This window comes from Anoxybacillus tepidamans PS2 (genome assembly GCF_000620165.1).
In the GTDB taxonomy this organism is placed as follows: Bacteria; Bacillota; Bacilli; order Bacillales; family Anoxybacillaceae; genus Anoxybacteroides; species Anoxybacteroides tepidamans_A.
In genome coordinates, this window is record NZ_JHVN01000010.1 from 57,672 (window position 1) to 115,342 (window position 57,671).

Annotated in this window: 56 protein-coding genes (2 of these 56 cut by a window edge); 12 read left to right on the forward strand and 44 right to left on the reverse strand. The window is 41.5% G+C overall.

Annotated features, from left to right (window positions below; genetic code table 11):
• Window positions 1-1,000 carry the 3' portion of an RNA-guided endonuclease InsQ/TnpB family protein gene (locus N667_RS0109600; protein ID WP_027409371.1) on the forward strand. 185 nt of this gene lie to the left of the window's left edge, so the window shows 1,000 of its 1,185 coding nt (coding positions 186-1,185); its start codon lies off the left edge, out of view; the stop codon is at window positions 998-1,000.
• Between the two features lie 407 nt (window positions 1,001-1,407).
• Here N667_RS0109600 and N667_RS0109610 read toward each other — a convergent pair whose 3' ends face one another.
• From N667_RS0109610 to N667_RS18540, 10 genes are all read right to left on the reverse strand, one after another.
• Window positions 1,408-1,590: a DUF4083 family protein gene (locus N667_RS0109610; protein WP_027409372.1), complete on the reverse strand. Its 183-nt coding sequence runs from the start codon at window positions 1,588-1,590 to the stop codon at window positions 1,408-1,410.
• 126 nt (window positions 1,591-1,716) lie between these two features.
• Window positions 1,717-2,340 (reverse strand): LysE/ArgO family amino acid transporter, encoded by a 624-nt coding sequence (locus N667_RS0109615; RefSeq protein WP_027409373.1) that lies wholly within the window; start codon window positions 2,338-2,340, stop codon window positions 1,717-1,719.
• Window positions 2,341-2,552: 212 nt separating this feature from the next.
• The gene (locus tag N667_RS0109620) at window positions 2,553-3,062 is read right to left on the reverse strand and encodes a DUF3916 domain-containing protein (protein ID WP_027409374.1); all 510 of its coding nucleotides are present in this window, start codon (window positions 3,060-3,062) and stop codon (window positions 2,553-2,555) included.
• Window positions 3,063-3,217: 155 nt separating this feature from the next.
• Window positions 3,218-4,795: a Vga family ABC-F type ribosomal protection protein gene (locus N667_RS0109625; RefSeq protein ID WP_027409375.1), complete on the reverse strand. Its 1,578-nt coding sequence runs from the start codon at window positions 4,793-4,795 to the stop codon at window positions 3,218-3,220.
• Window positions 4,796-5,404: 609 nt separating this feature from the next.
• Window positions 5,405-5,674 (reverse strand): hypothetical protein, encoded by a 270-nt coding sequence (locus tag N667_RS19775; protein WP_156936109.1) that lies wholly within the window; start codon window positions 5,672-5,674, stop codon window positions 5,405-5,407.
• A 39-nt stretch (window positions 5,675-5,713) separates the two neighbouring features.
• Window positions 5,714-6,145 carry a hypothetical protein gene (locus tag N667_RS18535; protein WP_027409376.1) on the reverse strand — a complete coding sequence of 144 codons (432 nt, stop codon included), beginning with the start codon at window positions 6,143-6,145 and terminating at the stop codon, window positions 5,714-5,716.
• A 330-nt stretch (window positions 6,146-6,475) separates the two neighbouring features.
• On the reverse strand, window positions 6,476-6,928 hold the full coding sequence (locus tag N667_RS0109640) for a hypothetical protein (RefSeq protein WP_027409377.1): 453 nt from the start codon (window positions 6,926-6,928) through the stop codon (window positions 6,476-6,478).
• 167 nt (window positions 6,929-7,095) lie between these two features.
• On the reverse strand, window positions 7,096-8,418 hold the full coding sequence (locus N667_RS0109645) for a TIGR00366 family protein (RefSeq protein ID WP_027409378.1): 1,323 nt from the start codon (window positions 8,416-8,418) through the stop codon (window positions 7,096-7,098).
• 337 nt (window positions 8,419-8,755) lie between these two features.
• A complete protein-coding gene (locus tag N667_RS0109650; RefSeq protein WP_027409379.1) occupies window positions 8,756-10,162 on the reverse strand; it encodes an amino acid permease in 1,407 nt (468 codons plus the stop codon).
• Between the two features lie 751 nt (window positions 10,163-10,913).
• Window positions 10,914-11,669, reverse strand: coding sequence for an ADP-ribosylglycohydrolase family protein (locus tag N667_RS18540; protein WP_232223950.1), 756 nt, complete (start codon window positions 11,667-11,669; stop codon window positions 10,914-10,916).
• 271 nt (window positions 11,670-11,940) lie between these two features.
• Here N667_RS18540 and N667_RS0109660 point away from each other — a divergent pair, with 271 nt between their 5' ends.
• Entirely contained in the window at window positions 11,941-13,164 is a 1,224-nt protein-coding gene (locus tag N667_RS0109660) for a TolB family protein (RefSeq protein WP_027409380.1), read from the forward strand.
• Window positions 13,165-13,356: 192 nt separating this feature from the next.
• Here the strand turns inward: N667_RS0109660 and N667_RS0109665 are convergent, their stop codons facing one another.
• From N667_RS0109665 to N667_RS0109675, 3 genes are all read right to left on the reverse strand, one after another.
• Complete coding sequence (locus tag N667_RS0109665) at window positions 13,357-14,037, reverse strand: M15 family metallopeptidase (RefSeq protein ID WP_051530020.1); 681 nt, start codon at window positions 14,035-14,037, stop codon at window positions 13,357-13,359.
• Between the two features lie 341 nt (window positions 14,038-14,378).
• The gene (locus tag N667_RS20015; RefSeq protein ID WP_198020538.1) at window positions 14,379-14,537 is read right to left on the reverse strand and encodes a hypothetical protein; all 159 of its coding nucleotides are present in this window, start codon (window positions 14,535-14,537) and stop codon (window positions 14,379-14,381) included.
• Window positions 14,524-15,684, reverse strand: a complete 1,161-nt coding sequence (locus tag N667_RS0109675; RefSeq protein WP_027409382.1) for a DUF4062 domain-containing protein — start codon at window positions 15,682-15,684, stop codon at window positions 14,524-14,526. Before N667_RS0109675 ends, N667_RS20015 begins: the two co-directional genes overlap by 14 nt.
• A gap of 300 nt (window positions 15,685-15,984) precedes the next feature.
• Between N667_RS0109675 and N667_RS20400 the strand changes: the two genes are divergently transcribed.
• Window positions 15,985-16,056: a VOC family protein gene (locus N667_RS20400; protein ID WP_084279104.1), complete on the forward strand. Its 72-nt coding sequence runs from the start codon at window positions 15,985-15,987 to the stop codon at window positions 16,054-16,056.
• Window positions 16,057-16,119: 63 nt separating this feature from the next.
• Window positions 16,120-17,355, forward strand: coding sequence for an MFS transporter (locus tag N667_RS0109680; protein ID WP_027409383.1), 1,236 nt, complete (start codon window positions 16,120-16,122; stop codon window positions 17,353-17,355).
• Between the two features lie 205 nt (window positions 17,356-17,560).
• Here the strand turns inward: N667_RS0109680 and N667_RS0109690 are convergent, their stop codons facing one another.
• The 3 genes from N667_RS0109690 to N667_RS0109700 all read right to left on the reverse strand — a co-directional run bounded on the left by N667_RS0109690 (window position 17,561) and on the right by N667_RS0109700 (window position 20,893).
• Window positions 17,561-18,787: an MFS transporter gene (locus tag N667_RS0109690; RefSeq protein WP_027409384.1), complete on the reverse strand. Its 1,227-nt coding sequence runs from the start codon at window positions 18,785-18,787 to the stop codon at window positions 17,561-17,563.
• A 478-nt stretch (window positions 18,788-19,265) separates the two neighbouring features.
• Window positions 19,266-20,321: an FUSC family protein gene (locus N667_RS0109695; protein WP_027409385.1), complete on the reverse strand. Its 1,056-nt coding sequence runs from the start codon at window positions 20,319-20,321 to the stop codon at window positions 19,266-19,268.
• A gap of 176 nt (window positions 20,322-20,497) precedes the next feature.
• On the reverse strand, window positions 20,498-20,893 hold the full coding sequence (locus N667_RS0109700) for a DoxX family protein (RefSeq protein WP_027409386.1): 396 nt from the start codon (window positions 20,891-20,893) through the stop codon (window positions 20,498-20,500).
• A gap of 598 nt (window positions 20,894-21,491) precedes the next feature.
• Here N667_RS0109700 and N667_RS0109705 point away from each other — a divergent pair.
• Window positions 21,492-21,989 (forward strand): YhcN/YlaJ family sporulation lipoprotein, encoded by a 498-nt coding sequence (locus tag N667_RS0109705; RefSeq protein WP_027409387.1) that lies wholly within the window; start codon window positions 21,492-21,494, stop codon window positions 21,987-21,989.
• A gap of 311 nt (window positions 21,990-22,300) precedes the next feature.
• Window positions 22,301-24,400: a DNA topoisomerase III gene (locus N667_RS0109710; protein WP_027409388.1), complete on the forward strand. Its 2,100-nt coding sequence runs from the start codon at window positions 22,301-22,303 to the stop codon at window positions 24,398-24,400.
• Between the two features lie 73 nt (window positions 24,401-24,473).
• On the opposite strand, the gene N667_RS0109715 is transcribed toward N667_RS0109710, so the two are convergent.
• From N667_RS0109715 to N667_RS19135, 7 genes are all read right to left on the reverse strand, one after another.
• On the reverse strand, window positions 24,474-25,340 hold the full coding sequence (locus N667_RS0109715; RefSeq protein ID WP_027409389.1) for an oxidoreductase: 867 nt from the start codon (window positions 25,338-25,340) through the stop codon (window positions 24,474-24,476).
• A 187-nt stretch (window positions 25,341-25,527) separates the two neighbouring features.
• Window positions 25,528-26,418 (reverse strand): DMT family transporter, encoded by an 891-nt coding sequence (locus N667_RS0109720; RefSeq protein WP_027409390.1) that lies wholly within the window; start codon window positions 26,416-26,418, stop codon window positions 25,528-25,530.
• A 124-nt stretch (window positions 26,419-26,542) separates the two neighbouring features.
• Window positions 26,543-26,743: a shikimate kinase gene (locus N667_RS18545; RefSeq protein ID WP_051530021.1), complete on the reverse strand. Its 201-nt coding sequence runs from the start codon at window positions 26,741-26,743 to the stop codon at window positions 26,543-26,545.
• 21 nt (window positions 26,744-26,764) lie between these two features.
• Window positions 26,765-27,757, reverse strand: coding sequence for a zinc-dependent alcohol dehydrogenase family protein (locus tag N667_RS0109725; RefSeq protein WP_027409391.1), 993 nt, complete (start codon window positions 27,755-27,757; stop codon window positions 26,765-26,767).
• 216 nt (window positions 27,758-27,973) lie between these two features.
• Complete coding sequence (locus tag N667_RS18550; protein WP_035098615.1) at window positions 27,974-28,807, reverse strand: 5'-nucleotidase, lipoprotein e(P4) family; 834 nt, start codon at window positions 28,805-28,807, stop codon at window positions 27,974-27,976.
• Window positions 28,808-28,921: 114 nt separating this feature from the next.
• Window positions 28,922-29,710 carry an ABC transporter ATP-binding protein gene (locus tag N667_RS0109735; protein WP_409978181.1) on the reverse strand — a complete coding sequence of 263 codons (789 nt, stop codon included), beginning with the start codon at window positions 29,708-29,710 and terminating at the stop codon, window positions 28,922-28,924.
• Between the two features lie 110 nt (window positions 29,711-29,820).
• Complete coding sequence (locus tag N667_RS19135) at window positions 29,821-30,228, reverse strand: hypothetical protein (RefSeq protein WP_156936110.1); 408 nt, start codon at window positions 30,226-30,228, stop codon at window positions 29,821-29,823.
• A gap of 161 nt (window positions 30,229-30,389) precedes the next feature.
• On the opposite strand from N667_RS19135, the gene N667_RS0109745 reads away from it, so the two are divergent.
• On the forward strand, window positions 30,390-32,039 hold the full coding sequence (locus tag N667_RS0109745) for a M20/M25/M40 family metallo-hydrolase (protein WP_027409393.1): 1,650 nt from the start codon (window positions 30,390-30,392) through the stop codon (window positions 32,037-32,039).
• A gap of 218 nt (window positions 32,040-32,257) precedes the next feature.
• Here N667_RS0109745 and N667_RS0109750 read toward each other — a convergent pair whose 3' ends face one another.
• The 13 genes from N667_RS0109750 to N667_RS0109820 all read right to left on the reverse strand — a co-directional run bounded on the left by N667_RS0109750 (window position 32,258) and on the right by N667_RS0109820 (window position 46,279).
• Complete coding sequence (locus N667_RS0109750) at window positions 32,258-32,482, reverse strand: alpha/beta-type small acid-soluble spore protein (RefSeq protein ID WP_027409394.1); 225 nt, start codon at window positions 32,480-32,482, stop codon at window positions 32,258-32,260.
• 313 nt (window positions 32,483-32,795) lie between these two features.
• The gene (locus tag N667_RS0109755; RefSeq protein ID WP_027409395.1) at window positions 32,796-33,599 is read right to left on the reverse strand and encodes a DUF2935 domain-containing protein; all 804 of its coding nucleotides are present in this window, start codon (window positions 33,597-33,599) and stop codon (window positions 32,796-32,798) included.
• Between the two features lie 194 nt (window positions 33,600-33,793).
• A complete protein-coding gene (locus tag N667_RS0109760; protein WP_027409396.1) occupies window positions 33,794-34,672 on the reverse strand; it encodes a GNAT family N-acetyltransferase in 879 nt (292 codons plus the stop codon).
• A 213-nt stretch (window positions 34,673-34,885) separates the two neighbouring features.
• Window positions 34,886-35,617, reverse strand: coding sequence for an SIS domain-containing protein (locus N667_RS0109765; RefSeq protein ID WP_027409397.1), 732 nt, complete (start codon window positions 35,615-35,617; stop codon window positions 34,886-34,888).
• A gap of 96 nt (window positions 35,618-35,713) precedes the next feature.
• Window positions 35,714-37,081: an N-acetylglucosamine-specific PTS transporter subunit IIBC gene (nagE, locus tag N667_RS0109770; protein WP_027409398.1), complete on the reverse strand. Its 1,368-nt coding sequence runs from the start codon at window positions 37,079-37,081 to the stop codon at window positions 35,714-35,716.
• 47 nt (window positions 37,082-37,128) lie between these two features.
• Entirely contained in the window at window positions 37,129-37,851 is a 723-nt protein-coding gene (locus tag N667_RS0109775) for a GntR family transcriptional regulator (protein ID WP_027409399.1), read from the reverse strand.
• A complete protein-coding gene (gene nagB, locus N667_RS0109780; protein ID WP_027409400.1) occupies window positions 37,848-38,603 on the reverse strand; it encodes a glucosamine-6-phosphate deaminase in 756 nt (251 codons plus the stop codon). Before nagB ends, N667_RS0109775 begins: the two co-directional genes overlap by 4 nt.
• A 1-nt stretch (window position 38,604) precedes the next feature.
• Window positions 38,605-39,780, reverse strand: coding sequence for an N-acetylglucosamine-6-phosphate deacetylase (gene nagA, locus N667_RS0109785; RefSeq protein WP_027409401.1), 1,176 nt, complete (start codon window positions 39,778-39,780; stop codon window positions 38,605-38,607).
• Window positions 39,781-39,955: 175 nt separating this feature from the next.
• Window positions 39,956-41,968 (reverse strand): ABC transporter ATP-binding protein, encoded by a 2,013-nt coding sequence (locus N667_RS0109790; RefSeq protein WP_027409402.1) that lies wholly within the window; start codon window positions 41,966-41,968, stop codon window positions 39,956-39,958.
• On the reverse strand, window positions 41,965-43,725 hold the full coding sequence (locus N667_RS0109795) for an ABC transporter ATP-binding protein (RefSeq protein WP_027409403.1): 1,761 nt from the start codon (window positions 43,723-43,725) through the stop codon (window positions 41,965-41,967). The genes N667_RS0109790 and N667_RS0109795 overlap by 4 nt, the downstream gene beginning before the upstream one ends.
• Window positions 43,726-43,845: 120 nt before the next feature.
• Window positions 43,846-43,986: a YrzI family small protein gene (locus N667_RS19450; RefSeq protein ID WP_084279095.1), complete on the reverse strand. Its 141-nt coding sequence runs from the start codon at window positions 43,984-43,986 to the stop codon at window positions 43,846-43,848.
• A gap of 573 nt (window positions 43,987-44,559) precedes the next feature.
• Window positions 44,560-45,126, reverse strand: a complete 567-nt coding sequence (locus N667_RS0109815) for a cysteine hydrolase family protein (protein ID WP_027409405.1) — start codon at window positions 45,124-45,126, stop codon at window positions 44,560-44,562.
• Between the two features lie 217 nt (window positions 45,127-45,343).
• Window positions 45,344-46,279: a DMT family transporter gene (locus tag N667_RS0109820; RefSeq protein ID WP_027409406.1), complete on the reverse strand. Its 936-nt coding sequence runs from the start codon at window positions 46,277-46,279 to the stop codon at window positions 45,344-45,346.
• 123 nt (window positions 46,280-46,402) lie between these two features.
• Between N667_RS0109820 and N667_RS0109825 the strand changes: the two genes are divergently transcribed.
• On the forward strand, window positions 46,403-47,290 hold the full coding sequence (locus tag N667_RS0109825; RefSeq protein ID WP_035098629.1) for a LysR family transcriptional regulator: 888 nt from the start codon (window positions 46,403-46,405) through the stop codon (window positions 47,288-47,290).
• 91 nt (window positions 47,291-47,381) lie between these two features.
• On the opposite strand, the gene N667_RS0109830 is transcribed toward N667_RS0109825, so the two are convergent.
• Complete coding sequence (locus N667_RS0109830) at window positions 47,382-47,849, reverse strand: GNAT family N-acetyltransferase (protein ID WP_027409408.1); 468 nt, start codon at window positions 47,847-47,849, stop codon at window positions 47,382-47,384.
• Between the two features lie 176 nt (window positions 47,850-48,025).
• Here N667_RS0109830 and N667_RS0109835 point away from each other — a divergent pair, with 176 nt between their 5' ends.
• Entirely contained in the window at window positions 48,026-48,595 is a 570-nt protein-coding gene (locus N667_RS0109835; protein WP_027409409.1) for a sugar O-acetyltransferase, read from the forward strand.
• A 218-nt stretch (window positions 48,596-48,813) separates the two neighbouring features.
• Here the strand turns inward: N667_RS0109835 and N667_RS0109840 are convergent, their stop codons facing one another.
• Genes N667_RS0109840 through N667_RS0109850 form a run of 3 tightly spaced genes read right to left on the reverse strand, consistent with a single transcriptional unit; the run spans window position 48,814 to window position 52,508 of the window.
• Complete coding sequence (locus N667_RS0109840) at window positions 48,814-50,040, reverse strand: MFS transporter (RefSeq protein ID WP_027409410.1); 1,227 nt, start codon at window positions 50,038-50,040, stop codon at window positions 48,814-48,816.
• Window positions 50,041-50,065: 25 nt separating this feature from the next.
• The gene (locus tag N667_RS0109845) at window positions 50,066-51,148 is read right to left on the reverse strand and encodes a pyridoxal-phosphate dependent enzyme (protein WP_051530023.1); all 1,083 of its coding nucleotides are present in this window, start codon (window positions 51,146-51,148) and stop codon (window positions 50,066-50,068) included.
• Window positions 51,132-52,508: a dipeptidase gene (locus tag N667_RS0109850; RefSeq protein ID WP_035098638.1), complete on the reverse strand. Its 1,377-nt coding sequence runs from the start codon at window positions 52,506-52,508 to the stop codon at window positions 51,132-51,134. The genes N667_RS0109845 and N667_RS0109850 overlap by 17 nt, the downstream gene beginning before the upstream one ends.
• 100 nt (window positions 52,509-52,608) lie before the next feature.
• Here N667_RS0109850 and N667_RS0109855 point away from each other — a divergent pair, with 100 nt between their 5' ends.
• Window positions 52,609-53,490, forward strand: coding sequence for a LysR family transcriptional regulator (locus N667_RS0109855; RefSeq protein WP_027409413.1), 882 nt, complete (start codon window positions 52,609-52,611; stop codon window positions 53,488-53,490).
• A gap of 153 nt (window positions 53,491-53,643) precedes the next feature.
• Here the strand turns inward: N667_RS0109855 and N667_RS0109860 are convergent, their stop codons facing one another.
• From N667_RS0109860 to N667_RS0109870, 3 genes are all read right to left on the reverse strand, one after another.
• Complete coding sequence (locus N667_RS0109860; RefSeq protein WP_027409414.1) at window positions 53,644-54,000, reverse strand: hypothetical protein; 357 nt, start codon at window positions 53,998-54,000, stop codon at window positions 53,644-53,646.
• 67 nt (window positions 54,001-54,067) lie between these two features.
• Window positions 54,068-54,250, reverse strand: coding sequence for a hypothetical protein (locus N667_RS20180; protein WP_027409415.1), 183 nt, complete (start codon window positions 54,248-54,250; stop codon window positions 54,068-54,070).
• Between the two features lie 25 nt (window positions 54,251-54,275).
• Complete coding sequence (locus tag N667_RS0109870) at window positions 54,276-55,025, reverse strand: NAD-dependent protein deacylase (RefSeq protein ID WP_027409416.1); 750 nt, start codon at window positions 55,023-55,025, stop codon at window positions 54,276-54,278.
• Between the two features lie 219 nt (window positions 55,026-55,244).
• Between N667_RS0109870 and N667_RS0109875 the strand changes: the two genes are divergently transcribed.
• Window positions 55,245-55,736 carry a QueT transporter family protein gene (locus tag N667_RS0109875; protein WP_027409417.1) on the forward strand — a complete coding sequence of 164 codons (492 nt, stop codon included), beginning with the start codon at window positions 55,245-55,247 and terminating at the stop codon, window positions 55,734-55,736.
• A 309-nt stretch (window positions 55,737-56,045) separates the two neighbouring features.
• Window positions 56,046-57,467, forward strand: coding sequence for an amino acid permease (locus N667_RS0109880; protein ID WP_027409418.1), 1,422 nt, complete (start codon window positions 56,046-56,048; stop codon window positions 57,465-57,467).
• Between the two features lie 7 nt (window positions 57,468-57,474).
• Here the strand turns inward: N667_RS0109880 and N667_RS0109885 are convergent, their stop codons facing one another.
• Window positions 57,475-57,671 carry the 3' end of a GNAT family N-acetyltransferase gene (locus tag N667_RS0109885; protein WP_232223951.1) on the reverse strand. 415 nt of this gene lie beyond the right edge of the window, so only the last 197 of its 612 coding nucleotides appear in the window; the start codon falls outside the window, past its right edge; it ends in the stop codon at window positions 57,475-57,477.

The following is a 57,671-nucleotide window of genomic DNA, read 5'->3' on the forward strand; positions in this document are numbered from 1 at the left end:
CTTCCATCTTCACAGCCAGTCGATCCAAGCCGTTTGCCACAAATACCTCTTCGCACGACAATCAGCACAAGCCGCCATTCAAAAAGGACTTCACCATGCTCGCTACCCGTACAAACAAAAGAAACTCTTCAACACGAAATGGGCGAAAGATGGGTTCAAAGTGCACGAAAATGGAACCATTGCGTTATCCATGGGCATCCATGGTGGAAAAAGAGAAGAACCGATCCTCGTCCATGTCTCCCACTTGCCGAAAGGAACGATCAAGGAAATCGAATGTTGTTATAACCACGGTTGGTATTTGGCCATCACCTACGACGACGGTCAAGAAGCAAAAGCGTATCAACCGGGTCGTTCAGGCGGTGTCGATCTCGGTGAAATCCATACGATCGGCGCCTTTTGTGAAAACGACCAAGCCCTCCTGATTACAGGGAGAAAGGTGCGCTCGCTTCATCGGCTCCGAAACAAGAAGCTCGCTGACATTCAACGGCGACAATCCAAATGCCAAAAAGGCTCCCGAAGGTGGAAGAAATACGAACGAGCCAAACGATACCTCTTATCCAAATCGGAACGCCAGCTGCGGGATGCGCTTCATAAAACGACGAAACCATTCGTCGACTGGTGCCTTGCGCAATCCGTGTCGGATGTATACCTCGGAAACGTCGAAGGAGTGCAGCGACACACGAGAAAGAAAAAGAAAGTCCACCGGAAACAAGCACAAAAACTCTCCAACTGGTCTTTTGGGAAAGTCAAGCAATATCTCGCTTACAAACTAGCCCAGCAAGGTATTCGTTTGAAAGAAGTCGACGAATCGTACACGAGTCAGACATGTCCTGTCTGCCAAAAAAGACAAAAAGGTTCCCAACGAATCTTTGCTTGTTCTTGCGGGTATCAAGAACATCGGGACATTCATGGTGCCCGCAATATTTTGAGCAAGGCGCTCCATCAAGAGATCGCTCCTTGGGACATGCCAACGACGCTCACGTATCTACGGATTGCCTAAGCAAGAAGTAGTAGATGGGTGGGACCGCCCCATCGGTGACAGACCGATGTTGCTTACTGAATCGGTCAAGAAGACTTCCGATACTCCTATCGAGCCGAAGAAGACCGCCTTCTTCTGCGTTGAAGCTTCTTTGATCGAGTAGTAAGAAACTCCCACCTCTAAATGAAATGTAGGTGGGAGAGGTTCATGGAATTGACCTTAAAAATGCTTCTTTTGCACGGGGGTCATAGAGAGGAGAAGTTTCCCTCTCTACTATATCGTCCCATGCAATGTTGTTTTAGGATGGCTAATGCAGTTATAAAAAATAAAGATGTACTAGCAGAACTGACAATTCAATAATGCGGAAAGTCTCAATTAAGCTTGGCGATGAATGAAAGTATACTAAACACTGCATTAGAGGGCTAGAATTATTCTTTCATTTGTTTTTCCAACAGTTCAATAATTCTATCAAGCTTTTTTTCGATTCGCGCCGTGCTATTGTGTGAGTAGCCTTTTGCGACCAATGATTTAACTAAGAAAAATACAGCGCTGGCAAACGCAATAAGAAGTGCGAGCATGAAAAGCTGGAATATAACTGCTCCCCAGTCCATATATAGAGCTCCTTTCTAATAAATGATAGAACGAGTAACGATGGAGTTATAAGCCTTAACGACGACTAGTTTTTTGCTTCGGATTTTGAAAATGGATTGTTGATATGAAGAAATCCATTGAGCTTCTCAAAATGTATAGTATAATTGACCAGCAATATATACGGCTACTCCCCATATAAGAATGGCCGATAGTTTATTGATGAGCCGTAAGAGTCTCCCTTCCGTGTCTAAATGACCTACAATTCTCCCGGCAACTGAAAGACCTAGAAACCAGATCCACGAAACTATAATACAAGCAGCGGTGAACATAATTTTTTCCGAGCCTGTATAATTAAGTGAACTCGTTCCAATGACTCCAATAGTATCAAGGATGGCGTGAGGATTTAGCAGCGAAACCGATGCTGAGAACGCAATTTGTTTGAGCGGAGTAAAAGCTTCATTACTCCTATTTTCGTTGTTGGTTGCAGGATCGCTATTCCAAATACTCCACCCCATATACAGCAAAAATACGACCCCGATGCCCATCAGTATGATTTTAATCCAAAACGAGCCTAAAATCACCACAGATATCCCGAAAACAGCAAGAATAATTAACAATGTATCACAAAGCGAAGCCGTAAGAACGACCGGAAGCGTGTTAATAAATCGCTTTTGAACCGATCCTTGGTTGAAGACAAAAATATTTTGAGCGCCAAGAGGAATTATGAGTCCAAACGCAAGAATCAGTCCGTGAATAAAAGCTTTTACCATCCTTCTCTCTCCTATCACTTAATTTACGAATATCATTATACTTAGATCTCGATCATTGTCTCCAACCAATTGGGTGGATTTATAATCAAAACTTGTCATGGAGTATGTTAGTGTTAATAAACTGACTAAAATTAAGGGAACCCAAATCTACAAGGGGGTTCCCTATTCTTAATGAAATATATGTTCGCTTTAGTTGAGGGAGTAGCCAAATCCTAATCTAATTCACCCATAAACCAAATTTCTTGTTCAAATATATCCCCATCTCCATCATTGATTTGTTCTTTAAATCCTAAAACACTCATATTATCGGGGATATTGATCCCCCATTCCCTTTCAAAATTTCTTTCTTTAGATAGAGGGCTCCATTTTTGAAACTCGTCATTTCTATCAAAAAAGCCCTCGAAGTGTGAATCGCCATAAAACACGATCATTTGTGAGCCCGATAAATCAGGTAGAGTGATTGCAACGACTACACGAGCTTTTTCCGAAGTATCAGGTCTTATCTTAATTAAGTGTTCAGCCCTAGCTAATAAAGTTTGAATACATAATTGCTTAATTCCATATGGAGTTTTACTCGAAGATATAAAATTCTGTGCAACTGGTACATGAAAGTGCCAATACCCATTATAGAAGTCCATAGGAAACATTGCTGTTTCTTGCTCGATTCGCTGAATCATATTTCTTATTTTTCGTTTTAAACCTCGTAATTTCTTATCACGCATACTTCTCTCCTGTTTTATTTTTGATTCTTTTTACGATTAAGCTAACGATTTTTCTTTAGTTTAACAAAAAATCAGCAACATTCCTTCATAAAGTCTTATGAAAAAGGCACTAGGAACTACCCTAATGCCTTCTGCTGCCCATACCATGTGATTCATTACATGCCCAACTTCCTTTTTTTCTCTAAAAGCCTCTGAAATTCGTTTTCAAGTTCTTCATTTGGTTCGATGCTTAATCGGCTCAGCACCTCTGAAATTTTTGTTTCGAGTAAAAGTCGCTCGTCTTCCTTAGTATTGCGGCTATGACTATGTTTTTGATTCTTATATTGTTCATACTGTTTGTAAGTTCCGTCAAACAGTTTTATTTCTTTATCCTGAATCACGAGCATTCGTGTGGCGACATTTTCAATAAAGCGACGGTCGTGGGACACAAAAATCACAGTTCCTTCATATTCTTGCAACAGCGACTCCAATGCGCTCGTTGCTTCAATATCGAGGAAGTTCGTCGGTTCATCTAATATGAGTGTATTAATATCACTAACAAATAATTTTGCCAGCGCGACTTTTACCCGCTCGCCTCCGCTTAAAATCTCTACTGGCTTATAAACATCATCCCGGAAGAAATGCAGTCTTGCCAGTACAGTGCGAATGAGCGTTTCATCTTGCTTGGATGTGGATTGGACATTTTCTAAAATTGACTTTTCAACATCTAAAATATTTAAGTTTTGACTAAAATACCCCATTCTCACCGCTGGGGAAATCATAATTCCTTCTTCCCGATCAACGATCTTTTTCGCAAGAGTGGTTTTGCCGCTTCCATTTGGCCCGATAATCGCTAGCTTATCGCCGCCGCGCACATGAAAGCTTGCTTTATTCCATAGGACGCGCTTGTCGATGATGCCCGCGACCTCTTGTACACGAATAATGATGCGGCCTTTAAAGGTATGTTCATTAGGCAAATTCATTTTAATGGGGGCCGTTTCTTTAATTTTTTCAACTTTTTCTAACTTTTCTAATCTTGTCTCGATCGCTTTTGCCGCTTTTTGCAGTTTCTTTTGTTTTTTCGCAAAGTATGGTTTGGCTCCCGTGATTTTTGCTTCTGACGGGCTCACCTTTTTTGGAGCCTTTGTGGCCCTTTCTGCTTTTTGTTTTTTTAATTCCAATGCTCTCTCTAACGCCTGTTTCTCTTTTTCATACTTTTCATAAGCTAATTGCTGCTTTCGGCGTTCCAACTCTTTTTGTTCGGCATAGTCGCTGTAATTGCCTTTGTATTCCTTGATCTTCCCCTCATGAATCTCCCAGATCGTTGTGCAAAGCGCATCGAGAAACGCCCGATCGTGGGATACGATGATAAAAGCGCCCTTCCATTGGCTCAGCTTCTTTTCCAGCCATTCAATGTGGTCTCTATCGAGATGGGTAGTTGGTTCATCTGCCAGTAAAATTTCCGGGGCTTTCACAATAGCATCATTAATATATTCTTGTGTCACTTCTCCGCCGCTTTTGGTCGTATCAGTCCTTTTTAACTGCGGCAACAATTCACATTGAGCATGACAAATGACACTTCCCTTTTCAGGAGAGATCTTTCTCGCTAATATGTTCAGCAATGTCGTTTTTCCGCTGCCGTTATGGCCCACTAAGCCGATGCGATCGTTTTTATGAATGACTAATCGATCAACATCAAACAACAAACGATCTTTAACATAGTGCTTTATATTTAATGCTTCTAAAAGAATCATATTATCATCCCCATTTTTCTGTTTTTAGGGGACAAAAAGGCCCCCTACCCGTTTCCAGAATAGGAGGCATAAGTATAGTAGGACACCAAAAAGAAACCTACTCCATTTGGGTGCAACTAACTATAGAAATGCAATCCTATTCTGAAAACTTTAATTGAAGGCAACACAAAGAAAGCAGAAAAATGATCTGCTAAAAACACCTTCAATTAATGTCTTTTCAAAATAGGATTAGCAGTCCATGTTCGTCGGTTCACCCTTTCGCTCATATAACTTATGCTAATTCTACATAATACATTAAAAATTGTCAAACGCTACATAAAATTGGATTGAATCGAGTTTTTATGGGGGGTTTTTCTAGGCATCAGATTCTCAATCCGCGTTTGAGATCTCAATCGTTCTTCAATAATATAATCATATGCCTATCGAAACAGGAAAAAGCGTTATTTTTTTCGAAAATTCCTCTTTCGTGCGGATAAAGAGGATAATACATTTTTTTACAAACCAAAAGAGGTTTCCTCCCATCTAAACAGCCGTCCGGAAATACCAAGTGAAGCGTGTATCATTTCCCAAAATAAAAAGAGGCTTAAATGGCCTCTGTTTTGCTTCAACTTACGAACAGCTTCCGCCATCTCCCCCACCAAATCCGCCAGAATCTCCTCCTGAAAAACCTCCAGAATCTGATGAGCCGCAATCAGAGTAGGAAGAATCCGAAGTTGTCGAGGAGAAGTCATGATGAATATACAGATGGCTATCCATATGATGGTTATTTAAATGATTTGCGCTAGATGAATGTCGATGTCTGTTTTCGTCTGTTGTAAATAAAGAACTAACTAAAAACAACACAAAAAAGATTACTAAAAATGTGATAAATAATGTCATGAAAATGCTCCTCTATATAGATGTGCAAACCGTTTATGATCATTTCATTCTTATTTTAAATGTACAGATAATTCCAAACAATAGAATAACAATACTAAAATATAGAAAAATATGTTGCCAATTATATTTGCTGCCAGCATATTGACCGCTGTAATTAGCTTTTATAAACAATTCATCACGTTCCTTCACTGCAATTGCGTCGTTTGTTTTCACGCCTTTGATTTCATAGTACTCCGTCCCTTCTGGAAACATGTTTGAAAAATTTCCACTATAAATCCCTTCCTGATCTGAATATTTCGTAACTCGGCCTATTTTCTTACCGATTTGCTTAGGTTCAACGCGAGTGTTAGACATAATATACGTGTTGCCATCATAAACAACAAAAGCATATGCCCATTTTGCATAAGTCGTACTAGTTAGGAAAGTGCACCCGATTATAAAAACGAAAAATAGGCTTATTAGACGTTGCAACTTCCTCCCCCCATAACAATTAGACGGGTTCAACACTAATACAGTTGCATCTTTTATGTATATATTACGTATAAAAAATAGCCACAAATTGATCTGTGGCGAATGATTCCTCGAAATAAATCATATTGTTTCCTATCTTTCGTGTTTTTCAGATCCAAATTCAGCTTAAGCATTACGTAGTGTAGGTGATTGGGGAAGAAAAATTTGAAGATCAGTTTATTGGACATTTAATACTTTCTGCCTCTTAACGGAGTCTGTTTCTTCCTTATAAATAAGATTTCGATCTTCTGGTCGTTGCTAGCCTATGTTGTCAAAAGACGTATAAAGGTCTTATTTACAAAACTTCATATGATTCGCTAAAACTGGTGGACCTAGCTTTTTTGTTCTAGAGTTAGAGGGACGTACTTGAATTTGTACCCCTTTCATTTCGGCGGTAATATTGTCAATTCTTCCTGCCCACGTTGGATCAGGCTTCTCTGAAGAAGGATGCAATTCAAAGCGCCAGCTGATTTCGTTTGGAATCAAAGCAAATCCTTCATACGTATCGTAATTCCCCAAAGTGCTAGGGTGAGGCAAGTGAAGAGCGTGGATGCTGATGCTTGTTCGCGGAAAACTCGGTGTTAGCTTCACTTTATATACAAGTGCGACTCCCTTTGCATTCATAAGTTGTCGATCAAGAGGTTCTAATATGACGCTACATGGTAACCGTGAAGCGGCTTGAATTGGCTGTGCGCCTACAATGATTGTAATAACCAGTGCTGACATCCAAATAAATCGTCGCATAAGCTTCCTCCAAGATGATTATTTAGAGTAGGCGATGGCTGTATTTGCCATCATAAATTCTCGTCTATTTTCTCTCGTTCTCCCGTTCACCTATGCAAGGAAAAATCCTCCTTCAATTCGAAGGAGGATGCGCTAACAAACAATATATCACTGATGATATGTGGAATTTAGAAAAACGACAATCCAATCATAAAAATAATTCCAGATACCAATAGCGTAGTGACGCAGTAGCCCATAATATCTCTTACACCTAATCCCGCAATCGCAAGAGCCGGCAGCGCCCAAAACGGCTGCGCCATATTCATCCATGCCTCACCGTAGGCGATGGCCATCGCTGCGATTCCTGGATCGACTCCTAAAGAAGCTGCCGCAGGCATGATGAAAGGTCCTTGAACGACCCAGTGCCCCCCGCCGGATGGAACAAAGAAATTAATGAAACCGGAACTTAAAAAGGCAAGAACCGGAAACGTATGCTCATTGGAAATAGAAATAAAGGCATTTGTAATCATCCCGCCTAGCCCTGATTGCTCCATCATGCCTTGAATGCCGGCGTAAAAAGGAAATTGAATTAAAATGCCGGCTGTGCCGCGGGCAGCGTTCGTAATGGCTTGCATATACGATAAAGGCGTGCCATGCAATAATAAACCCGTAAAAAAGAAAATTAAGTTAACGGTATTGACATCAATTTTGAATCCTTTTGTCACAAAATAATAAATTAAGTATGCATATCCGAGCGCAACGATGAGATAGGTTAAAATTCTGCTGTTTTCCATGCGCACCGCAAAGCTTTTCTCACTTGTTGCTGCCAAAGGGATATCGTTTTGGTTTTCAGTAAGCAATTTAGGATCAATCGTTACAACTTCATGCGGCTTTGGCATCATTAGTCTTGTCATAATCGGCAAAACAATAAGAAGCGAGATGGTAATAAATAAGTTAAAACCAGTAAAAATGGTTTTCGTTAATGGGATAACCCCCGCTATTTTCTCCATCGGATTGCCTGGTGTGGCTGCCAATAAAGGAACCGATCCGGAAAGTCCGCCGTGCCAAGTTAAAAAGCCTATGTAAGCGCTTGCGATTAATAGCCGATAGTCAGAACCTGGAACTTTTTTAGCTACTTCCTTAGCAAATAGAGCACCGACAATTAAACCAAAGCCCCAGTTGATTAAAGAGGCGATGGCTGCTCCTAACGTTACTAGAACAACCCCTTGAGCCGGAGTTTTGGCAACGCCTGCAACCTTTTGTAGTCCACGTTTCACAAGCGGTGAACTCGCTAGAGCATGTCCCGTCACTAAAATTAAGCTCATCTGCATCGCAAACGCTAGCAAGTTCCAAAATCCATCTCCCCAAAAACGAACCATATCGAGTGGACCGTGGGGAGTAAAGACAATTCCCGATACGAATAAAATCGCTGTTAAAATAAGCGCAAACACAAAAGGATCAGGCAAAAACCTCTGGACAAGCACTGTGAAAAAATTCGATAATACTTTCATCTGTTCTCCCCCTTTACAAAATGATTATTCCCACAATTATAAATAAACAAAAAATTATAAAAATTTACAGTGTATTTTTTCCTATCTCTGCTTACAAAATTCCTATAGTACCCGTTCCATCAAAATTTGTGAAATGGAGGGAACGAAGACCATATTACGCTCCTCCCTCTTTGGTCACTTAGCATGAGATGCAAGTGCTTTGTTTGAACTTCTCTATTTATAGATAGCTAACAAAAAAAGGAACTCCTATATAAGGAATTCCTTTTTGTGATTCATTTTATATTGGTCGACGTAATCTTGTATCATCAGAAATAGAGAAATAAAAGCTTCTTTTATGTTACTGCTCGTTAGTAACATTTTGTGCCAAAGTGCTTTTTCTCTTGCCGTATAATGCATAAATAATCAAGCCTGCAGCCATCCAAACAATAAAGCGAATCCAAGTAATTGAAGGAAGGCTGATAATCAAGTAAATGGAGAATCCGATTCCGATTAAAGGAATCAATGGAACAAGCGGCGTTCTAAATTTTCTTTCAAGTTCTGGACGCTTCACGCGCAATACAATGATAGATGCGCAAATTAAGACAAACGCCGACAAAGTCCCAATGTTAACGAGTTCCGCTACTTCGCTAATCGGAGTGAATCCTGAAACGAATGCAGTAATCACACCGATAATTAAAGTTGGGCGATAAGGTGTTTTATATTTAGGATGTACTCTCATAAACCATTTTGGCAATAAACCGTCGCGGCTCATCGCAAACCAGATACGTGAGCCTGCAAGCATAAATGAGAATAGAACAGATAAAATTCCGGCAATCGCAGCTGCAGAGATAATTAGCGTGATCCACTTCAATCCAACATCGCTAAACACTTTAGCAACTGGCGCTGCGTTATTAAGTGTATGATACGGAGCCATTCCTGTAATAACGAGCGACATTGCAACGTATAGACATAGAGCAACAGCCAACGATAATACGACAGCGATCGGCAAGTCACGCTGCGGATTTTTGGCCTCTTCTGCTGCCGTTGTTAAAGTGTCGTAGCCAAAGACAGCGAAAAACACAAGGGCTGCTCCGCTCATGACACCGTGGAAGCCAAAAGGCATAAAAGGATGCCAGTTCGCCGAATCCACATAGAAACTACCTACAGCAATGACCACTAAAATAACGCTTAACTTAATAATAACCATGAGGTTGTTAAATCTAGAACCCCATTCAATACCGAAGTAAAGCAATGCAGAAATCGCAAGGCTCACTAATACGGCAATCAAGTCGACTTTGTGGCCTACTCCAGTGCCCGGAGCTCCTTGCGCCCATACCGGAAGATGAATTCCAATATGCTGAAGAATTTCCTGCATGTAACCGGACCAACCGATTGCTACTACGGCTACAACGAGGGTGTATTCGAGCAATAAATCCCATCCAATCAGCCATGCTGCTCCTTCTCCTAACACAGCATAGCTATATGTGTAAGCGCTTCCAGAAACGGGTATTAAACCAGCAAACTCTGCGTAGCATAGTGCAGCAGCAGCACTAGCCAGTCCAGCGATAATGAACGATAAAATAACCGCAGGTCCTGAGTGCTCAGCAGCAGCAACACCCGTTAATACGAAAATACCTACCCCGATGATACCCCCTAAACCAATTGCGGTAAGCTGCCATAATCCTAAGACCCTATTCAGTCCTGTGTTTTTGGCCCCTTCTCGTTGCAATTGGTCGATAGACTTTTTCCTAAAAAAAGCACTCATTGATGTTTTTCTCCTCCCCTTTGATAATCTTTAGCAACCTAAAGAGAAATAGGTTTGAAGCTATTCTATCATAACAGTATGTATTTTGAAAAGAGAATAAATATACAATTTTTCAAAACGAAAGTCCCATGTTTGTTTTGTGATGAAAAATAAAAATCAATTGAAAAATCTGAATTTTTAACTAAATAAGAGTGATTGGTGTTTGGATATCGAAATTTATATTTATTCATTACGTGTTATAAAAAAGATATATATTTTAAAATATATAAAATATTTATAATATAATAATTTTATAAATAATCTAAATATTATTCAGAATTGCGTTGTCGGCCGCTGACTCTCCTCTTAAATTAAATGCAAAGACTGTATTCGTGAATCGATCATCTCATCATTGCTGATCCAATTTCTAAATAAAATTCCCCTAATGTGGCCATCGCCGCTTGCAAGCTTGCGAATGATCCGCATTTAGGGGGATCGGCAATAAAACATGTTGATTAGCGCTTGAGCCTGTTTTTTATCATGCAAAAACCGATGTCTATTTGTTGTTTCAAGCCTTGAACGGCAAGTCTCCTTGTTCGTTCTTCCTTTCTAAAATTTCTCCTTGTCACCTTCAGCCAGTTACTATGTGTTAAAACTTTTACATGGCACGAACGTTTGTCAGTTGTTCCGCTATGTGGGCGAGTGTATGTGCGCGCCTAATTTTTTCCGTCCAACGGTTTGGTAATTGGTTGTAGCCGACTTCCACCCCTTTTCATCCGCCTGCGATGGCTGCGATTGTATCGCTGTCGCCGCCCATGTTAACAGCGCCGATGACGACATCCTCGAACGAATCATAGCGAAGCAGCCAATGAAGAACCCAATTCATCGTGTGAACGACATAACCGCTAGGAGGGCAATCGGGCTTATGTTTTAAAATTGCCTCGTATATCGTGCCTGTGATTTCGTTTTCAATCGCAGCGTACAAAGATTCACCGTTAAGTACTCGGAGCGCAATTCTGTTGTAGATGAGACATGCTTCCGCCGCTTCGTCGTCATCATGCGTCATTTTGGAATGAAGGTATGTGACTTCCTCCATTTTATTTTGATCCGCGTATGCGAGAGCGATCGGCAAACAGCGCATCAGCGACCCGTTGCCAGCGCATCGGCCACCAAGGTTCTGGCAAGCTTGAGCCGCGGCAGCGAACCAGTTTCCGTCGTATAACGATAAAACCGTGCGGATGATATTGCCGACATCCGGCGGATTTGCAGCGTACCATTTTAAAAATTCTTCGCCGATTTCGGAAATAGGGTTTTCTTTGTTTTTTATAACCCCTTTTGCTACTGCGACTGTCATCGCAGTGTCGTCGGTCACTTCTCCAAGTGGTAGATTTAACCAACCGCCGCCGATAATATTGGTTACTTTTCCGTATTTTATTTGAATTTCCATTGCATTCATAAATTCTGTCGTCGCTCCCATCGCATCACCAATTGCCAACCCGAATAATCCACCTTTAATTTTATCAAGCATATGTCATCCCCCTTTTTAGCAATCAGAGACTTCGATGAGGTTGAAAAATAGATACGCTCCTCCATTTGGCTTCTTTTCCTACTCGGAATTTCCTTTTTTCACCTCATTCATACCGTATATATTCTCAATAACATTGCCTGTCCCTTCTTCTTTTCAAGATATTGAATGGTGTACTAGTAATAGGAATGCGAAGAGCGCCATGATAAAAAATACATATTATGCTCCCGGATACAAACATTAACAATAAATATTACGAAATGGGGGATATCAAATGTATCGGTTGGTTGTTCTGATGATCGTATGGCTCTTTTCATTTCCTATGTTTGCCCACGCTAACACAACCCGCATGCATGACTTAAAGGCGACTTTTATCCGCCAAGGGAATCTTTGGCTTGTTCAGGGTGGCAAAGAGCAACAAATCACCCGCTCAGGACGAGTGTCCAATCCGCAATGGTCGCATGACGGCAAATGGGTGTTGTACCAAAAACAAGTTCCGGCGAAGATTCCAACTGAGAAAGCACAAACGGAAATTTGGGTTTATAATGTTGAAACGAAGGAAACAAAACATATTTTTCACGATGGATACAATCCGCAATGGGCGCCGCATCAAAATCTTATTGCGTTTCAAGATGAACAGACATTGGATGTCTCGAATTTTCAACAATTTTATAACATCGCACTAGGAGTTAGCAGCTATGCGTGGTGGCCAGATGGAAGCAGTTTGCTCTTATCCTCAAGTGCACAGCTTCGACCGGACGGCTGGACGAACCCGATTTTGTTTAAAAAGGAAATTCGTACATTTACCGGCACCGATGAAGCGAAAACTTTTTTTACGATTCCAAAGGAATTAAGCAAAGGAGACCTAAAAATTATATCAATTATTGCGAATCATTTCGCCTTTTCTCCGAGCCATCGCTGGATTTCGTTCATCGTCTCGCCGACGGCTTCGTGGTCGATGGACAGCAATATGCTTTGCGTCATTTCCGCTAATGGCACGGATTTTCAAGTGTTGGACGAAGTCATTTTAGGCGTCGGATTGCCGAAATGGGCGCCGACCCGCGATATTTTAGCATACATTGCTGGAGGCGGCAGAATTGTGTTTGGTTTTAAAAATAAAGATTTGAAAATACGCGAATGGCCCGCATCCGCATCGATCACGCCGGAGCACTATGCGGAACTCGATTTTACGTGGAAAGATGATCGTTCCATTATTACGTCAAGAATCCCGGAACGCGAATGGTCGAACGATGTGACGAAACACCCATTGCCGTCTCTTTATCATGTGGATATTGAAAGTAACAAGCAAATAAAAATCACCGCTCCTCCAAAAGGAAAAGGTGATTACAATCCGTACTATATCAAAGCAGTGAACCAACTTGCTTGGTTTCGATCCGACTCGATGTTCGGAAAAAAAGACCTTTGGATCGCCAATGCCGATGGAACAAACGCCAGACAATGGCTGAAAAATGTCGAAGAGGTTGCGTTTGCGGAATAAAAACGGAGTTTGGCTTATGCCAAACTCCATTACATGTTATGGTAATTTTCATTCAACTTTTCTAACATAATCCACCGAGAAGTCTCCCACCTCTAAATGAAATGGAGGTGGGAGAGGTTCATGTTTTATGGATACGGCGGTTGAAGTTCTATCCTCAAAAGCTGGTGCAATACCCGAATGTATCGCTTCTTTTTACAACAAATCTACTAATTCTTGCTCCGAAACAGGAGGATAAACAGCCCAGTCGGCATTAGTCATTACAGCCCAATATTTGTCGCCATATGACCAGTGCCACCACTCAGTAAAGTAATTCACAAAGCCAACGGACTGAAGAGCGTAGGCAAGCATTTGCCGATTTTGCATGGCTTGCTTACTGATGTTAGTTGCATCAAAAAAGGTCGCATAGTTGGTTTCTTGCGGTATGGCATCGTACTGTGTTCCAAGATCTAACTCGTTTCCATTCGCGTCGATAAGGGTTAAATCGATGGCTCCTCCTGTTGGATGAGGAGCGACATCAGGGGGCGCTACGTATTTAGAGGCTTCCGCTAACCAATAGTTTAAATCTTCATTCGGAAAGCTTTTTTTGGCCCGCTGCAATGCCCGCTCAAAGGCAAGTTGTTGAATATGAAGAGGTCTGTATCCTTCTTTCACCAAAAAGCGGACTCCTTTTGGAAGAAGCGCTTTAGCGGTCGAAAGTTTCTCGGCTACTGAAAAGCGAACACATGAGAAATATCGACTCCTGTTAGAAAGTGATGGGTCGACGACAATATCTCGGTCAAAATGAATGAGATTCACAAACGGTTCTTGCGAAGGCCGGACATGGGTGGAGGAAACAACTGGGTCACTCATCAAAATTTTGTTGTCCTTTTTCACCAACAATCCCTTCTTTCTAAACGATTGAAGTAAGAACAAAGTTTAGTTACTGACAAATTCTACAAAATAAAAAATAAATCCTTTTTTAGACTGTCTTTCCAATATGCAAAAAAGCGTTGGTGAATATTATAATTAGAGGGTTTGAAAATGATGGAATATGGATTGCTATGTTTTTGATTTTTAGCAAATATTCAATAAAAAAGGTTAAGCAATTGAAAAAGTTGCTTAACCTTTTTTGCTGAACCGTCAGATTAGCCAAATATTTTAACTATGAATGTTTTGATGTCGTTCCTCGAATGGCTCCGATTTTTATACGAATTCTGTTTCTATTATATAAGGATTTATTTTGAATTGCGAAATGCATTTTTTATTTGCGACAGTTTATTTTGTAAATTAGCGTGATCGCGCTTCATTTGGTTTAGACGATTTGTTACCACTTTCTTTGCATATCCGTTAGGTGCGGAGGCGATGAGTATGACGTTTTCTTTATAATGGTTCACGTGCAAGACCTCCTAGAAGTGTTTTCATAAAGTAGCAATAAGAATATCCCTTTGATTCCAGTATAGCATTAAATATATGTTCTTGGTAAGCCTTGAGTTTATAATAATCCCACTCCCCTAATAGCGGCAAATGAAGGCAAAATACATAGTCTTTTACTTTGAACAGGAAATAGCATATTCTTTTTTCTAGTGAATAATACAACTTTTCGTTATGATTGGGGTCCTTATATGTTTGGACGACGTAGGATTCAGTGTCATCTAATGAAAAATTCTCGGGAGTCGTTAATCCGTCGTATTCTTTACAAATCATGTGGTCGCCTCTTTTTTCGTAAAGAGTGATTGCCTTGCAGGCCATTAGCGATCCTAACGCTTCTTGTTGGTATTTTGTATTGGCAGAGTATATATTGCAGCCGGTCATCTGGGATCGCAACAGTGCTAATAATCGTCTCCAATTCGTAATTTGCCCGTTTTCCAATAAACTGATGAACTCCAAAGAAAGCTCATAAAAATCTCCATACATGTGGACGTGTTCTAGGCTCCGTTCAATTTCCGAACGAATGTTTAAATATTGCAGACTTTCTTTGAAGAGAGTGGAGAGATAGCTTTTAATGTTTGGAAGCACCTCGACACCTAATGAGCATTTTTCAAAGTAGATGCCTTTTTGTTCCGCATCGTAAAGAAAGTACCAGACGTAGTTCTCAGCAATATCCTTGTTTTCTTCAATTTGTTCATTTATAAATGTCAGCATGCAATCCGGCTCCTTGCTGTGCTCGTTTAGATGATGTATCAATGACCGTTTGATTTGCGGCCGAATTGTCCGAAAATAAGCGTTAAGAACGGTGTCGTGAACATATACGATGATGCGTTTATTTTCGTGATAGGCGCGCAAAAATTCAAGATGGGTTACCGTTTTCCCTTCACTCTCTAAAAAGGTTCCTGCTTTATCGGCAATAAATAGTAAAAAGATATCGCTTCTTGATACATACTCCAAGCAAGTACGGATGGCATCTTGATGAATATATCGCATGCTGTCTTCAAAGCGAATCGGTTCATGCCCGATCTTTTTTAATTCTTCAAATACAGCGTTGCGTATCGAGGAAAGCGCATCTTGTGCCACGGAACTGATGAAAATTGTAGTTCGGTCCATATTTTCGCACCACCCCCTGCTTAAAATTCGGTAAAAGTGGCTCTATTCCTTCCAAAAATTTTCTTTTGTTTTTGAAATTGCTTAAAGAACCACTACCTGCCCCTTTTCTAAATATATGAAAGCCACGGAACTATAGGACAATCTCTAATCCACCATATCAAAGGTTAAAAACTAAGAAATTGTAATAGTTGACAAATGGCTTTTGATCATCCATAATACATTAACAGGAACATACATTCGTATACACGATATGATTTTGCTCTGTTCCTATATGATCGATAAAAGGAGTGGATTAAAAAAATGGGACAGTCGTTTGGTTGGGTTGAAGACCGGTACGGTGTTTCATGGCAATTGAATTTGGCGAAAAACTAGCGGTGAGCTAGTTCTGCAAGCACCATTGAAATAAATACAACTCGAGGAGGTTATGTTGCTCTTATGTCAACAGCCAATGCTAATCCATCCATGGCATCATTGTTGCGCAATCGTTTCATCCAAACGATTATGACAGCCGGTTTATTCATCCAAGTCGGCATTTGGATACGCAACTTCGCCATTTTATTGTTTGTCACGGAAAAGACAGACGGCGATGCGCTTGCCGTTTCGCTTATTTCGGTGGCCGAGTTTGCCCCGATTTTTATTTTCTCTTTTATTGGCGGCACGTTTGCAGATCGCTGGCGGCCGAAACGGACGATGATCTGGTGTGACCTCTTAAGCGCTATATCGATCTTTGTCATATTGATCGCGCTTCTTTTTAGCACATGGAAAGCGGTGTTCCTCGCAACCTTTGTTTCTGCCATTTTATCGCAATTTTCTCAGCCTTCAGGAATGAAGCTATTTAAAGTACATGTTCCCGGAGAACAGATGCAGGCAGGGATGTCGTTATTTCAGACGATGATCGCCGTTTTTATGGTCATCGGTCCCGTAGTAGGCACGTTTGTATTTCAACAATTCGGCATTTACGTCTCCATGGCTTTAGTGGGCCTTGCGTTTTTGCTCTCTGCCCTCGTACTGACTTCGTTGCCTTCTGACCGAACGGAAGACCAGGTTGGAAGCAAGGCGTCTCTCTGGAATGAAATGAAACAAGGGTTTCGCTATGTATGGTCGCGTAAGGTGCTTGTCATTTTAGGAGGCGTCTTCATGACTGCGGGGTTAGGAATCGGTTTGATCCACCCATTAGGTATTTTTCTTGTAACCGAGCGTCTTGGAATGGAAGAGAGCTATTTGCAATGGCTGCTCGCAGCCCACGGAGCAGCCATGACGATTGGCGGCGGTATGGCGATGGTGTTTTCAAATCGCGTGGCACCCCATATTCTTCTTATGTTAGGAATGGCAAGTACGGCTATCGGTGTTTTTGTGATGGGATGGTCTACGATTTTTTGGCTGACTTTACTAGCAGAATTTATCATTGGTCTATTCATGCCTTCCCTTCACATTGGGATTAATACAATTATTATGAACAATACTGAGGAAGCGTTCGTAGGCCGTGTGAATGGAATATTGACGCCGCTATTTATGGGATCGATGGTTATTACGATGAGCTTAGCTGGTCTGTTAAAAGAACAATTTTCTTTACTTATGATTTACCAAGCATCGGCCGCTCTATTTGTCATCGGCATTATAGTAATGCTGCCGATGTTTCGGCTGCTTCAACCAGCTAAAGCCAAAGCATGATCGTTGACAGCAGTTACGATGAAGTATAGCTGCACATTATAAAATAAGCTGTTTGAACGTATTCGTGTTGCGATACGTCCAACAGCTTATTTTTTTTCGACGATTAATGCCTCTTTCTCAAACGCTTGTAAAAAAGCGCGATATAAGTCGCTAAAACATGGATTCATCGCATGTCCTCTCCTTTGCTTGATCATTAAGTATATCATTACTCCTTTTGATTTAGCGGTTCCTTTTGTTTTATCCAATATACTATAAAAAGAAATAGCCCCGTTAATATAAAGCCCATTCCTCCTATAAAACCAAGCATTCTATTATTGATTGTTTCTAAAATCATACCGGATGCGAACATCGATAATCCTATTAATGTATTAGACATAGTCGCCAGCCAGCCGAATACTAAACCTTGGTGATCGGTCGGCGTTTCTTTCATGACGATTGAATCAAAGCAAGTATTGCCAATGCCGGATACAAAAGAGGCGAGAATATATATAACAAAAGCAGCAAACGCTAAGTGAACACGGCTTAAAACGATCAGACATGCCCCTTCTAGTATAAGCGCTGCCAAACCGATGGATAAAAGGTTTTGGTGTATGCGCTGGGCCATTATAAAACTTAGCATGAGCCCAATTCCGAGAGCGCCATAAAAAAGACCGACTCCTATATCACCAAGATGAAATTCTTGAACCGCATAGATGCTAACGAGCACGTTATCCATCCCATTGAAAAGAGGCACAATGAATTCGAACAAAAATGCAATATACAGTGCGGTAGAAGCAGTGACTAATTTTTTCATCCTTTTTATAGAATAGAAGAGATTCAACTCCTCGTTGTTCTTTATATGATCATTTTTGCTAGTAAACGATGGAATAGAAGCAATCAGCATAGCGGCGATTAAAAAGGAAAGCCCATTGAGCCAAAACGTCATATCCGGTCCAAAGAAAAAACTCACAAGTGCCCCCGAAAACGAGCCACCTATTAGAACCATTCCAAGCATTACTTGTTCTAAGCCGTTGATTTTTATAATGTTCTCCTTCTTCACGAGCAAAGGAATCAACGACTTTCGCGCAGGAGCATAGATCGCTTCCCCTGCTGCTAAAATAAAGGTGCTGAGATAAACGATCCAAATATCGGATTCGTTGTTTACCAATACAAAAGAAATGGCAAAAGCAACTCTAGATAAATCAGTGATAATCAGTATTTTCTTTCGTGAAAATCGATCAGCCAGCATCCCCCCAAAAGGGCCGAATAATAGAAAAGGAATGACTCGAATGGCTAAGGCAGTACCAACAGCAAGCCCTGACCCTGTTAATTGTAACAATAAAGTTAAAAGAGCGACTTGACTAAAACGGTCTCCTATTCCATTCACAACTCCTGCTGCAAATAATCGCAGGTAGTATTTTTCTTGTTGAAAAACACGGACGATATTTTTCACCTTACCTTCCCCCTTTACTCGTTGAATTTGCTCTTAATTTGATAAATATCTAATTAGATTCGTAAAAAAGATGCCGTTTACTAGGTTCTTCTGGCAGGAAGCGAATTGTTACGTTTATCATAGGTACACTTATTTGGCATCTCACCTTCATCTTATTTGATGATTATCTAATTTGATATTAATCTAATTAGATAATCAGGGCAATCTTTTTTACGAAAAAATGGTTCTGCCTTCTTTACTACAAATTTTTGTGGCTCCTATTCTGTGAAATCAATAAATAAAGCCTGCTTGTGGGAATCAGCAATCACATAATACTTGCCAAGCAAAACCTTAAATGATGGAACGGAAAAACCGGAAGAATTTCTCTTCCGGTTCAGAGCTTCTTATACAAAACGTTTGATTTTTTCAGTTCTCTCATACAAACAAGCTGCACATTGCTTATTTTCGTTGCTTTTGTATCAGAAATAACGATCGCTAATTACTGCTGTGCTGTTTTTAGTTCCTGAATAAACTGAAGCGTCTGATGATACAAGCTTAATGCATATCTATGCTCTTTCAGTTCTGTCGGAACCATCATTTGTGCTGAAATGGAAGATAAATCAAGTAAGTCAGGTGTAAGCTTCAAAGCTTCTGAATATGGCTGTTCTTTTACTTTTTGATGGAGCCGTTTTTCAATATAGGCTCCTAGCATTTGTAATTGAGCAGCCCATTGCTGTTGCTCAGTTGTTGACATCGTCTCTGTTTTTGCCCAATCCTTGAACGTGGTTAACACGTCGGAAATATACATGTATCCTGTCGTCAGCTGCGCGAGAAATTGTTCGTATTGTTGTAGTAGTTGTTGTTTATTTTTGGAAAATGGATTGAATTTGAGGCTCTTTTTTGCCAGTTGCAAATCTTTTTGTACTTGGTGCAATTCTTGAAGCAAGTTGGTAACATCCTTCTTTAGTTCTTGGCCCTCTAGAGCGAAGCAGTTATGCTCTACCCAGTAAGCTGTTCTTTTAAACAGCTGAACAAGATGAAATCCAAATTGATTTAATGTTTGACGCGCTTCTTTCACGTAGTTAGGCGGAAAAAGGATCATATGAACGAAAAGGACGGTAATGGCCCCCACGATCGTGTCACGAATTCGATCAAAGGAATAATCGCTTGTTTTATGGGCAAAGACAAACACTAATAAGATGGTCAATGCGACTTGGTGGATAATCGTTTTATGTACTCTAAATATCACGGGAATCAGCATTCCGCCAAATAGCAGCCCGCCGATGGTCCAACCGTTTACCTGTAAATGGCTGACAATAAAAAACGTCACAGCAACGCCAAAAACGGTGCCAATGATTCTATAAAGCGCGTATGTAGCCGAATATATTACGGTTTCCTGCATCGACAGAATAACTGTTAGGGGTGCTAAATAAGGGTGCTTGGATCCTAGAATTTTGGCCAGTTTCCATGCGAGCCCGGAAGCTAAAGCCATTTTTGCAATAAGTGCGATTCCTTTTATGAGAGCAAATCGTTGTGTTCTTTTGTTGTTTTTCATAAAAATCCCCTTGCTTAAACTAGCCTGTTACTTCATATCGGTGCTTTTGTGTTCGTACCGTTATTATGAACGGGAAAAAGTAAATTATTACAAGCGAAACATTGGGACATAGTGTTGACAATGAAAAAGGATTGAAGGGTTCTTCCCTTCAATCCTGATAGAAAACTTATGCTTTTTTAGAAAAGCGCATCGAGCGCGTATTGTCCAGGGCCGATGAGGGCAACGCCGATTGCAACAGCTAGTAGTACGAAATTGTACTCAAAACCGTTTTTCGTGATCCAATATCCATTGGCGCCATGAACTTTGACGATAGCAACAAGCATCGTGATGGCGATGAGCGCGCTTGCGATTGGAGTCAAAAATCCTAAAGCGAATAAGGCTCCCCCTACAAATTCGGCCAATCCGGCTAACAATGCCATCGTGACTCCCGGCTTAATGCCGATGGACTCGAACCAGCCTCCTGTTCCCTCGACTCCATGACCGCCAAACCAACCAAACAATTTTTGCGCACCATGTCCCATAAATGTGAACCCAACGACCAAACGAATAATTAATAAACCTAGATCCACCATGTTTCTGTCCCTCCTTAAGATGTTTTATATATAAAAAAACAATAATAACGGCTTTGACATTTTATGCTCTTATAAGCAGCTTTTTCACCTTTTCTTCCGCGCCAGAAAAATCATCGTGATTTTTGACCATATTTATATTCGATTCAAATATTGTTAATTCGAGATATTTTTTAGTTCTGTTCCATTTGGTAAGATGAATTGGTAGCAGACCAACTAATCATTCTGAAGATTTCGGGTTCGAATCCATAGTTTCTGTCTATATCTCCCCCCTTCTATATTTATGCGCAAGATGTACATCTAGAAATAGAACTTTAGGATTTTCAAAAATCTCGGATTAATTTATTTTTAATTCGAGATAAATGTATCATGATCTTTTTGCTTTGTCAATACACTCTCCTTTGACGATGCCAATTTGTTTATAGAAGATATCAGCTTCAAACTTCAAAAAAATGGTTTATCTTATAATGCTTGTTATTAACAAGAAAGGGACATGAATATTGTTGCTGTTTTCTTGTGTGATCATATTGAGCGTATACAAAAAGAAAACGGAGGCACATTAACATATAGATATGCTTTTTCTTGAAAGGAGATTGTTATAATGACAAAAATGGTGAAGCTAATGGCCCTCTTGACGTTTGCCATCCCTCTATTATTTGGCTGTGCTGCTAATTACAATAATAACGAAGCAAGAAACAGGGACAATCATATACAAAATGTCGGTTATAACCCAACCGACCGCAATCGTTCGGCCAATCAGTCAACAAAAATGGAAGTGGCAGAAACAGCGGCCGCTCGCGTGGCCAACTTGAAAGAAGTGAGAGAGGCGAATGTGATTGTGGCGAGCCGCAACGCTTATGTAGCTGTGATACTCAGCGACCATCTAAAAGGTCAAATGACCAAGGATGTCGAACGCAAAATCGCGAATACGGTGAAACAAACCGATCGGGATATTGACAACGTATATGTTTCTACAAACCCTGATTTTGTGCAACGCATGGCTGACTATTCGAACAAGCTGCAGCATGGAAAACCAGTTAGAGGGCTTTTTGAGGAATTTAGCGAAACGGTGAAGCGCGTGTTTCCAACTGCGCGATAACTAAAAAAGCGGAGGGAATGTTGCTCATTCCCTCCGCTTTTTATCATTCAGATTGCAAAGCCCGCTTTATACGGAATTATATAACTCTTACGTCAATCAAAATTAATTTTTCTTAAGGGACATTCAGGTGTCTAGTTCCCCCCCCTCCTTCCCCCTTTTTTTCTTTATCGGTGATTCCTCATTCTACTTTTGTTCGTGTAAAGTGTGAAAGAAAAACAAAACGATGGCGCTGTTCCCGAGAAGATGCAAAACGGTCTTTTTTCCATTATACTTAATCAAGTAATCTGTTGGTGGATAGAAAGGAGAATAGCATGAAATCTCTTGTTCTTGCAGAAAAGCCGAGTGTGGCGCGTGAGATCGCCCGCGTGCTTGGCTGCAAACAGCCTCATAAGCATTACTTTGAAGGTCATAAATATATTGTTACTTGGGCCCTTGGCCATTTAATTGAATTGAAAATGCCGGAAGATTACGATCCGAAGTATAAGATGTGGCGGTTAGATGATTTGCCGATTATTCCTAAGCAAATGGGTCTCAACGTCATTCGGCAAACGAGCCATCAATTTAAGGCAATTTCTCGTCTCGCCGAGCGGAAAGACATTAAAGATTGCATTATTGCCACTGACGCGGGCCGTGAAGGCGAGCTTGTCGCACGTTGGATTTTAAAGAAGATAAACTGGAAAAAGCCGATTTGGCGCTTATGGATTTCGTCGCAAACTGATCAAGCGATTCGCGATGGTTTTAAACATTTAAAACCAGGCAGACAGTTTGATTCTTTATATTTATCAGCTGTTTGCCGCGCGGAAGCGGATTGGCTGATTGGACTAAATGTCACAAGAGCCTTGACGACGAAATATAACGATCCTCTATCGGCAGGACGCGTGCAAACCCCGACCCTTGCGATGATTATGGATCGGGAAAAGGAGATTCAAACGTTTGTGCCAAAGCCGTATTGGACGTTGCATGCTCAAGTCGGTTCGCTATCCGCGTCGTGGGAGCGAAATGGCGAAAAGCGAATTTTTTCGAAGGAAACAGCCCAAAATCTTTATGACAATCTAAAGCACAAGCAAGCGACTGTTCTCTCGGTGGAACGCAAAAAGAAAAAAGAACCGCAGCCTCTTCCTTATGACTTAACAGAGCTGCAGCAAGATGCCAACAAGCGGTTCGGTTTCTCCGCTAAGAAAACGTTGAGCGTATTGCAACGACTTTACGAACATCATAAACTCGTTACTTACCCGCGTACGGATTCGCGCTATTTAACGATGGATATGGAATCAACCATGATGGATAGGCTAGAAGCGATGGCATCAAGCTACAAGGATGAAGTGCGTCCGCTGCTTTCAGGTAAAGGAAAAGTGATGACAAGACGGGTATTCAATAATGAAAAAGTAACGGACCACCATGCGATCATCCCGACGGAAGAGCCGCTTCATATGAACGCGCTTTCTGAAGATGAACGGAAGCTATACGATTTAATCGCCCGCCGTTTCCTGGCGCTATTTTATCCAGCGTACGAATACGAAACGGTTCATGCCGTATTTGATATAGGAGGCGAAACATTTGTAGCCCGTGAAACGGTTGCTGTAGAGATAGGATTTAAAAAAGTGCTTGGAAAAACGGACGCTGAACGTGTCAGCCCATCGCTTTTAGCCTTATCTAAAGGGCAAACATTTACGATGTATGAGCTCGATATGAAAGAGGAACGAACCGAACCTCCTCTCCGTTATTCAGAGGCGGATATTTTATCGCAAATGGAAAAATACGGCCTCGGCACTCCGGCTACAAGAGCTGACATTATCGAACGTCTCGTGGAGACGGAAGCGGTGGAGCGAAAAAATGGCCGGTTTTATCCGACGAGAAAAGGAAAACAACTGATAGATCTCGTCAATGAAGAGTTAAAATCTCCGGAGCTGACAGCGCGGTGGGAAAAAGAACTGGAGGCCATTGCGCGCGGAAAAGGAAACGCTAAAGCATTTCTGCAAAACATCCGTCAGCAAACGGATCGGCTTGTCGCCGAAATTAAAAACAGCGACCGGACGTATCGGGCGCATAATATAACAGGATCAATGTGCCCGGAATGCGGCTCGTTTTTAAAGGAACGGACAACGAAAGAAGGTAAAGTGCTCATCTGTTCTAATACGGAATGTCGCTATCGCAAGCATAAAAAGGAAGCGAAGCTGTCGAAGCGGCGCTGCCCGCAATGTCAAAAGCGGATGGAAATTCACGAAGGAAAAGCGGGCGTTTATTTCCAATGCCGCCGTTGCAATATCGTAGAAAAAGCGGAGGAAAAGAAAAGTACAGCAACAAGTCGTCACGATCGGGCACTGTTGAAAAAATATAGCGCGGAAAACGACGCATTCGGCACAAGTTTAGGAGAATTGCTTAAACAAGCATTAGACAAAAAGGAAAACTAACATACGGCCATATACCAACTGGCGCCTCTCTTCTTTTTAAGAAAGAGGCGCCGATTTTTTAGATGGTATCTCCTCACGGTCTTTTTTCTTTGTGAAATTGCTTGATGACCATCCGTTCCCACCACTTCCATGGCAGCCGACTTTTCAGCGCCATCGTTAGTTTTACCCCTCTGCCAACTGGATATCGTAAGTCTGGGGCTGGGGACTTTGCCACTTCGACAATCTTGCGGATGACTTCATCTGGAGCAGGTGCCGTCTCTGCAACGCGATGGACGTATTTCAAAATAGCGTTCATCTCTTTGGTATAGGCGGAATTGGAGGAGATCGTTACTCTTTCTATTCCTTTTGACCAAATATCGGTTTTGTAGGAACCTGGTTCGATTAACACGACATAGACACCGTACGGCAACATCTCTAAGCGAAGCGACTCGCTAAACCCTTCCACTGCAAATTTCGATGCTACATAAGGGCCCATCGAAGGGAACCCGATTCGCCCGCTGATGCTGCTGATGTTGACAATCTTGCCATTTCGCCGCTCTCTCATCGATGGCAACACCGCTTTTGTTACGGCGACGAGCCCAAAAAAATTCGTTTGGAATTGCTGCTGCCATTCTTCCATATCAAGTTCTTCTGTAAAACCGCCTGCGGCAAAGCCGGCGTTGTTCACCAATAAATCAATCTGCCCATAACGGTTAATTACGTCTTGAATAACCGTTTCCGCAGCGGAAAAGTCGGTGACATCCAATGAAACGATCTCCAACTGATCGATAACCGCTGCTTCTTGGGCGGCTGCTTCTAGCCGTTCTCTATTCTGGACGTTTCGCATCGAAGCCACTACCCGATAACCTTCGCGGGCAAGCGCCACACTTGTCAGCAACCCGAAGCCGCTTGAGGCTCCCGTCACAAACGCAACGGGAGATTTATGGAAGTTTTGATTCACAAGATTCCCTCCTGAAGTTGAGTCTCTTTTTGTGATACCAACTAACATGCTTATATTCATTTGGATAAGGGCAACAGCAATTCCTGCCTTTCTCACTTTTATCGCTGCCCTCAAAATGAACCTCTCCCACCTCCATTTCATTGAGAGGTGGGAGATGAATCGGTGAATGTGTTAAAAACCTCCATCATTAACCGATGGAGGTTGCTTTCTTTTCTTCCCTTTTTTCTCTTGCCATTACGACTAGCATCGCGCCGCTTAGTACAATAAGCCCGCCAATGATTTGGATCATTGACATTTTTTCATGCAAAAATACCATAGATAAGAGAAACGTAATGACTGGCTCAATCATACTTAGAATCGATGCTTTAGTTGGTCCAATCATATTCATTCCAGCAAAAAATGTCAGCATAGCGAGGATGCTAGAGAAGAAAGAGGTTCCGATGACCGGAAGCCAACCGATATTATCAAAATGAAAATGAAGCGTTTTCGTCAATGTGCCCCCTATAAAAAAGGACATGGCGGCAAATAACGCAATATAGGCGCTAGTCGTAATCGGCTGTACTTGTGCCGTCACTTTATTTCCCACGATAATATAGATCGAATAAATCACTGCCGCTCCGATCGCTAGTCCAATACCGATCGGTTGAATGCCTCCCGCCGGAGCTCCTAGCACCAGTATCATTCCTACTAAAGAAATACATATGGCAGTGATGATTCGCATCGTTAGTTTCTCTTTATTGATGAAAAACGAAAGAATAGCGACAAAGATCGGATTTAGGTAAAGCAATAAAGCCGCTAGCGAGGACGGGATGTACTTCACTGCATTAAAATAAAAGGTAGATTGCATTGTATAGCAAATGCCACCTAACAGAAACAGATACAAAAGATGAGACCATGACACTTTCCAATGCTTTTCTTTAATTAGTAGATACATAAAAAAGAAAAGCGCAGCAAACGCAAAGCGCAAAAACAGCAAAGTCGTGACTGTTACGCCGCTATCGTATGCATACAATGCAAAGATGGGAATGAAGGCAAATCCCGTTGCTGATAAAAATACGAGCATGTACCCTTTCCACATGTTGCTTGCACCTCGAATCGTTAAAGTCTAGAATGGAGTGCTGCTGCTTCCCCACCTTTACTTTTATTTGCAAGTATCCGGTTTCAATCGTATACCTAGATACAATTATAATAATTTCGAAGTTTTAAACAATATGCTTTTCTTTAAACCATTCACTTTTTCTTATATCGCCGGAATTGGATCTTTTCCATACGATGGTATCCAATTCGTAGAACGGAATATGAAGCCGGGCTGATAACGTTCTTGCTAATGTCGTTTTTCCGCTCCCGACCGAACCAATGATATGGATTTTTTGGGGGGCTTCTCTTTCATCACTATCACCCAAAATCGAGCTTTAGGTAAAGTTTTAGGGGCTCGTCAAAAAAATCTTTCCTTTATTCAATGGCGCGGATTCGACTGCACGGATCGCTTCTTTTATATCATATAATGGATAAGAGGACGCAGGCGCCATCAACTGCAGCTTTTTTTCATGTATAAGCGCGATCAAATGGTGAAAAGTTTCTTGCCAAGCTTGTACGGATGCTTGTTGATTCCAATGGCGAAGATGAAACAGTTTTATATGGACTTTCGCCTTTTCCGACACTTCCATCCAATTGATGGGGGTTCCTGATAAAAGGCCGATTGTTAATAACACTCCTTCAGGACGGACGCAAAAGGCTAGTTCAGTGCCGTCCGCTCCGCCGATGGAATCAATGGCGGCCGTCGCACCCAATCCATTCGTAAGTTCCATCACGGTTCGATATAACGATGTATTCGACGTATTAATCACATCAGAAGCGCCGAGGTCAAGTAGTTCTTTTGTGTGATGATCGTTTCTTGTCACGGCGATCAGGCGAAATCCGAGAATTTTCGAAAGCTGGGCAAAAATCCGCCCAATCGAGGAGCCGCAAGCATTGACTAATAAAATATTGCCCGGTTGCAGTTTTAAGATTTCTGTACAAATGACCCATGCGGTGACGGGATTAATATATAGCTGCGCGGCAGTATCATTATCGATAGAATCAGGGATCACGACTGCGAATTCGGCCGATGTTTTGACAAACTCCTGCCACGTACCTTCCCCCCGCAAAGGAAGGACACGCTTACCAATCAAATCTTGGGAAACGGAAGGACCGACATCTTCGACAATCCCTACTCCTTCATACCCAGGAATCGCAGGTAAGGAAATGCGGTGAGAGTAAGCCCCTCTGATTGGCAGCAAGTCAGACGGATTGATTGGGCTCGCTTGCATACGAACAAGCACTTCTCCATTCGCAGGTCGATGAATATGTTTATTTTCCAATTTTAAGACATTTTCAGGGTTGCCGAATTCATAGAAGCGGATACATGTTGCTTGCAAATTACAAACCTCCTTTTTCTAGGAGAAATAATAAGACCCTATTTCCAGTATATAATAGGGAGGGGTTCTGGGCTATCTATAAATTGGGTGCATCGGCTGATAGCATCTGAAAGAAAAAGGTCGTTTTGGGTGACAGTTCACCATGAACGACCTTTTCGAGCTGAATGAAGAAATATTTAGGGTATGATCGTTACTTGCATCAAACTTTACTAACGGTTATTTCAATGGATATGCGTTCAATGCTTGTTTTCTTACTTTGTCTTTTTCAGCAGGCGTTTTGTCGAGGCCGTAGCCGTAAATGGCGCTCTCCCAGTCGCCGTACATCGGATTTGGAAGAACAATAAATTTACGCCCAAACTCTTCATGGAAGCGATCCACGTTGGCGTTGCGCTCTTCTAATGGCTTTTGGTCGAACTCTTTCGCAAAATCGCCTAAATTATCACCAAAAAAGGCTATAATGTCGTGCGTTCGTTGAATTCGCTGCCTCCGAGGTTCTTTGCTGTTTTCTTTGGCGCGAAACAGCATATGGTCTGCCGTTGCTTGCGGAAATCCTTTTTCTTTTAAGTTTTTAATTGTTGCTTCCACCTCGTTTTCATCGCGGTTGGATACGTAGAAAATATCGATTCCTTTTGAATCAACGTATGTAAGGAATTCAACGGCGCCAGGAAGAGCTTCTGCTTGTGCTTGCATCACCCATTTATGCCAGTCGGTAAAGTTCGGCACTCCTTTTTTAATAATATAGGCTTCATAGGGGCTGTTATTTAAAATGGTTTCGTCAATGTCGAGCACGATGGCTAGTTTCTTTGAGCTATTGTTGCGCTTCTGTTGGAGCGCGCCGTCGACCACCATTTTCCCTAGGTTGTATGCTTGATAATAAAGTGCTTTCATCTCTCCCGATTTTTGATACCAAAGTGTGGACATGATCATATGATCGTTATCGGCTATTGGAGAGCCGATCGCGGCATTGGTATTGGCGTGCGCGGTCGAAGCTGAAATTGAGAGAGCGCTAGCTAAAACGAATAGTTGTAGTGCTTTATTTTTTACATTCATGTTGTACCTCTCCTCCATCTCATAATGCTCTTTATAGTTTTTGCAAGTCGATTAGAATCATGCATATTAAGCCGATGAGGAGAGATGGCGATAAGAGTGAAACAGGCATTGGCATTATGTATTTGGCAACGCTTCCTTGGTATAGATAGAAACCCACGGCCGGCTATGTTCCCAATGAACTTTTAATTTTAGCTGGAAGGCTTCCGATAAACATTCATCTGTTAATACGTCTTCCTTTTTCCCGCTAGCCACGATTTTTCCATCTTTTAGTAACAACACATGAGTGATTTCTTCAATGATTTCCTCAATATAGTGAGTGACATATAGGACGTGGCATTGTTTGTGCTTGATAATGTCTTTGATGGATGATAGTAGCTCTTCGCGGGTGAAAAGATCCAACCCTACTGATGGCTCGTCTAATATTAATAAGCTCGGCTTGGCCATGAGCGCTCTCGCGATGAGGACCTTTCTCTTTTCACCTTGCGATAAAGTAGCATAGTTTTTTTGTTTTAAATGATCCATTCGGAAGGATGCCAAAAGCTGTTCTGCTTGCTTGCGATCTTCTTCCGTCATTTCATCGTACAGTCCGATGGTTGCGAACTTTCCGCTGACTACAATATCCTCTACTGTTTCTAATGCGAGCGTCTGATGGAAATGATCGAGAAAGCTGCTAACAAACCCAATTTGCTTGCGAAGCTCTGGCAAGTTGGTTTTTCCGAATGTGTGTCCTAAGACAGAAGCCTCCCCTCTTGTTGGATATTGATAGCCGGATACAATATTTAACAATGACGTTTTTCCGGAGCCGTTTAAACCTAGTATGGCCCAGTGTTCGTTTTCATGGACTTTCCAGTGAATATCTTTTAAAATCAGCCGGTCTTCCTTGATCAATGATACATTTTCCATTGTTAAGATCGTTCTCACTTTATATTTCACTCCCGTTTATTAAGATTGATAAAGGTAAAATTTCTTCCGTATCCCTCATATTAAAACTGATTTGGGCCAATACATAAGACTCAATCTCGGGTTAGTTGACTAAATCTAATAATGTTTTTTACTTGCTTGTTAAACGCTGGATTGCTCTTATAGTAGACCCCTTTCAGTTTCCCTGTTACAAAATCCCCAATTTCCTGCTCATCATGATAAGCCTTTACGGAGTATGGATATAGTAAAGTAGGAGCCCTCTCTTCCTGGTTTTCGTCGCGAATGAAGGTGATATTTCCAACTCGATTCACCCAGCTTTCGATACGTTTCGGATCGGTGATTATTTTGTGTTGGCCGTTGTTCTCGTTTATAATTTCAATCTTTGTAATTTCATGCGTTTGATAGATGGAGGCGAAATCGACTTTCACTTGCTCGTGTTGACACGATAGTAGCTGAGGAGTCATCAATAATAGATAGATATTTCGCAAAACATTCCTCAACGTTCTCCATCCCTATTTGCCCCCTCTTTATAATAAGGAAACGGATATATGGTGTGAGCAATTCCTTTCAGTTTTCCATTATTTTACCACGATTAGAATTGATGTTTATATATTTTTTTGTATATTATGAATTTACAAAACAAAGAGGAGGAATGAATGGAATGCTTCGTTGCCGCGAAGAAGTGCTTGCTTTTACCAAACAGCTCGTCCAAATTGAAAGCATTGTGAACACGGACGGGGAAAAAGCGATTGCTCATTGGTTATTTCAACTCTTGTCTTCGTTTCCTTATTTTATGAATCATCCGACTCATATTGCTTTATCACCAACGATTGGAGATGACATGGAAAGATATAATGTGCTTGCGTTTGTAAAAGGGACTAAAGGCGCTAGCAATCGTACAGTGATTCTGATGGGTCATATGGACACCGTCGGCATTGATGATTTTAATCATTTAAAAGATTATGCCTGCTCCCCTGATGAATTGATGGAAAGGCTCAAATATCAGGAATTGCCTTTCTGCGCAAAACAACATATTGAGTCTGGCGATTGGTTATTCGGCCGTGGTGTTCTTGACATGAAAAGCGGGCTAGCGAGCCATCTCTATTTACTTAAGTATTATTCCGAACATCCGGAACAGCTGGATGGAAACATCGTATTTTTAGCAGAATGCGATGAAGAAGACGGTTCACATGGAATTTTATCGGCATTAAAAATACTGAAAAAATGGCGAAAGGAGCATGGATTTGATTATATTGCAGCCATTAATGCTGATTTTGTGTCTCCCCGCTTTGAAGGGGATGAAAACCGCTACATATATAAAGGAACGGTCGGAAAGCTTTTACCGTCATTTTTTATTACCGGTGCTGAAACGCATGTAGGCTCTTGTTTTGAGGGGCTTGACCCTAATTTCATTGCGGCAGAATTGACCAAGCAGATTGATTATAATCCGACACTTTGCAACGAAGCATATGGGGAAACGACAGTGCCCCCTGTTTCCCTCAAACAAACGGATTTAAAACCGTCTTATACAGTGCAAACAGCGTTATCAGCCTATGTGTATTATAATTTTTTCATCCACTCTTGGTCGCCGAAAGATGTATTAGAAAAGCTAAAACAAGAGGCGATGGTTGCCTTTCAGCGGGCGCTTTCCTTATTTGAAGAGCGGTATCAGCAATATTGTTCTTTAAGCGGTGAACCCTTTACCCCGATTCCTTGGCAACCGAGGGTGCTCACATATGAAGAAATGGAGCAACTTTTAGTGAAGGAGCATGGTGACGCTTTCACCGCACATATGGAGCGGTTTAAGCAAGAGCTTTTGCTGAATAAGGAACTGGATACGCGCATGTTTTCGGTTAGAGTTGTAGAAGAAGCGTGGAAGTGGATGAAAGATAAAAGCCCTGCTATCATTTTGTTTTATTCATCTCTCTATTCACCAAGAATTGAATTGACCGGAAAAACAAAAAAGGAACAAGTGCTTATTGCGGCGTTAGAACAAGCCGTAAAAGCTATACAGCCTCACTATCAGCATCCTATCGTCATTCGAAACTTTTTCCCTTATATTTCGGACATGAGTTTCGTAGCCTTAAGCGATGATGAAGATGGCATTAAAGCGGTAGCCAAAAACAACCCTAGTTGGGGAACGAAACATTATGTAGAATATCAGGATATTCGTGATCTTAATATACCTGTCATTAATATCGGGCCGTATGGTATGGATGCTCATAAAAAGCTTGAAAGAATGGAAATCACTTATTCAACGGAAATGGTGCCGAATCTAACACATCGTGTGATACAAAAGTTGATAGGTTGAGGAACATAAGGAGAGATCGTCGGCGAATTTTGGAGTTGGAATCGCTCTTTTTGTTGTACATCAAACTCGAATTCTCGGCATTTTGTCACTGGGCCTTGGTCGATATTGCGAACTGAATGGTTCATCCCCCCTGCTTTGTCGCTTAACGGGAAGATGAAAAGGTGCCCCTTTTACTCAGAGAGGCACCTTTTGAGGTTTTGAGCGAAATCTGTAACCGATTAATGGATAACCGGAGGAACAGCAGATTGCAACTTTTGCTGAGCGATAGACACTAAACGTCTTGTAATCTCCCCGCCGACAGATCCGTTGGCGCGAGATGTTGTATCCGGACCAAGGACAACCCCAAACTCGCGTGCGATTTCTAGCTTCATTTGTTCGATCGCAGCAGCGGCGTTTGGAATTAAAATTTCATTCGTGTTATTACCTCGTTGAATTTGTTGCATTGGCAATCTAATCATCTCCTTTAATATTTTGTTATTAATATTGATTAAAAAAATCGTTTTATTCGTGCTTTATATAGGTAATTTATGGGATATATAAGATATAAGGATTTAGTGATATGAAAATAAACTGAACCACAAATAAATAAAGCCGACTAGACATAGATAGGTCATGCGCTTTGATGAATGTTGCGCACGATCGTTCATTTTGTCCGTCGGCTTTTATATAAAGGTGGTAGAATCGCTTTTTGTTCACTTGCTTGTATTTCGCGTTGCTTTCACTTTATCGCCCCTTATGGATAATGGATAGAAAAAGTTAATGCCTTTCGTTTAGTCTTGGTTTCGTTGGATCACAATTCGGTTTTTCTAAGTTGGCTGATTCGGCTAGCTTCATTAAATAATAGCACTCTTCACGAAACATGTGATCTGCCATTAATGCAGAAAATGTGCCAAGCGCTTTGTTGCTAAGTTTAAGTTCTTCTAGCTCGTGCAGAAAGTGCTGGAACAGTTTGATCGCTAACGCCGCATCGGAATTCATTTTTTCTAATGCGGGGAAAGAGGATATATTGGCTCGTAAATAGCCTGTCATTTCCACTGCTTTTAAATAAAAATCTTCAAACTGCTTTTTATATTGTTCACTTTTCTCTTTGAAAGGTTTCTCCACATCATCCAGATTCGACGATATGGAACCTGCATGGCCGGCTGCATCTAACAGCCAAAGGAGATGGTGATGAAGTTCATGATATACCGGAGGGATTTGGTTTGTTTTAAAAAACTGTAACAATCTTAAATATTCTTCTAACTCGTTCACCATGTGGTTCAGAAATGTAGGAGAAAGATGGATTTTAATATTGCCTACCAAATGTTTTTTGATGAGGCGTAATTTAAATTCCCGAAGCTTTAATGCCTCTGCTTCGGCTGCGGCCGTCAACTGTGAGAGGTTTTCTGATTCGGCTCGGCTAAGAAGGGCATCGAATATTTGAATAAACCGGGAGGCGATTTCAATTTCCTCTTTTTCGCTTGGGGCCAAAGCTTCGTAGATAAATCGAGAATGGTCGCCCAAGATTTGCAGCCAAAATCGGTGCTCAAATCTCGCCTTCTCTTCCAATGTTCCATTCATTATATACCCTCCACCTTTCAAAAGATGTCAAACCACTTATAATGTTTATTCAAATCAAGTGGCCGTGATGAATCCATAATAGACTACGTTATGTAAGGTGGAGAGTATAGTGCTGCGATTTTTAACACATTCACCGAGAAGTCTCCCACCTCTAAGCAAAGTGTAGGTGGGAGAGGTTTATTGGTATAAAAAAATTACATTTGTTTCATCATCCATACTTGGTTGACAATAGGCTGAAACCCTATTTGTTTTAAGAGTGAATATGTTAATGGAGAATGGTTGACGGGTACATTGGGGACCACTCTAACCACATCATCACCAAAAGAACCAAAAACTCGGCTGAGCAAGAAACGAATAATTCCTTCCGCATCTTTTCTCTCTGGATGGGCTTCGCATTGAAATAATATTGTTCTTTCATGCTTTCCATTAACATTAAAGACTCTCCGATAGTAAGCATATCCAATATCGAACCCATGCTCATCTTTTACGATCAGCGCCTCGCCGTCCTTGGCACTTTGCCATTGTGTTTGCCACGGGTTTTGTCCTTTGTAAAATGGCAGGAAGCTCACTTCTTGAGGGATCGTTTGCTCTACTATGTACTCTTGAATGGAACCAAACGGGTTGGGCTGCGCGCCTTTTAGCTCTAAATATTCAAGGTCATCGACGATTTCGTATCCCATTTTTTCATAGAGGGAAATCGCTTTTTGATTATCGCTGATAGCCTCTAATGTCGCAAGTTCAACACCCTCCTCTTGATAAATTGCAAGCGTTGTCTCCATTAACGCTTTTCCAATTCCTTTTCCCCGATAGGCAGAGGCGACCCCTGTTCCGCCATTCCAGGCTATTTTTGTTTTATTGAAAAGACGAACGCCATTTTTTACGATACCAATCGGTTCATGACCTTGAAAAGCGACGATGGACAATTTAGGAGATAACCCCTCCCCGACAAGCCTCTTCACAAAGTTGTCTACGGTTGTCGTCGCGTCAAAATAATACCCCTCAAATCCGGCATTCCAAGCTTTCACTGCCTCTTCGAATGTGCATTCCGATAATCGCTTTATTTTTAACGTCATGGCTAGATGTTCCCCTCTCTTTTTTATAAATAATTATGTGGCAAATGATGCAGATCTACTTGATAATAATTCCATAAAAATTTTATACAATTATAACTTGTATCATTGAGGTCGTGCCTCTGTCTCTAATATTTTGTACGCATTCATAAGAGGAGATAATGGAGATTGCTGCGTTTGTAAAGCAATTCCGTCAATGATCCATTCATCGGTGCCTTATAAGTGTTTGATGCGTAGGCGGTATTGCTCAATATAATTTCGATTATGCTCGAACCCTCCTTCGACATTTCCGCTCATAAAGATCGGCGGGGCAATGTTGAAGCGAATGAGTTCCTCTACGACTTCAGCGATTAGCATATTTAAAATGAATGCTCCTACCACCGTGGAACCAGGGGCTGTTTTTATATCTAACCGGGGAATTTCAACTAGGGCATCTCCGTAAGGAAGCTGGCTATCAATGACAATATGCGCCAGTTCGTAAAGCTTTTTACCCGAGGGATGGCGAGAAGGTGCTTGGGAATAAGCGGAGGATGTAATGGCAATGACTTTTAACCCTTTTTTAACGGCTTCCATAGCCATTTCGATCGGCAATACATTCACTCCTGAGTTCGATGCAATAATCATAACTTCATTGGATTGAATGGTATATTGATTTAAAATAATCGAAGCATATCCTGGCATTCTCTCGATCATGGAGCTTTTAACGGCTCCTTCATGAAGCATCACGCTCGGTTCAAGAATGGGGTTAATCGGCACCAACCCACCTGCGCGATAGAACACTTCCTCAGCCAGCATATGCGAATGGCCGCAGCCGAAAATATGCAAAAGCCCGCCTTCCTTAATGGAAAGGGCGATCATACGGGCTGCTTTCGTAATCGATTCCCATTGCGTTTCTTCCACTAGTTGAAGCTGTTGTTGGATGAGTTGCGCATATTTTTTTCCTAACATCTTTCGTTTTCACCTCCTTGGTGCTTGATCGTTTTTATAGTGGGTATTAGATATCGCAGACCATCTCATTTATAGATATGGCCTGCGATCGTTCTATTATAACTTTTTCATTTCGTTAGCCACAAACTCCACATCGGTGCCAACGACCACTTGAAGATCGGTTTGGTTTAGACGAATAACCCCTTTTGCTCCTAGGCGTTTCAGTTCATGTTCATTGACTTTTGACATATCGTTGACTTTTAGGCGCAAACGCGTTATGCAGTTATCAATTTGTGCCAGATTTTCTTTGCCCCCTAACGCTTTCATATATTGATGGGCCAGTTGATCATATTTGTTGTTTGCTGCGGTCGAAGCGCTTTCCATCTTCTTTTCCTCATCTTCATCTTCCCGTCCCGGTGTTTTTAAATCTAATTTCTTAATAAGGACGTAGAAAACAACAAAATAAATGAGGCCGTAAATCACTCCTTGCACGAGCAGCAAAAATGGCTTTTTAGCGATTCCCCAGTTTAAGAAAAAGTCAATCGCTCCGGCTGAAAAGCCGAACCCATGATGGATGCCTAGCTCTGTTGCAATGAACAGCGAAAGACCTGTTAAGACGGCATGAACAAAATAAAGCAATGGCGATAAAAACATAAATAAAAACTCAATCGGTTCGGTTACCCCTGTTAAAAACGAGGTAAAGGCCACTCCAATCAATGCGCCAGCAACCGCTTTGCGGCGCTCTTTTTTGGCTGTAGCGATCATGGCAAGCGCCGCCGCTGGAAGACCGAACATCATCACTGGGAAAAAGCCCGCCATAAAAATGCCTGCACTAGGATCTCCGGCGAAGAAGCGGTTCAAGTCTCCCGTCTTTCCGTTAAACTCCCCAAACACAAACCATACTAAGCTATTTAACACATGGTGCAGCCCGACAGGAATTAACAATCGGTTTAAAAACCCGAAAATCCCGACTCCAACGGCCCCAGCGCCAACAATCCATTCGCCGACGGTATTGATTCCGCTTTGAATCGGCGGCCACACATAGCCAAACACAATCGCTAATATCAGCATGGTAAACGACGTAATAATCGGCACAAATCGCTTGCCGCCAAAAAATCCGAGCCAGTCGGGCAATTTGATGTTATGATAGCGATTGTATAAAAGTCCCGCTGTAATTCCGGAAATAAATCCGCCTAGTACCGACATATTAATCTTATCGTTGATCGAAGCCGCTCCTTTGGTTAATACAAAGTACCCGATGGCGCCAGCTAAAGCGGCTGCTCCATTGTTATCCTTTGCCAGCCCTACAGCAATCCCGATCGCAAATAGCAATGCTAAATTGGAAAAAATCGCATCCCCTGTTGCGGCGATAAAAGGAACATTCAACAAATCAGGTTGCCCTAAACGAAGCAATAACGCAGCCGCCGGAAGGACAGCAATGGGAAGCATGAGCGCTTTTCCGAGCCGTTGGAAAAATCCTAACATATATACCCTCTCTCCTTTTCCTATCATCTTTTCACAAGCCATCAAGCTTATCTTTCCATCTCAATCATGAATTTGTAGCGGTCCGCCCGATAAATCGATTTGACGACTTCAAGCGGCTGTCCGGCTTCTAAATAGCTGTTGCGCTGAATCAAGAGCACCGGTGCGCCTTCTTTAATGTGTAAAAGGTCTGCTTCCATTTTTCGCGCGATAGATGCTTCTAATACTTGAGTAGCCGAGCGAATGGTGAATCCTAGCTGATGTTCGATAAACTCATAAAAGGAACCGCTTACAATTTCTTTTGTTAAATTCGGAACGAGCGAGCAAGGAACATATGCGGTTTCTAACGCCATCGGCAACTGGTCGGCAAGGCGAATACGACGGATTTCGTAAACATCGTCCCCTTCCTGAATATGAAGCTGCTGCGCTAGCGATGCATTCGCTGGAATGATGCAAAAATTTAATACTTTCGTCCCTGGTTCCATGCCTCTTGCCCGCATATCTTCAGAAAAGCTTGTGAGCCCTTTTAAAGGCTGTTCGATTTTTTTAGTGGCGACAAACGTTCCTTTTCCCCTTTGCCTTACTAAATATCCATCGTTCACTAAATTGTTAATCGCTTGGCGAACCGTCATTCTGCTAATGTCGTACCTTTCCGCCCATTCTCGCTCGGACGGGATCATTTCCCCTGGCTCGAGTTCCCCTTTTTCAATCATTTCTCTAATCCCTTGTTCAAGTTGATAATAGATAGGAAGCGGTGAATGTTTATTAATCATTGTACGTGCACCTTTCTTTGTTCTTTGCTTACAAGCGATAGCGCTTCTTCGTCCGCGATGATGGCTACATTTGGATGAGTTTGTAAAATCGATGCTGGAATAGAAGGGGTTACGTTTCCTTCTAGCAGTTGGGACATAATGGACGCTTTTTTCTTCCCGGATACGAGCAAGAGGATTTGCCGACTTTTCATAATGGTCGCAATCCCCATTGTGATCGCATGAGTCGGCACTTGCTCTAGCGAAGGAAAAAAGCGTGCATTGGCTTTCCGAGTTGACTCCGCAAGTTTTACAATATGGGTAGTAGAATCAAACGAAGTGCCTGGCTCATTAAAACCGATGTGTCCGTTTCTTCCAATTCCCAGCACTTGCAAATCAATCCCGCCTAATGTTTCGATCACCTCCTCATAACGTGTGCACTCTTCTTGATAATCAGCGGCAAGGCCGTTTGGAAGATACGTTTGTGACATCGGGATATCGATAAACTGAAAGAAATGGTGCTTCATATAGTAGTGATAGCTATTCGGATGCTCGGGATTGAGCCCGATGTACTCGTCTAGATTAACGGTACGTACCTTTCGATAGGATGTTTGATTGTTTCGATAGTCCTCCGCAAGAGCGGCATATGTTCCGAGCACCGTTTCCCCCGTCGCCAAGCCAAGCACAGCATGGGGCTTTATTCTTACGTAGCTGCTGATGATTTCCGCGGCTTTTTGGCTCATTTCCTCATAATCTTTTACTTCGATGACTTTCATTCTAGTTCACCTCTTGTTTCTTATATGCTAATGTTCCGCGGCAAAATGTCATGGTCACTTCATATTTTTCATTTAACACTACAAGGTCCGCGTCTTTCCCTTCAGAAATGCTGCCTTTTCGATCAAGAACGCCCAATTGTTTTGCGGGATTCCAACTGGCCATGCGAATAACATCTTCAAGCGAGCAACCTGTGAACGACATCATCTTTTTCACGGCATCTTTTAGTTTTAAGATGCTGCCTGCTAGCGTTCCATCTTTTAATGTTGCTTGTTCGTCTTGAACGATGACTTCCTGCCCGCCCAATTCGTATTTTCCATTGCCGAGGCATTTGGCGCGCATCGCGTCTGTAATGACAATAAGCCCTTCTTTTCCTTTGTTCCGATAGGCAAATCGGACCATTTCCGGAGCGACATGGATTCCATCGACAATTAATTCACATAGCACTTCATCATGCATGAGAACCGCGCCGACGACTCCTGGTTCGCGATGATGCAGGCCGCGCATGCCGTTAAACAAATGAGTCGCGTGTGTAATTCCCGCTTGGATGGCTTCTTTTACTTGATCGTAGACCGCATCAGAGTGGCCAATCGAGGCGATGACGCCGGATTTTTTGAGATAAGCGGTCAGAAGAAGCCCATTTGGCTCTTCCGGTGCCAATGTAACAAGACGGATGGTTCCTCTTGCTTCCTTTTGCCATCTTTGGAATAGCTCGATATCAGGTGCGACGATATGGCGTGGATGCTGTGCTCCCGCGCGTTTTGGCGAAAGGAATGGCCCTTCTAAATGAATTCCGAGCACCTCGGCCGTCCCCGGTTGATTGTAAAAATGTATATAGTTTGCTACGTTCTGCACAGCGTTTTCAATTTCATTAGCAGGTGCGGTCATTGTTGTTGCAAGAAAACTTGTTGTTCCCTCTTCAGGCAGCACAGATGCCATTGTTTGTAATGCTTCTGGCGTTGCATCCATCACATCGGAACCAGCAGCCCCGTGAATATGAAGATCGATAAAACCTGGAACAACATAATACTGCTTGCCTAGTTCAATCCCTTCCACGTTAGGGAAAGGCAATAACGGGCCAACATAAGCAATTTTTCCGCTTTCAATTAAGATACACCCTTGTTCAATTGGCCCTTTTTCTGTATATATGGTTGCATTTTTGAGTAAAAACCGATCCACCGTTTCATCCCTTCTTTCTAACATTAATACTAACATTATATTATCTAGTTGTCTATACCAGTTGATTTATTTTTTTATAGAGACTCTTATTTGTAGAGTAAACATTGTGTTGTATGATGAACGACAGATTAAAGAAACAACGCAGGGAGCACGTTAACTCCCTGCGTTTGTAAGATCAACCGACTTTCGTGGTGTCGCCCTGTTGCAGCTGATACATTTGGTAATACTTCCCTTTCTTTTTCAGCAATTCCTCATGAGTGCCGCGTTCTACGATTGTCCCGCGGTCTAGCACAAGAATTTGATCGGCATTTTTAATGGTCGATAAACGATGGGCAATAATAAACGTCGTTCGCCCTTGTTTTAATACATCGAGCGCCTGTTGAATCACCGCTTCCGTTTCCGTGTCAATGTTGGCTGTCGCTTCATCAAGTACTAAAATCGCCGGATCGAATGCCAATGCGCGGGCAAAGGAAATCAGTTGCCGTTGACCCGATGATAAGGTGCTCCCTTTTTCGATCACTGGTTCATCAAATCCATTCGGCAAGTTTTTCAGCAGTTTCTCGGCACCAATGTCGCGAAGCGCCTTTACTACCCGCTCGCGAGTGATGTGAGGGTCGTGCAAACTCACATTAGAAGCAATCGTTCCGGTAAATAAAAACGGATCTTGCAGAACGATGCCCATATGTTTTCGAAGCATTTGTTTCGGAATGTCTTTAATATCTATTCCATCAATTAAAATGCGCCCTTTTTGAATATCGTAAAAGCGGAACAACAAATTCATAATTGAACTTTTTCCGGAACCTGTATGTCCCACAAGCGCAATCGTCTCTCCTTCTCTGGCCGTAAATGAAATGTCTTTTAATACATACTCGCCTTCTTTATAAGCAAAATACACATTTTCAAAGACAACATTTCCTTTATAGCGCGGCATATCTCCTTCATACACATCATCGCCAGGCTCATCAAGAAGCGCAAAGACACGATTCGAGGCGACGAGCGCCTGTTCAAGATTCGAAAGTTGGTTTACCATCCCCGTTATCGGCTGAAACAAACGATTGAGATAGTCAACGAATGCGTAAAGCACTCCTAATGAAACTGCTTGATCATCCAAGGAGTTGCCGCCAAAATGCCAAATGAGCGCAACGAACGCGATATTCCGCAACACCCCTACTAAATTGTGCGACGTGAGCGCATTTAAGCTTTGGAGTTTATTTTGATAAGTGAAATACTCTTGATTGAGTTGTTCAAATTCATGCTCCGTTTCTTTTTGTCGTCGAAATATCCGGATTATCGACATTCCTTGAATTGATTCGTTAATCATCGCATTAATGTCGCTGAGACGTGAACGAATGATATGGTTATATTTAGAGGCATACTTGCGATAAATTTTCATCCAAATCGCTAAAATTGGCACAAGGATGAGACAAACAAGAGCAAGACGCACATCTAATAGAAACAGAGCGATAAAAATACCAGCAATATAGACAAGGCTTGTAAAAAATGTCGCTAACACCGTCACATATAATTCGCGAATCGCCTCTGTATCGTTCGTGGCGCGGGCAACGATTTTTCCCGCCGGCAAACTGTCAAAGTAACGAATCGGTAACCGTTGAATGTGGGCAAATACATCCTTTCGCATTCTTTGAATAATTCGGTTGGCAGCCATCTGCAAGTAGTAGCGCTGTCCGTATTGGAAGACGGTTGCCGCCACTAGTAATGCGAGGTAAATGCATAACAAGTAAACAATGCGGTGAATTTCCGGCTGATAAAAATTCAACAATTCTTCGATGGAGAGTTTTTTCGCCGGATACGAAACCGCCTGTTCACCACGACGAATCGTTACGATTCCATTCTTGATCGATCGTTTGCCATCTAACGCTATTGCCTCGTTTACGAAGTAGTAATTCCGGCCAATTTGCAAAATGCGCACTTCTCTTCCTTTCGATTCCTCTTTCGCAAAATAACGGCCTCGTTTGTACCATCGTCCTTGATAGAAAACGGCGTCCTCACTTTTTGTCGTCTCATACCAGGAAGACTCGATTCCTAAAATATGTTGATCGATCATTTTTTTAGCGATGAACGGCCCGGTTAACTCAGCGGCAACTGAAACAGCAAGCATGAGAAGCGCAGCCATCATCATTTTTTTATATTGGAGGGCATAAGCTAATAACCGTTTTCCTACGTTCATAGAAGCACCTCCTTTTCTTCCGATGTCTCTGCTGCTTGTTGGCGGATCCATTGCTCTTTATACCAGCCGTCTTGTGTTAGCAACTGTTCATGCGTTCCTTCTTCTGCAATTTGTCCTTCGTCTAACACGATAATCCAATCGGCATGCTCGACAGCAGATAAGCGATGCGTTGTAATGATCGTCGTTTTTCCTGCCCGCTCATTTCGAATATTTTCAATAATGGCTGCCTCCGTTCTCGCATCTACCGCTGAAAGGGCATCGTCTAAAATTAAAATTTCCGGGTTCACCAAGAGAGCGCGGGCAATGGAAAGCCGCTGCTTTTGTCCTCCTGATAAGGCGATTCCTTTTTCTCCTACTAACGTGTCTAACCCTTTAGGGAGCATCTGTATATCTTTGCGAAATGCAGCCGCATCTATTACTTTATTTAACTCTTCATCTGTAGCCTCTTTTCGTCCGAATAAAATATTTTCTTTGACGGTCTTTGAAAACAATACGTGATCTTGCGGAACATAACCGATCCATCCGTGAATCTGTTCGATTGGGATTCGTTCAAGCGGAACACCTGAGATTGTTATGCTCCCTGTTCCTAACGGATACTCGCGCAACAATTGTTTCACAAGCGTTGTTTTTCCGCTTCCCGTCCGTCCAACAATGCCAAGTGTTTGGCCGCGTTGGAGTGTAAATGATACGTTCTCTAAATTATTAGTGTTTGATGATGGGTAGCGGAACGACACTTGATGAAACACAATCGACTCTGGTGTTTCGACGGAAAGCGGCTCCGGATGGTTTTGCACATCTGGGACATAGGCGAGCGTTTCGTTGACGCGGTCGAGTGAAGCGTTACCGCGCTGCATGATATTAATCAGCTCACCGATGGCAAACATCGGCCAAATCATCATCCCTAAATAGACGTTGAAAGAAACGAGCTCACCAAGTGTAATTTCTTGGTGGAACACTAAATACGAACCGTACCCTAAACCAATTAAATAACTAAGGCCGACAAGCACTTTAATGGTTGGGTCGAATAGTGAGTCGATTTGGGCCACTTTCATATTCTTTTTATATACCTCTTCTGTTAACGCTTGGAATCGGGCCTCATCCGCTTTCTCCTGTACATAAGCGCGAATAACGCGGACGCCGGAAATCGATTCAAGTACATAATCGTTCATGTCTCCAAACGCATCTTGTGCTTTAGTGAAGCGTTCGTGAATTTTTTTACCGTAAATGTTCATCGCTAGCGCCATGAAAGGAAGCGGCAAAACAGAAGCCAGCGTTAACTTCCAGCTAATGAAAATAACCATTGTAAATAAAATCACCAGCATAAATGCGCTTGAATCGACAAGTGTCAAAATGCCGAACCCCGCTGTATTAGATATCGCTTTTAAGTCATTGGTGGCTTTGGCCATTAAATCTCCGGTACGATTTTTTTCATAAAAAGCAGGGGTCATTTTCAGCAAATGTCTCATAAAGCGAGAACGTAATATTTTTTCTAACAAAAATGCGCCACCGAATAACTGGTACATCCATGTATAGTTGACACCGTAGATAAAAATCGCCAATCCTAATAATGATACGGTGTATTTAAGAAGTTTCCCTTCGGTGAAGCCATCTGAATAAATGTCGTCAATAGCGGCTCCCATTAATTTAGGCGGAATCATTTCCAAAATGCCACCTATAACTAAAAGCGCAATAGCTAGAGTATACCGTTTCCAGTGTTGCCTAAAAAACGCGCGAAGCTTCCATAATACCGCAAACATTCCGGATCATCTCCCCTTATTTTCCGTGATCGTCTAGCCGCTGTTGATCTCTCCAGCAGGCAGCATGAATACCATCCATTTAATTTTCATCTTCCGTTCCTCCTTAATGTAAAATTTGTTTTAAAATGGTTGTTGTATCAAGCATTTGCGGTTCATCAATTCTTCCTCAACTTGTCTTATTATCTGCTCTTGTTCGATTTCTTCCATCGTCCACCTTCTCCGTTGAAAAGTGATGGAAATGAACAGTAGATGAATCGTCATGATCTCTCACCTCCTTTCATAAATAAAAGCCGCGGGTCAAAAAGGGGCTTCCCGCGGCTTGAAACATAAAAAAGCCGCAGGAATGGCGCAATCCTGCAGCTTTAGGCACAAAAAAGCCGCAGGAAAACGATCCCCTTCCCGCGGCATTTGTTCTGCTATCTAAAGAGTCGTCACCGTAACAGGCTCGGAAGGTCGAATCGTTTGTGTTTGTTCAGTTGTTTGTTTCATCATTTCCATCATTGTTTTCATTGTGTTCATCCTCCTTCCGAAATCATGTTACAAAGTAAATTATATCCAAATAAAATGAGGTTGTAAACTGTTTTTTGAAAAATATATAAGTGAAAAAGGATGTCTAAGCGAAGGACATCCTTTTATTGTTGATCGACTAGCTTGGAAATTTGCTCTAATCTTCCTTCTATTCTTTTCAATTGCGCTTTTCGCTTTTTTGCTGAAAAGACAAACAATAGAGCCCCTGCAATCAATAAGGCCGGCACTAATAATATCAATACCATCAGTACTTGGAATATGACATCGCTAATGTACATTATTTGTTGTAAAAAAAACAATATGTAGTTATTGGCCGATAAATTGTTTAATCAATTCCTCAGCTGTAAGAACGGTTGCGAATTCCCCATGCAAAGTGGCAAGGGATATATTATGAATCTGGTCCGCATCATAGTAAATCCCATCGGGTCCCCTCAGACCGAACGCAGCAGTAGCATCGGAAATTACATACGTGTTGAATCCTAAATTTCCACTCATTCTAACCGTAGTTGATACACAGTGTGGAGTAGTTAACCCGACAATTACGACATCCGCAATATTATGTTGTTTTAAATATGATTCCAAATCGGTCCCAATAAAAGCGCTGTTGACATTTTTTTGAATCACTTTTTCCCCATCTAAAGGCTTTACAATCTCTTTGAATAGGACTCCCCTTCCGTTAGGTGATAAAGGGGAATACGGATTGGTCGATACGTGTTGAATATGGATAACCGGCCACTGGAGAGTTCTCCATAGTTGCAAAAGATGACGGATGCGTTCTTCAGCGTTGGGATTATTACGCTTTCCCCATACGTCATCCTCAAACCCTTGTTGCACATCGATAATCACTAAAGCTGGCGGGTGATTGCTATTCATATACATCCTCCTTGAAACAGAGCTCTTTTAAGCTAAAAATAAACAAAGATATACCGCTGTCATCCATCCATATGACGATAGTGCATATTTTACGAGAAACAGCGATGACGGACGGCTACCGACGCATGGCTACTCTTTTTTGTTTTGCTTTTTTGGCTGAAAACGAAAATATTTTTATCTACTAGCGGAACCGAGAGAAAATGCAGCCCCATGTTCATTAGGCATGCGCCCTTTTTTCATTTGGAAGGGCATGTGCCTTTGTTTCCTGTTTGCTGTAAATATTAAAAAGAATCCCACCGAATACGAATAACGCTCCGATTACGTGGGTCATTGTAAGGTGTTCATTAAAAAAGATCGTTCCCATCACGGCAGCGGAAATAGGCATGACATTAATAAAAATGGAAGCTGTTGAAGCACCTACCTTTTGAATTCCATTGTACCACCAAACGAAGCTAATGGCGGAAACAATGACTGCTACGTACAGCACGCTGATCCATACTTCCCATCCGCTCGTTTTGATCGATGCGGTGGAAGTATAATACAGCGCAAAAGGAGCCAAAAAGATCGTTCCGAAGCCTGACGCGTAAGTGGTTGCGGCGAGTGGACTGTATTTTCTCATCACCACTTTCCCAATAACGGAATAAATGCTCCAGCTGAGGCAGGCGCCCACTAAGACAAAATCGATCGGAGCCAAGCCTAATTTTACAAGAATCGATAATTGCCCGTTAGTAATAATATATAGAGCCCCGAATAACGCCATTATCATTCCCAATATACTTTTCCAATTCATTTTTTCTTTAAGAAACAGCGCCGAAAACAGCGTGATCAATGGAGCGTTGACGGCAATCACTAAAGAGCTTTTGACAATCGGCGCATATTTTGTAGCAACAAAAAAGCAAATGTTATATAAAAAAATGCCTGTAAGGCCGAGCAGCGCGAATAATCCCCAATCCTTTTTCGTCGGAGTGGGCGTTTTAGGCTGTTTCCAACGCAGCAACGGAAATAAAATGAGGCTAGCTCCTAAAAAACGAAAAAAAGCGACAGAGACGGGATGTAAACTAACGGTTGCAATTTTTCCGGCGACGAAAGCGCCTCCCCAACTTGCAGCGGTTAAAAACAGCAACATATAAGTTTTCATATGATTCGTTGCCATAAAAAATCCTCCTCATTGTTTATCGAACTTCTGTTATAATAAATTCTACAAATATTTGGTCATAGGTGTTATTGATAATAATTGATATTGTTCATCAATATTTTTGATAGGAGCTCGATAGGAATGAATGTTGATTATTTGCAAACATTTCGTGAAGTGGCAAAGTGGAACAGTTTTACGAAAGCCGGGGAAATGTTAGGATATGCGCAATCGAGTGTAACGACACAAATTAAAAAACTTGAAGAAGAATTTGGCGTTGCATTGTTTGAACGATGGGGAGGCAAGATTAAGCTAACGTCGGCAGGAATGGAACTATTAGAATACGCCAACCAAATTATTAGTTTGCTTGATGAAGCGAAACAAAGCCTTTCCGAACAAGCGGAACTTGCTGGAAGCTTATCGATTGGCACGATTGAGTCGGTGGCCGGTTTTTATCTACCGCCCTATTTGCAGGTTTTTAAAAATAAGCATCCGAAGGTGAATTTGTTGCTTCAACAAAATATTTGTAAAAATTTATTGAAAGGCGTCAAGCAAGGAAAATTCGATTTAGCCATTATCCTCGATCAACGACAGGAAGATCCGGATTTACATTTCACTGTCATCAAAGAAGAACCGTTAGTGTTAGTTGCCAGGCCTAACCATCCTTTATCTCGCTTAGACGAGATCAACATGCAAGATTTAATTGATGAAAAGCTTATTGTTACCGAACAAGGTTGCAGCTACCGGGAAATCATCGAAAACTTATATCGCCAGCATGGAATGCGTTTTGAATACACAATTGAGTTGGGGAGCATCGAAGCGATTAAGCGATGTGTAGCTTATGGCCTCGGAGTAGCGTTTTTACCGCTAATGGCAGTAGAAGATGAACTTAAAAAAGGGGCATTAACTCGTATCCTGTTTTCTCGCAGCGAAATCAAACTTTGTCTGCAAATTGTATACCATCGAAAAAAATGGGTGTCACAATCGATGAAGCGATTAATGAACACTTTGGTCCATGAAGATATGGAATAACAACAAGGAGCGGCCCCTTTGCTTCCCTCCTTGTTTTGTAACTATGTTTAGGTTTACATAATTTAATTATAGAAAACAAAAATAGCAAATCCTAAATAAACAATTCCATTTCATTGTTTTTGAAAGTAAAGCCCATTTTTTTGTACAGCGGCATTCCTTTAGCGGACGCGTGGAGCCAAACTCGCTTCACTCCTATGTTTTGACATTCTTTAATACAATTTTCTAATAGTTTTTTGGCTAGGCCTCTTCCGCGATATTCAGGAACGGTATACATGTTGAGCACATAGGCTTCTCGCCCTTCAAGATTTTTGATGTAAGGCGGCCGCTGAAATAATACCATTCTGCTTATACTCACAATAGAGTTATTGCAGACTGCTAAATAAGAAATAAAATCACTGTTCAATGTGCTTTCTAAATATGTTCGCGTTGATGCGGCGACAGCCTCTTCCTCCTCTTGAGTCTGTACTTCTCTAAGCTCTTTCAACAGCTGTAAACGCAACGCAATCATTTCATGGATGTCTTGAATAGTGGCCTTCCGAATTTGAAATCTCTCACTCATCTTCATCCCTCTCCTAAAATCATTTACTAGACACTGCTAATCACAATTATCGGTTGTCTGAATGTACCAAAGAAACTGGATTTCTATATATTAGTGATTCTAATTATGGTAATATAAGGTATCATCAGTGAAGTCGGCTGTAATTAATTTGAATTGTACAATCAAGGAGGATTAAAATGAAGACTGAAAAAGAAAAAATGCTAAATGGTGAATTATATAAGGCCTCAGATCCTGAGTTAATAGCTGAACGGGAGCGTGCTCGGCGATTAACTAGATTATTGAATCAAACATTGGAAACAGAGCATAATAAGCGCATTTCTCTATTGAAGGAACTTTTTGGGTCCACCGGGGCAAATTTATATATCGAACCTCCTTTTTATTGCGATTATGGATATAACATCCATGTCGGTGAAAATTTTTTCGCAAATTTTGATTGTGTTTTTTTGGATGTATGCGAAATTAAAATTGGCGATAACTGTTTGATTGCTCCTGGGGTCCATATTTATACGGCTACCCATCCGATCGATCCGATTGAAAGAATGTCAGGTTTAGAATATGGAAAGCCGGTCACCATCGGTGATAATGTTTGGATCGGCGGCAAAGCTGTGATCAATCCCGGGGTGACGATTGGTAATAATGTTGTTGTCGCCTCCGGGGCGGTCGTAACAAAAGACGTACCAGATAATGTTGTAGTAGGAGGAAATCCGGCAAAAATCATTAAAAGGATTAATAGTTCAAAAGTATAATTTTTGGTTTATTCCAAAATAAAAAAGGAGGAGCACATCCTCCTTTTTAGCATTAAAGCCCAGCAATGCTAGTTCTTTTCGGTCTGCTGTTCCACATCGAGTTCATAATATATTAGTTGAATAGCACTATCCTCTCCGTCAATTGTCCTTATACAATTTTTTAGGATCAAGATAGAACATGGACCATAATTGTTGTTGTCGGTTATTTCTCTTAACTACTACACTTTAATATGTTCGGATTCGAGCAGCTGTCCAAATTTGCGCATATGTAAATAAATGAAGCCAAACGATGTTGAAAAGAGTAATAGACAGCCTGAGAAGATGTAGATAAAGCGGACTCCAACCATATCTACAAGAGCCCCAATGGTGATGGTAGAGAGAAGCATCACGAGCTGAACAAGGGCGGACCGAGCAGCAAGAATCTTTGCCAATGTTTTTTCGTCAGCGCTGTTTTGCAACATCGTTTCTTGAGCGAGGTCTCTTATTTGATAAGAAGGTCCCATCACAAGAACGAGCAATAACGCAAAATAAGGATTGGAAACGAGCCCATATATCAAAGTGAATAAACCAAACAAAAAAGAGCCTGCGATCATCGAGGAGACCAAACGACCCCTCATCATCTTAGAAAGACGATAGACAATCAATCCCCCAATAATTGTTCCGAAATAATAAGCACCATTAATATAGCCCCACCATGTTTCCGCTTTCCCAAGCACTTCTTTGACATATGTAAGAGTCACTGCTCCCATCCAAATCGTTCCAACGAGAGATTCCATCACATCCATCGCGATTATCACCCGTAATCCGCGATGCTGAAACAGATATGTCCAACCTCCTGTCAAACGGTTAAATAGGCTTTCCTGTCCTTCGATTTGAGATGATTCTTTTAGTTGGATCGTATATAAACTGCCGATCGATAATAAGAGGAGGCTGGACGCAAGCATGAGAGTCGCTTCTTTTCCTATTACCGATAGCAATAGCCCACAGAATGTCCAACTAGCAAACAAAAAAGTTTGGTCGATGCTGGAGATCAGGCTGTTTGCCCTAATTCTTTCGTTTTCAGGCACAACCGCACGAACAATCACCCCTTTCATTGGGGAGAAAAAACCGTTAAAGAACGAAATAAGTGCCATGACAACGAACGTCAATATTAATAATAAAGCTGATATATTTTGAAAAACGAAGAAAATTAGAATTGCAAGAAAGCCCAATTGCGCCCATTGAGCGAGCATTAATAGCTTCGTTGGCTTGAAGCGATCCGATATGGTTGGCAAAAGCGTGCTGCTAGCGATGCGAGCGATCATGCTGATTGTTGTGGCGGCGGCAGATAAAGTAGTAGAGCCTGTTTCATTATATAAATGCATCACAATGACCATTGTATAAAAGGCAAAACATAGATTCGCGGCCGTCTGGCTGACAAGCAGCGCGTAAAAAGAGCGCCCCATTTCGCTTCCTCCTTTCCCCAACATGTTAGATTTCGATAAATCCAGAGGAAGTTCCTATCGCTACGACTAAATCATCTTTGTCGATTGCTCTTCGTCGCCTTAGTTTCTGATAGGCGCTAACAACCGATGCGGATGAAACTTCTAAAAAGATCCCCTTTTTCATTAATTGTCGCTGTGCTTCCAATGCTTCTTCCCCTGATACAACGATCGCTTCCCCTCTAGACTGGCGGACTGCAGATACGGCTTGGTATGTAACAGTTGAGCCTGCGATTGATTTTAAAACGGTTTTCCCTGCGAACGAATTGGTATAAGCTTCTCCTTTTAGAACGGCGGTGATTCGAGCAAACGGCTCGACCGCAATCATTTTCGGAAGAGAGTTCATTTCCATTTCTTTAAACCCTTGCCAGATTCCTGCTAATAAATCTCCTCTTGATGTAGGAACGATAATTTTGGTGGGGATGCTCCCTTGCAGTTGACTGACAATCTCATAAGCAATACATTTATAACCTTGCACGCCGAAATGAACTGTTCCAATTGGAGGATTCGCGTAATTGCTTCCTGGATAAAATCCTTCCTTCGTTAGTTGTTTTAATTGTTCCCATCGCTGCATCGCCGTCTCCGTCAGGATAAGGCGAGCTCCATAATACTTTATATAACTTTGGATGTTCTTATTAAGCTCTCTTGTTGAAATGACGATACAATCGAGCCCTGAATAGGCACAGTAGGCTGCGAAGGACAATCCCGCATTTCCGCTTGATGCGACGGCCACTCCTCTGTATCCCTTTTCGATGGCTCTCGTTACAATGAGAGCGCTCATTCTGTCTTTGTGGGAGCCGGTGGGATTTTGCCCCTCGTATTTTAGGTAGAGAGGTCCCTCGTTAAGATCTACAGTCAGTAGTGGCGTACACCCTTCTCCCATGGAAATGTAATGATCATAGGGAAGCATGCATTTTTTATAATTAGAGTAAATCATGGTTACATTCGAAGGTTTCTCTTTTTTCTGGCATGCCGGACATCCTTCAAAATAATCATCGATTGGGTAAATGGTTTCGCATTGTAAACATTCGAGATGTTTGGCATTGGTGTTTCGCTTAATGGCGTGTTTCATACCACTCACCGAACTTTCTGTAAAAAGAATATAAGCTTTTGATTCCTTTTCGAAAGACGTCTAGCGACAGGCGCTCATTTGGGCCGTGTGCATTTGCTGTTGGGCTGCTAAACCCTAGCAATAGCACCGGTGCCTGCAAATGCTCATGTAATAACGATACGATTGGTATAGATCCGCCCGCGCGAATATAATAAGCGTGTTTTTTAAAACTTTGTTCCAGCGCTTCTTTTGCGATGGGCAACAGCGGATGATCGATAGGCAACACGTAGGGCATTGCTTCGTCTGCAAAACGTACGTTTACGTTCACTCCAGGCGGCGTATGCTGTTGAATATGTCTTGCAATCGCTCGTTTTATGTTCGCTGGATGTTGGTTAGGCACTAAGCGACAAAGTCCCTTTGCTCTTGCGATTGATGGAATGATATTATGTTCTTCCATCTCTTCATTTCCGCTAGTAATAGAAGTAATTTCTAATGTAGGCCTAGTCCAAATTCTCTCAAAATACGAATAACCGGGTTCTCCAAACCATTCCGAGATGCCGATCTTTCGTTGTAGCTGCAGCAAATCAAAAGGAAGCTGGGCAAATTCTTCTTTTTCCTGCAGTGGAATTGGTGCGACATCATCGTAAAAGCCTTCAATTACTATTTTTCCGTCTGCTGATTTCATTGATTGTAAGAGACAGGCTAACGCGTGGACAGGATTAGGGACCGTTCCACCGTAAAAGCTGCCTGAATGCAAATCTTGATTGGCACCTTGAACAATGATTTCGAAACCGATGAATCCCCTCAGCCCGTAACATATAGACGGAATATCATCTCCCAGCATAGCAGTATCAGAAATGACAACGCAGTCAGCTTTTATCAACTCCTTTTGGAGAAGCTGCTTCAAACTTTTGCTGCCGATCTCCTCTTCCCCTTCGATGATGATTCTAAAATTAACCGGTAAAGAAGGATCGAGGCTATTTAAGGATTGCAATGTTTTTAACTGCATCCAAAGCTGCCCTTTATTATCGGCAGCCCCTCTTCCATAAATATATCCATTTCGTATTTCTAATTGAAAAGGATTGGAATCCCATTGTCTTATATCTCCTTCCGGTTGAACATCATAATGACCGTAAATTAAAATGGTCGGATATCGTGGGTCGACGCTTTTGTTTCCTATAATAATGGGATATCCATTTGTGTTTACGATCTTTGTTTCGCTAAAACCAATGTTTTGTAAATGCTGTTGTAAAAAGTAAACCGCCCGATTCATCGCTTGCTGATTAGAGTACTGATGAGTGCTTACGCTTCTAATCTGTAAAAACTTATTTAACTCCTCCAGCCAAGTGTGGAAATGGTTTTCAATATAATTGCTAATCATTTTTGTCACCTCTTCCTTTATTGTAAAATGGTAGTAAATAATCGTCTAATTGAATTATTTTATTGTATTAATTGAATTTTTTAATGGATAGGTGATTTAAATGGACTTGGATCATATTCAAACATTTCTCACTGTTTCCCGGCTAAAAAACTTCACGAAGGCAGCTGATGAACTGCATATTACTCAGTCGACTGTCACTTCCAGAATTCAAAATTTAGAACGGTTTTACGGTCAATGTTTATTGTTAAGAACCAATAAGAAAGTAGAACTTTCACCGTTTGGAAAGGAAATTTATCCTCTACTAGAGCGACAGTTTGCCATCATTGAAAAAACGAAGGAAATTGCGAGAAGTTATGTAGAACAGAAAAAAGTCATCCGTGTAGGAATGACCTATTCCTTATGGGATCACAAATTCGTCGATTGGGTTTTTAAATTTGCGGAAAATAACGAAGGGGTTCATTATTCATTTATAACAGACCATTCTTCGCAAGTGGTAGAAGGCATTTTAGACAATACAATTGACATCGGGTTCGTCTATCATGCCCCGGCAGAGGACAATATTAAGAAGGAAATCATAGGGTACGACTCTTTTTATCTTTATAGTTCTAAAGATGTTGAAGAAATGGAACTGGATGCTGAACGGTTGAAATCCATTCCGCTCATTTATCTAAATTGGGGCAAGAGTTTTAGACATTGGTTTCGTTTAGAGTTTGGGGAAAGTTATATTCCGTTTGTAGAGGTGGGGCATAGCGAAGCGTTGTTGGAATTTGTGAAGCGAGGCAAGGGAGTGGCTTTTATTCCAGAACGCGTCGTAGAAATGTCTAATTTGAAGAACATTTTCAAGAAAATCAATTATAAATTTAATATCACCCCTCCTGCTCAGCCAATACATTTAATTTATAAGGCGACTTCTGTGCAACGCAATACCATTATGGAGGCTATTCAACTTTTAAAACGGTATTTTTCCGCGCCATCCAAATAAATGCGCTTTTATCAACCGCCTCTTCCTTAGAAGTCTATGTCTAAGGAGGAGGCTTTTTTATTTGAAACAATAAAAGATATTGAAAAATATTGCTGGATTACAGTATTCAATAGTGTTTTAATTTGTTCCGTTTATCTTCATGCCATCAATACACTATTTTTCGGGCCAAATTTGACGATTATGGGCCCTATCATGCAATAATATTTTATTGATATGGCCATATTTCCCTTTATTAATTTTGATATCGAAGGAACTATCTTTATCTCCAAATGAAAATAGGCTGCCCTTAATATTAATAAAAAGGGTTCCATTTTTCTCGCTTATAGAATATCCTTTATATTTAGTTCCGCTTTCAGCTATATTCCCCTTAATGGAAATAATTTTGTCCCCCACATTCGTTTCACTGATAGCAATACTGTTTAGACTTAATGTTTTTGAAAAAACCATCACTCCAAATATAATCATTAGAAAAATAATAAAAGTAGTAAATAAAACCCTTTTTTTCTTCATATTTTTCCTCCAAATCAGGAACAGAACCTAAACCGAAATATCCTTCAGATAAAACGGTAAGGTTCCATTAGTTCCTAAAGGTGATCATCAATATACTTTGCTTCTGATGGGGGCCCAGTTCCATTAGTATAATATACAGCTTTTCAACATTCCTTACGCCGCATACAAACGGCGTGTTTTTCTTTTTAAGCGCTTCTGCTACCTCGCGCCCGACATTGCCTGTAACGCCAGTGACTAAAATTTGTTCCATTGCTGTCTCCTCCTCAGCGGTGTTATTATAGTTCAGCCATATATGAACGCAATTTAGCGACGGTGTCCCCGATTCCGCTATGGATGGCAAGATCGAAAATGTGATCCATTCGAGTCGGAGTTTTGTTGATAATCGCTTTATATGTATCAGGAGACTCGGAGGAGACGTAAAAAGGAATATGATTGACAGGCATCACTTCAAGGCTCGTTCCCATAGCTAGCAATAACTCGCTTTTCGCTGCTGTCTCAAATGCCTCGTCGATCTTTGGAACGATCCCACCAAAGAGAACCACATCGGGTTTTAGGAATTCGCCGCATGTCTTCTTTTGGCAAGAAGGGACATCATGTGAATTAATAAATGATAAGTCATATTTTTCACCGCATGCAGGACATGTGGCGGTCTGTAAGGTGCCGTGCAATTCAATAACATTAGTACTCCCTGCTTTTGTATGTAGCCCATCAATGTTCTGCGTTAAAACGATCACTCTCTTTCCCCGTTCTTCCAATTCGCGAAGAAAGAAATGCCCCATATTCGGAGAAAACGAGCCCATTAATTTTAGTGAAAATATTCGTTTGAACCGTCGCCAAAAGTCAACAGGGTCTTTGGTAAAATAATGTTCTGATAGGTAATGTTCGACATTTTTTTCTTGTGCGTAAATTCCATTATTGCTGCGAAAATCCGGGATACCTGATTCTGTACTCATTCCTGCTCCAGTTAAAACAGTAATCGTACTGGCGTTCGCGATTTGCTTCGCCAACTCTTTCATCATATCCATCCCTATCCCTCCTTCAAGCAAAAAACCTCTTAAAATTTGCAAGGGCTTAGCTATATTCATTTTATGTTCTTTTTCTTATAGGAACAATATTCGGAATGTGTTGAACGCTACATTTTATGAATTACAATCTTTTCTCTTTTTATGTTAAAATATCGTTTGTTTCGCGGCTCTTGATGTCCCATAACATTATTTATGTTGTAAAAAGGAGAAGAAGAAAAAATGAACGTAAGAACGATAGTTGCAAACGGTATTTTAGCTGCTGTGTACATCGTAGTAACAATGCTGATTCAGCCATTTGGCTTCACAAATGTACAATTTCGCGTGTCGGAAATTTTAAATCATCTCATTGTATTTAATAAAAAGTATTTTTTCGGAATTGTATTAGGTGTGTTTTTGGCGAATTTCTTTTTTTCACCTTTAGGCATGTACGACCTTATATTTGGAGTTGGGCAATCGGTAATCGCTTTGTTAACAACTATGGCATTGATGCGTTACGTAAAAAATATTTGGGTACGGATGGCGTTAAACACAATTGTATTTACATTTACAATGTTTATCATTGCCTGGGAGTTGAAACTAGCATTGGATTTACCATTTCTTTTAACTTGGTTGACGGCAGCGGCAGGGGAATTTATCACGATGGCAGTTGGTGCTCCGATTATGTATGGCATCCATCGCCGTGCCCGTTTCGATCAATCGATAGAAAGATGAAGCGGCAATTGATTTGCCGCCTTTTTTTATGAATGATGTTACTTTTGTGCTATCTCTTATTTACTTTTTTTTTCTTTATTTGTATTGATTATTTAGAACATAGTTTTATTTATATGGGATTTAATTGAAAACTTTCGTTTCATTTTTAGAAAAAAATAAATCCCGAAAATAAATATTTTTCGAAATTAAACAACTTTATCACTCTACTATATTATCACTTTACCAAACTAAAAAGATGATATATGATGGGAAAGGATTAAAATAAACTGACCCTCAGCACTACTTATAACACACAAGGAGGTCTATACAATGGCAACAAAAAAATGGGGGGTATGGATTTTAACAGCTTTTGTCATCGGAAATATGGTTGGCGGCGGTATTTTTATGATTCCAGCCAACCTTGCGCAAGTGGCAAGTCCAATGGGAGCGGTGCTGGCATGGGCCGCGACCGGTTTAGGAGTATGGATGCTCGCGCTCGTGTTCGGAAACTTAGCAATAAGAAAACCAGAATTAAAAGCGGGACCGCAAAGCTACGCGCAAGCGATGTTTTCTTCCCCGCGAATAGGAAATGTAGCCGGCTACAGCATGGCTTGGGGGTATTGGGCTGCAAACTGGGCGGCGACTGCCTCTGTCATCATCTCGTTTGCTGGATATTTAAGCACTTTTTTTCCTATCATGCAAAGCAAACACGTGTTATTAACGATCGGCACATTTTCTTTAGAAACAGGAAAAATACTTACTTTTATAATATGCACTATCGTATTATGGGGAATTCATTCGATTCTTGTTCGGGATTTTCAAAAAGCTGGGAATGTGAATATTTTGGCAACAGGAGCAAAAGTACTCGGCTTTCTCCTTTATATTGTTGGAACAGTTTGGGTATTTAACAGCGCCAATTTAGGTGAAAGCCTTTCTTTTATTGATAAAAAAGGACATACGGTCTCCGTACCGAATCAAATGAATGGAGCCGCTCTTACGATGCTCTGGGCGTTTATCGGGATTGAGTCCGCAGTGATGCTATCAAACCGTGCTAAATCACCAAAAGACGTTAAAAAAGCAACATTGCTTGGTCTTGTTATTTCTGTTCTTATTTATATAGGAATTACATTGTTAACGATGGGGGCTCTGTCACAAGAAGAGTTAAGACAATCACAAAAGCCGCTCGTCGATGCCCTCTATTCTGTGATCGGAAACAGCGGTGCCTACATGATGGCGATTTTAGCGCTTATTTCCCTTTTTGGCTCAACGGTTGGCTGGATTGTGGTCAGCTCAGAGGTGCCGTACCAAGCGGCAAAAGAGGCGTTATTTCCACATTTTTTTGCAAAAACGAACAAAAACGGCAGCCCAACGAACTCGTTGTTTATGACCAATTTTATGACACAAATCTTCTTGTTTTCAACAATATCGGGAACGATGAATGAAGCGTATAAATTTGCCATTGTGGTGGCGACGCTCGCTTACCTCGTTCCATACCTTGTCTCAACCTTATATCAGTTAAAGCTCATTGTGACAGGAGAAACATATCAAAACGAAGCGCCTCGGCGTGTACGTGACGGCTTGATTACATGCGCCGCGCTTCTGTACTCGCTTTGGGTGATAAAAACAGGCACGGCGGATTGGCATACGTTTTTCTTAGGCATCGGCTTATTCGTAGCAGGGCTCATCTTATACCCGCTGCTTATGAAGGAAAAAGTTAATCATAAAAAGTATGAGGAACCAAAAGGAGCCTAACAAGGGGTCAACGAACGTTGAGCCCTTGTTTTTTTTCGTTCCACTCCTCCCGCAAGACTCCCATTCGAATCGAATCATAATATTGGCCATTGTACCATCGACACTTGCGCAAACGTCCTTCCATTTTCATCCCGAGTTTCTCGGCGCAGCGAATCATTCGTTCATTCCCAGACCATGTTGCCAAGCCCACGCGCACAAGAGGCA

What these genes read in the sequence shown, in the direction of transcription:
- N667_RS0109640 (WP_027409377.1), bottom strand. Translation starts at nt 6,928, where the DNA reads ATGCGACGATTTATTTGGATGTCAGCACTGGTTATTACAATCATTGTA.
- N667_RS0109610 (WP_027409372.1), bottom strand. Translation starts at nt 1,590, where the DNA reads ATGGACTGGGGAGCAGTTATATTCCAGCTTTTCATGCTCGCACTTCTT.
- N667_RS0109795 (WP_027409403.1), bottom strand. Translation starts at nt 43,725, where the DNA reads ATGTTTGCGGTATTATGGAAGCTTCGCGCGTTTTTTAGGCAACACTGG.
- N667_RS0109775 (WP_027409399.1), bottom strand. Translation starts at nt 37,851, where the DNA reads ATGATTAATAAACATTCACCGCTTCCTATCTATTATCAACTTGAACAA.
- N667_RS0109650 (WP_027409379.1), bottom strand. Translation starts at nt 10,162, where the DNA reads ATGAGTGCTTTTTTTAGGAAAAAGTCTATCGACCAATTGCAACGAGAA.
- N667_RS0109790 (WP_027409402.1), bottom strand. Translation starts at nt 41,968, where the DNA reads ATGAACGTAGGAAAACGGTTATTAGCTTATGCCCTCCAATATAAAAAA.
- N667_RS0109830 (WP_027409408.1), bottom strand. Translation starts at nt 47,849, where the DNA reads ATGAGTGAGAGATTTCAAATTCGGAAGGCCACTATTCAAGACATCCAT.
- N667_RS0109845 (WP_051530023.1), bottom strand. Translation starts at nt 51,148, where the DNA reads ATGAAACACGCCATTAAGCGAAACACCAATGCCAAACATCTCGAATGT.
- N667_RS0109750 (WP_027409394.1), bottom strand. Translation starts at nt 32,482, where the DNA reads ATGCAACAAATTCAACGAGGTAATAACACGAATGAAATTTTAATTCCA.
- N667_RS19450 (WP_084279095.1), bottom strand. Translation starts at nt 43,986, where the DNA reads ATGACGATTCATCTACTGTTCATTTCCATCACTTTTCAACGGAGAAGG.
- N667_RS0109755 (WP_027409395.1), bottom strand. Translation starts at nt 33,599, where the DNA reads ATGAATGGAACATTGGAAGAGAAGGCGAGATTTGAGCACCGATTTTGG.
- N667_RS0109675 (WP_027409382.1), bottom strand. Translation starts at nt 15,684, where the DNA reads ATGGACCGAACTACAATTTTCATCAGTTCCGTGGCACAAGATGCGCTT.
- N667_RS0109745 (WP_027409393.1), top strand. Translation starts at nt 30,390, where the DNA reads ATGCTTCGTTGCCGCGAAGAAGTGCTTGCTTTTACCAAACAGCTCGTC.
- N667_RS20180 (WP_027409415.1), bottom strand. Translation starts at nt 54,250, where the DNA reads ATGGAACAAATTTTAGTCACTGGCGTTACAGGCAATGTCGGGCGCGAG.
- N667_RS0109840 (WP_027409410.1), bottom strand. Translation starts at nt 50,040, where the DNA reads ATGGGGCGCTCTTTTTACGCGCTGCTTGTCAGCCAGACGGCCGCGAAT.
- N667_RS19775 (WP_156936109.1), bottom strand. Translation starts at nt 5,674, where the DNA reads ATGACATTATTTATCACATTTTTAGTAATCTTTTTTGTGTTGTTTTTA.
- N667_RS0109765 (WP_027409397.1), bottom strand. Translation starts at nt 35,617, where the DNA reads ATGTTAGGAAAAAAATATGCGCAACTCATCCAACAACAGCTTCAACTA.
- N667_RS0109835 (WP_027409409.1), top strand. Translation starts at nt 48,026, where the DNA reads ATGAAGACTGAAAAAGAAAAAATGCTAAATGGTGAATTATATAAGGCC.
- N667_RS0109700 (WP_027409386.1), bottom strand. Translation starts at nt 20,893, where the DNA reads ATGGTGGATCTAGGTTTATTAATTATTCGTTTGGTCGTTGGGTTCACA.
- N667_RS0109695 (WP_027409385.1), bottom strand. Translation starts at nt 20,321, where the DNA reads ATGAAAAACAACAAAAGAACACAACGATTTGCTCTCATAAAAGGAATC.
- N667_RS0109660 (WP_027409380.1), top strand. Translation starts at nt 11,941, where the DNA reads ATGTATCGGTTGGTTGTTCTGATGATCGTATGGCTCTTTTCATTTCCT.
- N667_RS0109880 (WP_027409418.1), top strand. Translation starts at nt 56,046, where the DNA reads ATGGCAACAAAAAAATGGGGGGTATGGATTTTAACAGCTTTTGTCATC.
- N667_RS18540 (WP_232223950.1), bottom strand. Translation starts at nt 11,669, where the DNA reads ATGCTTGATAAAATTAAAGGTGGATTATTCGGGTTGGCAATTGGTGAT.
- N667_RS0109850 (WP_035098638.1), bottom strand. Translation starts at nt 52,508, where the DNA reads ATGATTAGCAATTATATTGAAAACCATTTCCACACTTGGCTGGAGGAG.
- N667_RS0109645 (WP_027409378.1), bottom strand. Translation starts at nt 8,418, where the DNA reads ATGAAAGTATTATCGAATTTTTTCACAGTGCTTGTCCAGAGGTTTTTG.
- N667_RS0109735 (WP_409978181.1), bottom strand. Translation starts at nt 29,710, where the DNA reads ATGGAAAATGTATCATTGATCAAGGAAGACCGGCTGATTTTAAAAGAT.
- N667_RS0109820 (WP_027409406.1), bottom strand. Translation starts at nt 46,279, where the DNA reads ATGGCAACGAATCATATGAAAACTTATATGTTGCTGTTTTTAACCGCT.
- N667_RS0109720 (WP_027409390.1), bottom strand. Translation starts at nt 26,418, where the DNA reads ATGTGGAAAGGGTACATGCTCGTATTTTTATCAGCAACGGGATTTGCC.
- N667_RS0109680 (WP_027409383.1), top strand. Translation starts at nt 16,120, where the DNA reads ATGTCAACAGCCAATGCTAATCCATCCATGGCATCATTGTTGCGCAAT.
- nagB (WP_027409400.1), bottom strand. Translation starts at nt 38,603, where the DNA reads ATGAAAGTCATCGAAGTAAAAGATTATGAGGAAATGAGCCAAAAAGCC.
- N667_RS0109620 (WP_027409374.1), bottom strand. Translation starts at nt 3,062, where the DNA reads ATGCGTGATAAGAAATTACGAGGTTTAAAACGAAAAATAAGAAATATG.
- N667_RS0109710 (WP_027409388.1), top strand. Translation starts at nt 22,301, where the DNA reads ATGAAATCTCTTGTTCTTGCAGAAAAGCCGAGTGTGGCGCGTGAGATC.
- N667_RS0109705 (WP_027409387.1), top strand. Translation starts at nt 21,492, where the DNA reads ATGACAAAAATGGTGAAGCTAATGGCCCTCTTGACGTTTGCCATCCCT.
- N667_RS0109855 (WP_027409413.1), top strand. Translation starts at nt 52,609, where the DNA reads ATGGACTTGGATCATATTCAAACATTTCTCACTGTTTCCCGGCTAAAA.
- N667_RS0109860 (WP_027409414.1), bottom strand. Translation starts at nt 54,000, where the DNA reads ATGAAGAAAAAAAGGGTTTTATTTACTACTTTTATTATTTTTCTAATG.
- N667_RS0109875 (WP_027409417.1), top strand. Translation starts at nt 55,245, where the DNA reads ATGAACGTAAGAACGATAGTTGCAAACGGTATTTTAGCTGCTGTGTAC.
- N667_RS0109760 (WP_027409396.1), bottom strand. Translation starts at nt 34,672, where the DNA reads ATGACGTTAAAAATAAAGCGATTATCGGAATGCACATTCGAAGAGGCA.
- nagE (WP_027409398.1), bottom strand. Translation starts at nt 37,081, where the DNA reads ATGTTAGGATTTTTCCAACGGCTCGGAAAAGCGCTCATGCTTCCCATT.
- N667_RS18550 (WP_035098615.1), bottom strand. Translation starts at nt 28,807, where the DNA reads ATGAATGTAAAAAATAAAGCACTACAACTATTCGTTTTAGCTAGCGCT.
- N667_RS0109825 (WP_035098629.1), top strand. Translation starts at nt 46,403, where the DNA reads ATGAATGTTGATTATTTGCAAACATTTCGTGAAGTGGCAAAGTGGAAC.
- N667_RS0109625 (WP_027409375.1), bottom strand. Translation starts at nt 4,795, where the DNA reads ATGATTCTTTTAGAAGCATTAAATATAAAGCACTATGTTAAAGATCGT.
- N667_RS0109615 (WP_027409373.1), bottom strand. Translation starts at nt 2,340, where the DNA reads ATGGTAAAAGCTTTTATTCACGGACTGATTCTTGCGTTTGGACTCATA.
- N667_RS0109870 (WP_027409416.1), bottom strand. Translation starts at nt 55,025, where the DNA reads ATGGATATGATGAAAGAGTTGGCGAAGCAAATCGCGAACGCCAGTACG.
- N667_RS0109815 (WP_027409405.1), bottom strand. Translation starts at nt 45,126, where the DNA reads ATGAATAGCAATCACCCGCCAGCTTTAGTGATTATCGATGTGCAACAA.